Raw genomic sequence first — 57671 nt, 5'->3', positions numbered from 1 at the left:
TTTCGTAGTATATCCAACTTCGTTCCATAAACTTAGCTCATTTAATTTTAAAACTAACCCATCTGTCTCGTAATCTAATTTTTCTCTTTCTACTTCCCAGTACTTTATTCTCTCTTCTATTTTTTTCTCTTCATTTAATATTTCAGATATTCCCGTTGTCTTTAGTTCAAGACTTTCTATAAACTCTAAACTCTGTTTATGTGTTTTTAAATCGTACTTTTCAGCATCTACTAAGAAATAAAAATATGCGTCCAATTCTCTTTCTCTTACGATTTCTGAATCTATTTGTCTTAGAGTTCCACTCGCTGCATTCCTAGGGTTTGCAAATATTTCTTCCCCTTTTTCTGCTCTTTCTTTATTCAATTTTTCAAATTTACTAAGTGGAAAAACAATCTCTCCTCTAACTTCTAAACTTATATTCTCTTTTAAGTATTTAGGAATAGATGCAATAGCTAGTATGTTTTCAGTTACATCTTCCCCAACTTCTCCGTCTCCTCTTGTAATACCCCTTACAAGTTTTCCATCTTCATAGATTATACTAATTGATAATCCATCCAATTTAACCTCTAAAACATAATCTAGTTCCTTTTCTTTATCTACACTCTTTTGAACTCTATCCATAAAAGCTTTTATATCTGAGATATTATAGCTATTTGAAAGACTTAACATCGGCTTACTGTGACGAACTTTTTTAAACTTAGTGTCCTTTAAACTTGAGCCCACTTTTTCAACTGGAGCTAGCTCTTCTAACTCCTTTAAAAGCTTGTCAAACTCAACGTCCGAGATTAAACTTTCATTTTTTACATAGTAGTAATAATTATATCTCTCTATCTGTTTTCTTAGTTCATTTATTCTTTCTTGAATATTTTTCATTTTCAACTCCTAAAAATTTAATAATAATGTTGTTCATTTCTTAAAAAAATGATAAAATACTTAGTAGATTTTAAAACAATAAGGAGGTCCCTAAGGATGGAACCTATTTTAATTTTTGGACATAAAAATCCTGATACTGACTCTATATGTTCGGCTATCTCTTTAGCAGAACTTAAAAACCTTACTGGAGAAGCAGCTATTCCTTGTAGATTGGGAGAAATCAGTAAAGAAACTGAATTTGTCTTAAACCACTTCGGAATGGAAACTCCAAAACTTTTAAAAACTGTAAGTGCTCAAATTTCTGATCTTACGCATGTTGAAAAAGAGGTTATCTCATGTGAACAATCTTTAAAAAGTGCTTTAAACGTTATGACATATGAACATTTTTCAAGTTTACCTGTCGTAGATAAAAATAATCACTTAAAAGGAATGATTCATGTTTCTGATATAGCAAATGCATACCTAGGAATAGACTATTCTGATCTTTTCTCTAAATATTATACTACTTATGAAAATCTTAAGGAAGTTTTAAATGGAGAAATAATTAGTGGAGTTTATCCTACAGGAAAAATAACTGGTAATTTAAAAGGAGTTTCTGAAATAACAACAATTGCTCCTGGTGATATTGTTGTTACTACTTCAATGATAGATACAATTGATGAGCTTATTCATTTAGGAGCTAAAGTTATAATTGTCTGCTGTGAAGAAAGTGATATAATTGATTCTAGAGAAAGTTCTGAATGCTCTATTATGAGAGTTAACTATAGTTTATTTAAAACTATTCCTCTTATAAGTCAATCTATCTCTATATCTTCAATTATGGGAAATGATAATTTCTATAGCTTTAAGACAGATGACTTTTTACACGATATCAAAGATATCATGAAAGAATCTCAACAAACTAACTTCCCAGTTTTAACTGCTGAGGGACAAATCTATGGAACAATCAGATCTAAAAACCTGATTAACTTTACAAGAAAGAAAGTTATTTTAGTTGACCATAATGAAAGAGCTCAATCAGTTGATGGACTTCATGATGCTAGAATTTTACAAGTTGTAGATCACCATAAGTTTGGAAACTTCGAAACTGATGAGCCTGTTAAAATTAATGCTGAAACTGTAGGATGCAGTTGTACAATAGTTTTAGACCTTTACAAACAAGCTGGTCTACTTCCAAATAAGAAAGTAGCTGGATTACTACTTAGTGCTATACTTTCAGATACTCTATTATTCAAATCTCCAACTTGCACTGAAAAAGATATTTTAGCTGCAAAAGAATTAGCAGTTATATCTGGAATTGAAAACTTTGAAAAATATGGAATGGACATGCTAATAGCTGGTACATCTCTTGGGGATAAAACTCCAATGGAAATTCTAAATATTGATATGAAAGAGTTTTCTATGTCTGGACTTAAAGTTGCTATTGCTCAAGTTAACACTGTTGATGTAAATGGATTACTTGCTAAAAAATCTGAACTAGAAGCTGTTATGAATGAACTTAATAACTCAAGAGGATATAACCTATTCTTCCTTGTTATTACTGATATTGTAAAATCTGGTTCCCTTGGATTAGTTGTAGGATCTCATCCTTCACTTGTTGAAAGAGCGTTTAATGTTAAACTTGATAATAATACAGCTTGGTTAGAAGGTGTTGTTTCTAGAAAGAAACAAATAGTGCCTTTCTTAATGGCTGCAAGTCAAGGAATCTAAAAAAAAGTTAGGTGATATAATGTTTTTACCAACAACCAAAGATGAGTTAATTAAACTAGGATGGGAACAATTAGATATTATTCTAGTTTCTGGTGATACTTATATAGATAGTTCATATAATGGTTCTGCTATAATTGGAAAATGGCTGACAAAACACGGATTTAAAGTTGGAATAATAGCTCAACCTGATGTCAACAGTCCAAACGATATTACACGTTTAGGGGAACCAAGACTTTTCTGGGGAGTATCTGCAGGATGTGTTGATTCGATGGTTGCCAATTATACAGCCACTAAAAAAAGAAGAAAAAATGACGATTTTACACCGGGTGCTGAAAATAACAGAAGACCCGACAGAGCATCTATGGTTTATACAAATCTTATTAAAAGATTTTTTAAAAATAGTGGTAAACCTATAGTATTAGGTGGTATCGAAGCAAGTTTAAGAAGAACTGTACATTATGATTTCTGGAGTAACTCTCTTAGAAGATCAATTCTTTTTGATGCTAAAGCTGATATCCTCTCATATGGAATGGGTGAAAAGTCAATGCTTGCTTTAGCAAATGCTATGAGTAATGACGAAGACTGGAGAAGTATAAGAGGTTTAGCTTATATTTCTAAAGAAATTAAAAAAGGATATCTAGAGCTTCCTTCATATGAAGAATGTGTAGAAAACAAGAACAACTTCATTAAGTCTTTTGAGACTTTTTACTTAAACTGTGATCCTATCACTGCTAAGGGACTGTGTCAAAAAACTGGGGATAGATACTATGTACAAAATCCTCCTTCTGAAAACTTCACTCCTCAAGAGATGGATGATATCTATAATATGAATTTCGAAAGAGATGTTCATCCATATTATAAAAAAGATGGAGAAGTTAGAGCTTTGGATACTATCAAAAACTCTATCACAACTCATAGAGGATGCTATGGAGAATGTAATTTTTGTGCAATTGCCGTTCATCAAGGTAGAACTGTAATTTCAAGATCTGAAAGCTCCATTATTGAAGAAGCAGAGGAAATTATATCCTCTAAAGGTTTCAAAGGTTATATCTCTGATGTAGGTGGACCAACGGCTAATATGTATGGTATAGAATGTTCTAAAAAACTTAAATCTGGTGCTTGTGCACATAAAAGATGTATGTATCCAGAAAGTTGTCCTGTACTAAAGCCTGACCATACTAAACAAGTTAGTTTGTTGAAAAAACTTAAAAAACTAGATGGAATAAAGAAAATATTTATAGCTTCAGGAATAAGATATGATCTTATTCTAGACGATGATAAATGTGGAAATATTTATCTGGAGGAACTTATTAAGGACCACATTTCTGGGCAAATGAAAATAGCTCCAGAACATACAGAAGATAAAGTATTAGGTTATATGGGTAAACAGGGGAAATCTATTCTTAGAGAGTTTAAAAATAGATTTTATAAAATAAATGATAAATTAGGAAAAAAACAATTCCTGACTTACTATCTTATTGCTGCTCACCCAGGATGTGATGAAAAAGATATGCTTGATTTAAAAAGATTCGCTTCAGCAGAACTGAAAGTTAATCCAGAGCAGGTTCAAATATTCACTCCAACTCCATCAACTTATTCAACACTTATGTATTATACTGAGCAAGATCCTATTACTGGGAAAAAGCTATTTGTTGAAAAAGATAATGGAAAGAAACAAAGACAGAAAGATATCATCGTTCCTAAACTAGGAACAGATAAAAATAATAAAAGAAGATAGGAGGGATTATATTGAAACCTATTGTTGCAATTGTTGGAAGACCAAACGTAGGAAAATCAACTTTATTTAACAAGTTAGTTGGAGATAGAGTTGCCATTGTTGATGACCAACCAGGGGTTACAAGAGATAGACTTTACAGAGAAACAGAATGGAACGGTAAAGAGTTTGTTTTAGTTGATACGGGAGGGCTTGAGCCTAGAAACAACGAATTTATGATGACTAAAATTAAACAACAAGCTGAGGTTGCTATGAACGAAGCTGACGTTATTCTTTTCGTTGTAGATGGAAAGGGAGGATTAAATCCTCTAGACGAAGAAATTGCTTATCTTCTTAGAAAGAAGAAAAAGCCAATTATCCTTTGTGTTAATAAAATTGATAACTTCCAAGCACAACAAGATGACGTTTATGACTTCTGGGGACTTGGATTTGACTACTTAATTCCAATTTCTGGAGAACATAAAGTAAACCTTGGAGATATGCTTGACATGGTTGTTGACCTTGTTGAAAAAGTTGAAATGCCAGAGGAAGAAGAAGGACTTAAAATTGCTATCATCGGAAGACCTAATGCAGGAAAATCATCTCTTGTTAATAGACTTTCTGGTGAAGAGAGAACTATAGTTAGTGATATAGCTGGAACAACTAGAGACGCTATAGATACTCTTATAGAATTTGATGGAAATAAGTATGTTCTTATCGATACTGCCGGTATCAGAAGAAAATCAAAAGTTGAAGAAAGTTTAGAGTACTACTCTGTTTTAAGAGCTATTAAGACTATCAAAAGAGCAGATGTATGTCTTTGGATTCTAGATGGAAGCGAAGGATTAACTGAGCAAGATAAGAGAATCGCTGGAATTGCCTTCGAAGAGAAAAAGCCAATCATAATAGTTGTAAATAAATGGGATACTATTCCAAATAAGCAAAACGACACTATGAAAAAAATGAGAGAAGAGCTTCATGCAGAACTTCCATTCCTTTCATATGCTCCAATTGAATTCGTATCAGCACTTACTGGTCAAAGAACTACAAAGCTTCTTGAGCATGCTGAAATGATTTATGCTGAGTATAACAAGAGAATTTCTACTGGACTTCTTAACTCTGTTATTAAAGAAGCTGTTATTATGAACAATCCACCAACTAGAAAAGGTAGAATTGTTAAAATTAACTATGCTACTCAAATCTCTACTGCTCCACCAAGATTCATATTATTCTGTAACTATCCAGAGTTAATTCACTTCTCATACTCTAGATATATTGAGAATAAACTTAGAGAGTCATTCGGATTCGAAGGATCTCCAATTGATATAATATTTGAAAAGAAACACGACTAATTGAACTATCCTCATAAAGAATGCTTTTAAAGTGTTCTCTGTGAGGATTTTTTATAATTGCAATATTTTCACAAATAATCTATAATATTCGTATAGTTATTAAAATACGAGGTGATAAAAATGAAAAATTTTATTTTAAAATTAACTGATAAACTTTTAAATGGCGGGTCTATTTCTAAAGATGAGGCTCTAAATCTTATCAATCTTGACATAGAAAAAAATTCACAAGAAATCTCTATACTTTGTGAAGGAGCCAACAAAATTAGAAAAGCTTTTTGTGGAGAAAATTTTGACCTTTGCACAATTATGAATGCCAAATCTGGAAAATGCCCAGAAAACTGCAGATACTGTGCTCAGTCTTCACATTTCAAAACTGCTTCTCCTGTTTACTCTTTAGTATCTAAGGAAGAGGCCCTAAACCTTGCTGTAGCCATCGAAGAAGAAGGAGCTCATAAGTTCTCTCTCGTAACAAGTGGAAGAGGTCTACAGGATGCAGGTGAAGTTGATAAACTTACTGAAATCTATGAACATCTTAAAAAAGAAACATCTCTACATCTTTGTGCATCTCACGGTCTTTTAACAGATGGAGCTGCTTTAAAACTTAAAGAGGCTGGAGTTGTTACTTATCATCATAACTTAGAAACTTCAAGAGATTATTACTCTGAGATTTGTACAACACATACTTTCCAAGATAGAGTTGATACAATTATCTCTGCCAAAAAGGCTGGGTTAAAAATATGTAGCGGTGGAATTTTTGGACTTGGAGAGTCTAGAGAAGATAGAGTCAATATGGCTTTTGAACTAAAAAACTTAAATGTAGATTCTGTTCCTCTTAATTTCTTAACACCAATTCCAGGGACTCCAATGGAGGACTTTATACCTCTTGAGCCTATGGAGATTATAAAAACTATTGCTATCTATCGTTTCATTTTACCAAATATAGATATTCGTTTTGCAGGTGGACGTCTACAACTTGGAGAGTTAGAAGTTTTAGGAATTAACTCTGGTATAAATTCAGCTCTTACAGGAAACTTCTTAACTACTACTGGAAGCACTATAGCTTCAGATATTAAGATGGCTAAGGAGGCTGGATTTGAAATTAAATAAAGGGTATTTTATAATTGGAACTGATACAGATATAGGGAAAACATATATCTCCTCACTACTTTTTAAATCCTTATTTTTTTTAAACCCAGGATATTATAAACCTATACAAACAGGATGCTATATGGAAGATGGAAATTTTATAGCTTTAGATCCAAAATCACTTTGTGATTTCAACGATATAAAATACGATAAAAATATGTCTACATATCTTTTTGAAAATCCAGTTTCTCCACATTTAGCTAGTGAAAAAGAAAATATCAATATAGATCCTGCGATAATTAAAGACAGCTTTGAAAATATCTCAAAAGATCATCCTACAACTATCGTAGAAGCTGCTGGGGGACTTTATGTTCCGATTATAAGGAACAGTTTTTATATGTATGATCTTATAAATCTTTTAGCCCTACCAGTTATATTAGTTTGTAGTTCTAAGGTTGGTTCTATCAATCATACTATGCTAACTATAGCTTTGCTAAAAGATAAAAACATCCCTATTCAAGGACTAATATTTAATAATTATACTGATGAATTCTATGAAAAAGATAATGTAAGAGTTATTTTAGAAGCATCTAAAATAACTAATTACTTATTAATTTCTCCAAATCAAAATATAATTGAAAAAGAAAAAATAATGGAATTTTTAGGAGGATTTTAAATGATAAATAAAAGTGAGCTACAAAAAAAAGATTTAGAACATATTTTTCATCCATGTTCTCAAATGAAAGACTATGAAAAATTTCCTCCAATAGTTATAGAGAGTGGTAAAGGCTTATATTTAACTGATGAGTTTGGAAAAACATACATGGATTGTGTTTCTAGTTGGTGGGTAAATTTATTTGGACATTCTAATGAAAGAATAAACAAAGCTCTTTGTGATCAAGCTTCATCGTTAGAACATGTAATTTTTGCTAACTTTACACATAAACCTGCAATTGAACTTGGTGAAAAATTAACAGCTGTAACACCAAAAGGACTTGAAAAATTATTCTTTACAGACAATGGTTCTTCAAGTGTTGAGGTTGCTTTAAAACTAAGTTTTCAATATCATCAGCAAACTGGAAATCCTAAAAAACAAAAGTTTATCTCTCTTGTGAATGGATACCATGGTGAAACTGTTGGGGCGCTAGCTGTTGGAGATATTGATCTCTTTACAAAAACTTACAAAGCTCTAATAAAAGAATCTATAAAAGTTAAAGGTCCTAATTGTTTTGGATGTGAATATGGTAAAAACTATACTTCTTGTGATGCAGAGTGTTTTGAGCATATGGAAAAGGCTTTAGAGCTTCAGCATGAAGAGGTAGCTGGTGTAATTTTAGAACCTCTTGTACAAGGTGTTGCTGGAATGAGAATCTACTCTCCAAGATATCTTCAAAAATTAAGAGAATTAACAGAAATTTTAAATGTACATTTTATAGCTGATGAAATAGCTGTTGGTTTTGGTAGAACAGGAAAAATGTTTGCTTGTGACCATGCTAATGTTTCTCCTGATATTATGTGTGTAGGAAAAGGATTAACAGCGGGATACTTCCCTATGTCTATCGTTCTTATGACAAATAAAATTTATGATGCTTTCTATGCTGATTATTTCGAAGGAAAATCTTTCCTTCATTCACATAGTTATTCTGGTAACCCTTTAGGTTGTCGTATAGCTGTTGAAACTCTTAATATATTCAAAGAAGAAAATATCCTTGAAACTGTAAATAAAAAAGGGGATTATTTAAAAGCAAAAGCTACCGAAATGTTTAAAGACCATCCAAATATTGGAGAGGTTAGAACTATCGGAATGATAGGAGCTCTTGAATTTGTTAAAAATAAAGAAACTCTTGAACTTTTCCCAGCTGAAGATAGAGTTGGATATGAAATTTATAAAATTGCTCTAAGTAAAGGTGCTATTTTAAGACCTCTTGGAAATGTAATATACTTCATGCCACCTTATATCATAACAGAAGAAGAAATTGATAAAATGCTACAAATTTGTAAAAAATCTATCGAAGAGTATCTAAGTAGATAATTTTCTATAAAAATAAAATGATTGGGTAGTAAACTCTACCCAATCAAATAAAATCTCCCATATTCATTCTAAATCTCATATAAACTCCTGATCTATAACTTCCATTCGGATCAAAATCATCGTCTTCAAATCCCAATAAATTATATCCTACTGATAGCCATATATTTGAATTTATAAGGTATCCTGCCTCTATTCCAACACCGTATTTAGATGTTTCAAATCCTTTATCTGTATAAATAGCTCCATTTATTCCAAGATTTATCTTTTCTGTTATATCATAGCTAGTTCCAGCTGCCATTAAATAACCAAAATAATTAGAACTTATATCATCTAGTTTATCTTGTACATATTTCCCTGAAAAAGTATATGTCAATTCAAGTTCTCTAGACCACTGGTAATTATGTGAGCTTCTTAGTATATGAGCTCTATGATTATAATTATCTTCTCTTATATTTTTTTCATAATTTAACTCATACTTATTCAAACTATTATACTTATCGTTTTTTTCATCACGATAGGCAATACCTAAAATAAATCTATTTTCTTTTTCCAAATCATCATCATTATAGTATCTGTTTTTTGCAAGTAAAGATAAGCTCTCCGTAATTTTCTTACCAAATCCCAATTTAGAAAGAAAACTACTTGTATCATCCCACGAGAACTCAAAATCTCCTGTAGTTCTGGTTGTTTCATTTATTTTATAGTTATATCCAAAAGTAAGAGCTGTAGACGATGAATTAGATAAATTAGACGAATCAGACGAATCACCTTCATAGCTTTGATTCGACATCGGAGTAATTTTTTCAAACGTCCCGTAAAATTTAAGATTCTCAAATGGCTCCCAATCTGTTTTTAATCCTGAACCAACTTCTGGATAAGTTCCTTCATCTTCATTTACAACCCGATACTCTGAAAATACTTTTGCTAAAGGAAAATATCCACTCTCTATACCAAAAATTGATTTATTATCTTCATCTTCTGGTTCTATAGCATAATCCTCTCCTAAGTTAGAAAAAAACTCTTGTCTATAATATACAATAGTATCTTTGAATACACGGTAATTCATTCCCAAACCTAATCTTTTATATTCTGGCTCCAAAATATCTTGCTCATATTCTATAAATCCATCAAAATTTTCAAACTTAGTTGGTTTCCATGTCAATCTTGATCCAATAGTATTGAACTTATCATCTTTTTCTTTCTTTTTATCTAAAGAATCCGTTCTTCCATTTTTTTCAGAAAAATGTCTAACTCCAATATCTAATATAAATTCTGTTCCAAGAAGATTTTCTATTCCAATATATAACTCTTTTTCTTCACTTTGTTCCTCTTTATCTTTAATATAATCTCCTTCTAATATTAATTTCTTTCCATTAAAAATTTGATATTCCATAAGAACTTCAAGGGAATCTTGGTTATCAAGAATAGCTGAACTTTCATTAGAAAAATTTTCATTGGATGTTGAGTATGTAGCCTCTGCTTCTAACCTATCTCCAATATATTCATATTTAACACCCCAAGCTTCTCCTATCCCATATTCAAAACTATCTGTTTGAACAAATTCAGTAATCAATAGTCCATTTAGAAAATTTATTTTCATATTATAGCTATTCATCGAATACTTCTCTACCTCTTTATCATCCTTAACATACTTTGTTCCAATAGATAACCACTCTGTCAAACTATATTGCAAATCAGCGCCGTAAACCCATCTTTTTTCAGCACTTATATCCTCGTCAACTTCATATGAAACTCTTATATATATTGGATTAAAATCCAAATCTGTACCTGGAACTGGTCTTGAGAAGTAAAGTTGTCCACTTCCTATGTCCAAAGTATAATCTGTAAATCTACTTAGTTCTTTTCTCTCTAATATTATATTTGGATTATTTCTTTTATAAACTATAATTTCAACTTTTTCACTGCCTTCTATTATATCTCTATTTTTTAACTTATATGGCCCTGATACTCCACCGCCTCTAAATTCTTCAATAAATTGTTCTGAACTAGTTTTAGACGCAAACCCTCCTCCTTTTAGTTTTTCCCCATCATAACGTAGAACTCCACCATTTAAAATTCTTGAATAAGTTGATATTTCCAAATCCTCGTCTTCCCACTCATCAGTTTCATAGTCACCATATAGAAAATATGAAGGTCCTCTTTCCAATTTTAAATAAAGATTTGAAATTGACTGAGCTTCGTAACCTCTTATTGAATTATCTCCATAAATTGGATAATAATCCTCTGGATCCACATATCCAAAGAATTTTTTGTCCTCTTGAACATTATCATAAGCCAGAGTTAAATAGTACTCATCCGTAATATTTCCCTTCATGAAAAATGCTGCTCTTTCTGAAACTGACGTGTTCGAAGTTGTATCAAAATTTTCTAATGCATTTTCAAAAATATAACTATCTTCATTTACTCTATTTGTTGAAAACTTTTGAAAATCTACTCTTCCCTCTAAAATTCCATTAAAAAATATTGGTCGTTTTCCACCACTTATCGGAAGATCTATTTTTTTCTCTTTTCCTTCACAATTAATATTAAAGGTAACTTTTTGAGATCCTTCAGACGGAATATATTCTAAAATAGCAGTTCCGTTCATGTCAGATATAACTTGCAAACCATCTTTTTCAGTATCAATATCCTTTGTAACCCATCTCCCAGATTTAGTTTCAACACTTACACCAACAGTATGTCTTATTGGATGTCCATATTTATCACGAGCTACTAATTTTATTTTAACAGGTTGTCCTATTTCAACTTCCGAATTGTTTTCTGCTTCAAATGTAAAATCTGAATATTTTCCAGCAACATTTAGATTAATAGTCTTCGAATCTCTTTCAACTCCAAAAATATCTGAATACACCAATTTAACTTTATTTTTACCTTCATCCATTTCAACTGTATTATACTCTAGAAAAAATACATTATTTTGTTGTGAGGAAGCTGTTATTCCAATTTTACTTACTGGAACTACCTTTCCGTTTATATATATATTCAGTGTCCCATTTCTTGGCCCTTTTACTTGAAAGGTCATAATATCATTGACAGAATCTCCATCTTTTACATTCATAAAATCCAATGTATCATCAGTTGACATAATTTTTTCTTCTAGTTGAGTATCCAAACTCTTTTCTTCTTCTACTTTTGTCTCTTCAGTAACTTCAGATAAAGAAGGTCCAAAATTTGTTGGAAATGCTAACTCTTCTCTTCCACCTATGATATTTTCTCTTTCTATTCTATCTTCTCTATAAATCTTAGTTCTAAATTCTAACTCTCTATTCTCTAATACATTTTCTATTTCATCAGGAAGAGTTTCTAAATATTCTTTTCTACTTTCTACATTTTTTATAAAATCTTCATTTGCATTTTGAAATGCAAAATTTACTTTATGAAGCTGAGCAGTTTTTAAATCTGCAAAAGCAGATTCTCCATTTTTACTATATTTACTATTTATTGGTACAGGTGTAGCTCCTTTAGGAATGGATAACATATCAATTTTAGCTATGTGAGTAATTGAATTTTCTCCAAATATACTATATTTTCCATCTTTATCTGTAATCGCATAGTCCCCATTTTCTAAATATATTTTTGCTCCTGGGATAGGTATATCTCCCTTTTCATAAAGATTATTCTTATTTAAATCCACAAATACTCTTCCAAATATTACACCTCTCATTGAAAAAGCATAACTATCAACTTCTACATCTGCACTAGCCATATTAGAACCAAAATATTTGTTATCTGAGTATCCATATGCAGTTACCCTATTTGTATTTTTTCCAATTTTTGTTGTAACTCCAACCTGTACAACATATGATATTTCAACTTCATCACTTGGATCATCTATCTCTAGAGTAAATAACCCCTCCTCCGATTTAATAAGTCTAAATTTATCATGATTATTTACTTTTATACTATTCTCTATTAATTTTATTCCTCTAGGTAAATAATCCAATATCTTATATTTTGAAATTGGAGTATCTGTCGTATTTTTTATCTTAACTTTATATTTAAAAATTTCTCCTATTTCTACATCGAATCTATCAGTAGTTTTTTCTATCAATATCTTTTGAGATTCATCCATATCATAGTTTGATATTTTTACCATATAATTAATATCTTTTTTTGATTGATTCGTAACTTTTGTTGAATATAGATTCATATGAGTTTTTAAACCTGAAGACAATCCCTTTGGAATTTTAGCTTTGACTATAAGTTTAATAGGTTCTGCTGGATTTACATCTATTATATCTGATTCTCTTAAAATTTCGTCGTCTTCCGGAATACCATTTTTATTTTTATCATTGTAAAGAACATATCTTTCCATAAAATAATCTCCATCCGGATTAATTAAACCAAATGTAAATTTATCATTTACTTCGCTTTTTAAAATAAAGTGAGCATTAAATATTATTTCTACTCCAGATAATGATTCAATTTCTTCAATAGAATCACTTATTAAATAAAAAGATAAATCTTCTTCTACAACGGTTTCTACTGCATTTGAATATATAGGTTCATTTTCTTCAACCATAACATAGGCTATATTTCTAAGGTATGTGTTACTAGCAAATATATTTAAAGATAGAAAAAATAAGAAAAAAATCAAAAAAAATTTACTTTTAATTCTCATTTCATCCCCCTTTTTCTTTCTTTAAATATTTCCACTAATGGACAAAATCCCCTAGGTTTTTAATGCTAGGGGATTTTGTTTTTATTATGTAATTTTATATGCTATTTAGTTATACTCTGGGCCTTTATCTATAGTTACATCAAAGTAAAGAGTAGCCATTCCACCATTTCCTTGTACTACTCCTGGTTTAGCTACAATTGCACCCTTTCCATTAGCATCTGGTGATGTTTCAGCTGTTTTTGGTGCTCCTTCTGATCCACCTGAAGGGGTAAGTGTATAAGTTGCTTTTTTATTTATTGAAGTATATTGTGGTACGTTATCTTGTATTACTACATCTTTAGCATCAACGTTTCCTGTATTTTTAGTAACTATTTTATAATATATCTTTTGTCCTGGTTTTGCTAATTGTAAAGCTTTAGTATAAATATTTCCATCTAATGATTGGAATTTTTCAATTGTTAAAGTTGAACTTTGGATTGTAGTTGTATCTGTTGCGCTAGTAACTATTGGTGATGATGGATAAGTTCCTTGAGAAAGGTTTCCATTAATCACGGTATAATCTTTTTCATTAGTTTGAGCAGTTACTGGAGATATAACTTTTATAAATATTCCAACCGATTGACCTGGTTTTAATCCACCTATAGTAGCGAAATCTACAAACGGTACATCTGTAACTGGATTATATACTCCATTTCCATCTACATCTAAGAATATTTGTGATGTCCAGTTAGTCAATGAATTTGTTGTGAAAAGATTTAGGCTACTTGAAATTCCATCTCCTTCCAATACATTACCATTATTTTTTACTGTATGTGGATATACAATAGTTCCACCTGCATATGTATATCCAGTATTATTAGGTGTAATCGCTATGCTTCTTGTAGCTGTTATTGTATAGGCATCATATTTTATATCTGATGCACCAGTTGCAACTGATTTAGCTCTAAAGTATAATGCTTGTGTTCCTGCTAAAACATCCTTTGTTGTACTAACAGTAACTACTACCTTTAAGTTTCCTCCTGGTTGTAATTCTCCTGTTCTTGTTATTTCTGCTCCTGCTGTATTTGCAAATTTTACTGTTACACCGTCTGGTAAAGTATTATTTGCAAAACTTGGTGAAGTACTATAATCTAATGCAAAATCATCTGTTACGTATTTATTTGTATTGTTTACATAAAGTTCGAATATTCCTTCACTACCTGGGTTAATAGAAATCTGAGTAACTGGAGATTGTTCTGGTCCTTTTCCATATCCTGGAGCTGTTTCATTTTGAATTAACGATTGATTGTTTGTCAAATCTACTGAAACTGTTGAAACTGTTTTTACTAAGTCAGTTGCAGTTACAGAGTATTCTTTATTATATGAACTTGTTGCCTTTTTGATTATACTATAATTTTTTCCATACGCTGTTACTGGTAATTTTGCATAAAGATTTATTTTAATAGTTTCGTTTACTCCTAAAATTCCTGTATCTTCATTTCCATCTCCCGTTGTATCTCTTGGGAATGTTTCATTTCCATTACCAGCAATAATAGTCATAGTAAACTGAGTTCCTGCTGGGAATAGATCTTCATAAGTACTTAAATCATAAGTTTCTGGTGCATTTGCTGTGTTTGTAAGTTTATTTTCAAATTTTAAAAGTTCTCCTTGTTCTGCTTCTTCTATAGTCCAACCTGTAAATGTAGCTTGAACATATTTTAAAACATCATATGATACGGTATTTGTATCTGCACTCGGTACTGCTGTTCCTCCTGTTGGTGCATTTGTATAAGTATAAGAACCTTTATTATAGATTGTCATAACTGGTGTTCTTGCTAACACTTTAACTTTAAACTTTAAATATCCTCCTGTTTTTCCTATTGGACTATCTTTAGGAATAGTTGGCACTTGCAAACTTATTGCTCCTGAAGCTGCATTTGAAGCAAAAGTTACTCCTCCACCTGATCCATTATCTGGTAATTTCACTTCTGTCTCTGATCCAAAATTTACCCATCTTGCTGAGTCAGGTACATATTTGAAATTTGAATCTAATGTTTCAGTTAAATTAAATGTAACTGCATCTGTTGCTGCTGTTGAGTTTCCTATTTTAAAATATACATCTACTTCTCTATCTATATCAGACATCCCTTCACTCGATCCTAAAGCCTTCATTACAGAAACTGCTGCAAATTGGGTATAAGTAATTGATTCGTTTGCGCTACCAATTTTACTAGGGTCACCTTTACTTGATACGGATATAATATATGGCCCAACAGTTCCACTTCCATTAGTTGGAGTTGTAACTGATACCAATAAACTAACTGAACTATTCCCAGGTATTGTTCCTAGGGTAGTAGTAACTGCAGTTTCTCCATTATCAATTTGTCCATTACTATTAGTATCTAGATACATTTTTACAGTATATCCTGCTGGATAAGGTGGTGGAGTAACTAAAATTTCGTCTGGACCATTACCGTTATTCTTAACAGTATGGCTAAATAATACTGTTTGTCCAGGATAAGTAGTTGCCGTTCTATCTGGTGTAATACTTACTGAGTACAATTGTTGAACTCTAGTAATTACAATGTTTGATAGAACAATTTTCATTTCATTGTCCAATCCGGTGTAAGTTAAGGTAGCTTGGTTTCCGATATCAGTATTATAAGCTGGTGTAACTTTTCCTTCCCCTTCTGCTAAAGCGCTTTGAGAAAATAGTAGTGCTGTCATAACCAAAAAAAGTAAATACTTAAACCGTTTTAAATAATTTCCCATAAACTTTCATCTCCTTTTTAGTTTTTATTCACTGTATGTATCTGTACGCTAAGCTCAACTTTTTTCTCTCCCTTAGCTTTAAGTTCAGGTATACTCCAAGAAACAACTCTATATTCACTATTTGGAACATCTTTTCCATCTACTTTTATTGGAAAATCATAAAAATCTCTACCGTTTATTGTTACTTTAAAATCTTTTGGAGAAATAGTATCTGGGATAAGCGACGTTCCCATTGGAATTGGTATTGTAGGATTTAAATTAGTTGCAGTCTCATTATCTTCGTTTGTCATAAAAAAACTATAGTTGATAATATCTCCTGGGTTTGCGTTTTCTGCTGACACTCTCTCGATTTTTCCCTCTGAAGAAGTCACTACCTTTTGAGCTACTAATTCCGTTTTTATTTCTGCAAATATCGTTGCAGAAATAATCATAAAAAGCGTTAAAAGTTTTTTCATAAATCCCTCCTAATTTCTATTTTTTATTTTTTATCTAATGTTTTATTAAGCTCATTATAGCTATTTAAAAGCTGTTGTACTTCACTTTCAAGCTTAGGAATATTAGTATTTATAGCATTTGAAATTAGCTCTGAATTTAATTGCTTAGCAATTTCTACTATCTTATAGTTTTTAAATGTCATCATAATTCTTCCATTTTTCTCTGGTACCTCTTCTTGGAAATTAAGTGTGTTTACATTATTCAACTCATCAAATGTCATAAATACATTGAATAATCTTTTCTCCCCTTGAGGAAAAGCCATTACAACTTGATTCTTTGTCATTTTTTTCTCTAAGATATATTTTCCAAATGTCTTTCCTTGAGTTAACTCTATATATTCCGAAGCTTCAGTCATAACAGCTTTGAAATCATCATAATTTATAAAGAAATTCTCAATATAAACTTCTGTCTCTGAATTTTCTAAATTAAAAAATACCCCAATATCTAATGTTATGTGCTGTGATGTCTTTAGTGGATATATTGGTAGTATTAATTTTTTTCCCTCTATTAAGGCTGTCATTGGTAAATTTAAATCACCTATAAATGTATAGCTTAGTGTTCCTGATTCCTTGTACAAAGTCTCTATCTCTTTTTTCAAAGTCTTTAATTTATCTCTGGTTGAATCCTCTAAAAAACTCTCGTCCGATTTTTTATATACAACTTTTTTTGCTTCCTTAACGTATGAATCGGAATCCATTTTAGTTCCACAACCTAAAATAGCTAGCAATCCAATTAATAAGATCTTCTTCTTCATTTTATCTGTCCCCCTATTAAGATATTAATATTTCTGCGTTGCACGTATATTCAACAATTTAAATATAATTCCTCCGAATTTCAAAATAATTGAAACTTATAAGTTGGTAAAAAAATAGAGCCGGAAATACTTCCGACTCTATCTACAAACTATATTTTTTCTAAAACAAAATAAACTATATCTATACTGATATCCTTTTGTTCTTTTAGTATCTCTTCATCCACTATCAATACTCTAAATTTGTTTTTTACTATTTTTTTTATTTCATTTACCGAACTAAACTTTTGTATTAATATATCATCTAAGAGAAAATTATGGCTATAAACCTTTTCACATATAGATGAAAAAACTATTTTTCCACCATAATTTAGATAAGCATAAAATTTATCTAATAATCCATGAAAATCACTTATCAAATGTAGAGCCAAATTTGAAAATATCAAATCATATTTTTCTGGAATATGGTATTCTTCAATATCTTCACATATATAATTTATCTCTCTTTTTATACCAAGCGTAATCTCTTTTATTTTATTTATATTCTCAATATCTGTATCTATGATATCTATTTTAGAATTGGGAAACCTCTTAACAACTTTTTGTATGAAAAAATTTGTTTCACATCCAACATTTAAAATTGAATAGAACTCCTCACTTCCATATACGTATATCTCCATTTTGTCAGCAGTATGCTTTTGAAGTTCTTTCTCAATATTTTCCTTTACTATTTTACTAAACATTGAAACTCCTTTCGCAGATTACCCTATAAAAACTAAGTCTTTAGTTAAGGTAGTCAGCAGTTCATATCCATCCTTTTTCACTACTACATCATCTTCTATTCTAACTCCCCCAAATCCTTCTAAATAAATTCCAGGTTCTATTGTTATAACCATATTCTCCTGTAAAACTATCTCTTCAGCCTTATAAGAGATTCCTGGTAGTTCGTGTATTTGTAATCCAATACCATGACCTAATCCATGACCAAATCTATCTCCATATCCCTTTTCAGTTATGTAGTCTCTAGCGATTTTATCTAGTTCTCTATTAGTAATCCCAGCTCTTATATGAGAAATAGCTAATTCATTAGCTTCTTTCACTATATTATATATCTCTAAATGTTTCTCTGACGGATTTTTCCCTAAATAAAAAGTTCTAGTTATATCGGAAACGTATCCTTTATAAAAACATCCAAAATCGATTTTTAAAAATCCTTCATTCTCTATAATTTTATCTGTTGCTACTCCATGAGGTAATGCTGATCTTTCATTTGAAGCCACTATAATATCAAAAGATGGTTTAGATGCACCTCTTTTTTTCATTTGATACTCTAGCTCAGTACATACTTCTATTTCCTTCATTCCAGGTTTTATAATCTTTATAGTTTCTTTTAGAGCTTCCTCAGCAATTAATACAGATTCTTTTATTATAGAAATTTCTTCTTCCGTTTTTATCATTCTCATTTTAAAAAAACTGTCCTCTAAGTTTATATATTCTAATTTAGGGAAAGTCTTTTTAAAAGCTTCCATTTGAGATATTGTAACTGTATCTCCCTCTATTCCTAACTTTTTGACATTGTGAATAGTTAAAATCTCTGCTACTTTTTCTAACGGAGACTTATCTTCTCTTACAAGTTCAAATCCATTAGGTATAACCTCTTTTTCCCCTTGTGTAATGTATCTAAAATCTGTGATGAAATATTTTTTATCTCCTATTATTAAAACTATTCCTGTAGTTCCAGTAAAACCACTTAACCATTTAATATTTAAAATATTTGTTACAAGAATTCCTTCAATACCATTTTTTTCCATCAATGCTTTTAGATTCATATATTCCTCCCCAGTTATTTATATTAAAAAACTATTTTTCCACCGCCCAAAACATATCCATCACAATAAAAAACTAAATGTTGCCCAGGTGCACTTTGATGATTAGCTTTGTTAAATTCAAAATAGATTTTATCATTCTCTATTACAACTTTTCCTAAAAATCCTTTGCTTGAAAATCTCGGTCTTGCCAATAGTTCTAATTTTACAATTTCTTCTTTTGAAATATTAAAAACAGCATCTTGAAGTTTTATCTTTCTTTTTAATAACTCGTCATACTCTCCCAAAGTGATCTCATTTTTTTCAGGATTTATATCTGTAATAAAATAAGCTCTAGGAAATAATACCCCAAGTCCTCTTCTTTGTCCAATAGTATATAATTGATATCCCTTATGTTCACCCATAATATTTCCATTTTTGTCTATATAATTCCCTGTTTTTAACTTTTCTCCAAGCTCTCTAGTTAAAAACTCTATATATCCTTCCTGTGCAAAACATATTCCTTGGCTATCTTTTTTGTCATGAACTTCTAATCCCATTTTTTTTGCAATCTCTCTAACTTCCTCTTTTTTATAACCATATAGAGGAAAAAGTGTTCTTTTTAATATTTCAGGTTTTATTCTATATAACATATAACTTTGATCTTTTTTCTCGTCAGCTGAGATTTTTAAGAGTGATGTTTTAAACTCTTCAGAATATTCTATTTTACAATAATGTCCTGTAGCTATATACTCTGCTCCTATCGTATCTGCAACTTCCAATAATTTTTTCATTTTTATTTTTTCATCACAAACGACACAAGGTGATGGTGTCATACCTTTTGAATATTCTTCTATAAAATATTTTATTACCTCATCTTTAAAATCTTTTTCAATATCTAAGATAATATGTTCAATATTTAGTTTATCACATATTATCTTAGCATCAACTATATCTTGAGATTTTTTTTGTGAATCAGAGTGTACTAGAGTGACTCCAATTACTTCATATCCTTTTTCTTTCAATATATAAGCGGATGTAGAAGAATCTACACCTCCACTCATTCCTATCACAACTTTATTTATTTTTCCCATTTTTCTCCTCATTTAAATTGAATATTCCTGATCCCACAATCAGTGCTAAGGTTATATTGACTATCACAACTCCTACCAGTACTTCAAGTACAACTAGAAATTCAGCTAGCATCGTGAGTGGGTACACATCTCCAAATCCAACTGTAGCTATAGTTATAAAACTAAAATACATATGTTTAAAATAGAAATGTAACATATCGGTTCTAGGTGGCATTCCATAAAAAACTGGTTGACTACTAGAAAGACTTACGATTGCATAGATAAAACCAAAACTAATTGCGAGTGTTATATATGTTGTAATTACTATTAAAATATCTCTTGCTACAATTTTTCTTTTCCTTAAAAATAAATCTGTAAAAGTATATTTTATTAATACTACATGTGATGCTATCAAAAAACCAACATTTATTATTGCTATAACAATTCCAAATATTCCTAAACTCTCTTCTTGATATTTATATGATTTTAAGTTTAGAATTGGAAGAAATACAGAATAATATATTATCAAAAAACTAGCTTTTAACGGTCCATCTTTCATAACCAAATTTTTTCTTGCTAGAAATAAAATTGGCAATACGCTCATAACTATTCTTATAATTTTCCATTCCTCATCCATATTTATTTCTCCTTTATTTACAAATATGAATCTCTCCGATATTGAACTCTCTAGTTTCTTGTCCTATATATATTTCTAATTTTCCACTTTCAAGGATATCACCGGCTATTCCTTCTAATTCTTCTTTTATTCCAACTATTTTTACTCTCTTTCCAAATAAATAATTCACTGTATTTATTTCTTTTAAAATTATATCCCATTCTTTATTTACAAATCTTTCATATTGAATTTTAAATTCTTCTATTACTTTAAAAATTACTTCATCTATACTATAATCATTTCCTGTTTCTTTTTTTAAAGAAGTTGCAAAATCATTTAATTCAAAAAATTCTGTATTATTTATATTTATACCTATTCCAATTATAAAATTATCTCCATCTTTTTCAACTAAAATTCCACTTAATTTTTTTCCATTTAAATAAACGTCATTTGTCCATTTAAAAAGCATTTTCAAGCCTGATATTTTTTCCATAGCTTTTAAAATTGAATATCCTATCACAATTGGAAGCTTTGCATATTCATCCATGGATATTTCTTTATCTTCTTTTAACATAAAACTAAAAAGACCTGCTCCCTCCTCTGAAAGCCATACATTTCCTCTTCTTCCTCTTCCAGCACTCTGAGTTTTAGCTATAACTAAATCATACTCTTCTCTATCTTTTAAGTTCTTTAAAAATTTATTTGTTGAATCTATTGTATCAAATTTAAAAATTCTCATTTTTCCTCCTAAATATAAAATTAGGCAGGGTATCCTGCCTAATTTTTTTAATCATTATATCCTTCAGGATTAGTTTTATGCCAATTCCAAGCTGTTTCAATTATAGATTGTAATGAGTTATATTTTGGTTTCCACCCTAATTCTTTTATAGCTTTTTCAGAACTTGCTATTAATCTAGCAGGATCTCCAGCTCTTCTTGGAGAAACTTCTGCTGGTATTGGATGTTTTGTAACCTTTCTAGTAACATCTATAACCTCTTTAACAGAGAATCCTTCCCCATTCCCAAGATTATAAACTCTACTTTCCTCTCCTCTTCCTAATCTATCTAAAGCTAACAAGTGAGCATCTGCTAAATCCATAACATGTATATAATCTCTTATGCAAGTTCCGTCAGGAGTTGGATAATCATCACCATAAATAGCTATTTTATCTCTCTTTCCTAAAGCAACTTGTAAAATTATTGGAATTAAATGAGTTTCTGGTTGATGGTCCTCTCCAATTTCACCTGTTGAGATTGCACCAGCAACATTAAAATATCTAAGTGCTGTATACTTAATCCCATAAGCTTGATCAAACCACTTTAGCATTTTCTCCACCATAAGTTTACTTTCTCCATATGGGTTTGTTGGTTCAGTTTTATCAGTTTCTAATATTGGAACATTTTCTGGTTCTCCATAAGTTGCTGCTGTTGAAGAAAATACGATTTTATTTACTCCATATTTTTTCATAGCATTTAAAAGATTCAACGATCCCATAACATTATTTTCAAAATATTTTGATGGATTTACTACACTCTCTCCTACTAACGAATCAGCAGCAAAATGAATTACTCCATCTATCTTATTTTCTTTAAAAACTTTGTTTAGAAATTCTGTATCTCTTAAGTCTCCTAAAACTAACTTTACATTTTCTGGAACAGAATCCACATGTCCAGTTTGCAAGTTATCTAAAACTATTACGTCCTTTTTAGAATCTAATAATGCTCTAACAGCGTGGCTTCCTATATAACCTGCTCCTCCACATACTAATATCGCCATTTATATTCCCCCCAATATATTATAGAAACTTAATGTATAAATATATACTAGCAGCTATCAATGTTTGAACAGCTATTAGTGAACCAAATTTAAAGAATTTCATGAAATCTATTTTACAACCAGCTTTTGCCGCTGCACCAACTGCTACGACGTTTGTTGCTGACCCTAGTATTGTTATATTTCCACCAAGTAATGATCCAAATGATAATGCCCACCAGAATGCTTGAGTATTTCCTAGATGTTCGAATGATGGTGACATTACTTGAACTATTTTAGAGAAAGTAGCCGCATTGGCAACATTTCCAATTATAGAAGTAAATAGTGCTGATATCCAAGTTATTCCAATTGCAGCAAAAGCAAAGTTTCCTGCGGTAACTTGAGCTAATTTGTCACCTAAAATATTTATAAGGTGAGTTGCATCTATTCCCTTTACTAACATAAATAATCCTATAAAGAAGAAAAGTGTATCCCATTCAACGTGTCCTAAAACATCTTCAGGTTTTCTTTTATCAATAATAACTAATGTTATAGCTCCTGTTAGAGCAATCATAGCTAGTCCTTTATCTATAACATTATTTAATAAGAATCCAAGAATAACTAAAATAAATATAACCCCTGCTTCTTTTAGAAGTTTTTTATCTTTCATTGTTCTACTAGCATCAAGTTCCATAATTCTAGCTTTTAATTCCCTTGATACCTTCATATCTTTTCCATACATGAAATATACATTTACGATTAAAATTATCATAGCTATAACCGAAACCGGTGCTGTGTTAACTAAGAATTCAATAAATGTTAATTTTCCTTCGTAACCGATAATAAGCTGAGTTGGATCTCCTATTAAAGTAGCTAGTCCTCCAATATTTGCAGCCATAACTTCAGTTATTATAAATGGAAATGGATCTAGCTTCAATTGATTAGCTAGAAGTATTGATACTGGCGCCATTAGCAATATTGTAGTAACGTTATCTAAGAACGCAGAACATAGAGCTGTAACAACAGCTAATAGAACTATAAGTCTAAAAGGTTCTCCTCTTACAACTTGAGCCACCTTTATCGCAAACCACTGAAATACTCCAGTTTCTGAAATCATATGAACTATTATCATCATACCAATCAATAAAAATAAAATTTCTAATCTTCCAGAAACAGCTTCTAAAGCTTGCTCTTGGTTTATTATTCCTGTCATTGCCATTGCCAATCCACCTATCATGGTTGCCCAAGCACCTGGAACTCTCTCACTGATTATTAAATAGAATACAACTATAAAAATTGTCAATCCCAATACCATTTGTAGCATATGGTCGTCACTCTCCTTTTGGTTCTCTATATATGAAGTACTTTTTTAATTATATCTGATCTTTGAATGACTCCACGGTACATGCCATTTTCAATTACATATATTCTTGTAACTCCTTTATTTACCATTAAGAAACATATTTCCATTATAGGTGTTTTTCTATCCACTGTTATTATTTCTGATTTTTTTCTGTATATATCTTCTATCGTAGCTATTTTCTCTTTTAAAAGATATTCCTCAAATGGTTCTCCTACAGTTAAGAAATTCAAGTCATTTAATATCGAGACATATTTTGGCATTCCAAACTGAATAAGTTCTCTTTCTGTTATCTCTCCTAAGAAAGATCCTTTTTCATCCACAACAGGAAGTCCCGTTTTTGTTTCTAAAATAAGTCTTTTAGCAATTTCTTCCAGAGTATTTTTAGGATATGCTGGAATTATATCTGGACTTAAAATATCTTCAGCAGTTATTTTGTGATCTAATTCTATATTTGCCTCATCAATAAGCTTTATTAGCTCATTTGGAGTAGTAGCTGCTTTTAATTGTTGTAAAAGTTTTGGATTTCTTAAAGCTATCTTTGAAAATGCAGACATTACCTTTAAGATATTTTTATTTTTTAAAACATCAGATATAATAAGTATCATTAATTGAATATCATCTTTTTCAGCTGTCCCAGCTACTTGAGCCTCTACTGGATGTTTTACCAACCCTATCGTAACTATGAATTCATCAAATCCATCTATCCTTGCATGGGGAATTGCAATCCCATGACCTATAGCGGTAGATATTTCTCTTTCTCTTTTCAGCACTGCTTCTTCAATTTCTTGATACCTTTCTTTTACTTTAAAATCTTTTTCTCCTACATACTTAATTAGATTTTTGATTAACTCCTCTTTTGTGTCTCCTTTTAAGTCCATTGCTATTAATTCTGGATATAAATAACTTGAAAGTTTCACTATATTCCACACTCCTTATTTTATAAAAATACATAAGGCTAACCCCTTTGGATTAGCCCCATTTTTTATCTTATCTTATGAAGTATTCCCATTCCATAAACTGGACCACTATGAGAACCTATAGTAGATCCTATTTCAAATCTTCCTCTAAAATCAACTTTTTTATTCTTTTCAGCAATATTTTTCATCTGATCTGCAGCAGCTAGCTCATCACTAGTTCCACCCCAACCAGTATACATTATAATTGTTCCTTTTTCACTCTTAATTAGTTTCTCCATATAAGCCATAGCTCCTCTATCTCCAAAAGCTTTTGTCTCTATAGAAACTTCCCCATCTTCTAGCTTTAGAACAGGTTTTACTTTGAAAAGTCCTCCAATTACAGAAGATGCCCTTCCAATTCTTCCACCTTTTTCTAAGAATGTTAATTCTTTCACTACAAAATAGACTTTCATTTTATTTTTAACTTCTTCAATCCATTCAATTACTTCTTCAAAACTGCTTCCATTTTTTACCATTCTAGCAGCTTCTAAAACTTGATGTCCAAGTGCAAAAGTAACTGCCTTTGAATCTATGATTGCTATATCGTCATCTCTATTTAGCATTCCTTTTGCAACTCTTGCTGCTTGCTGAGTTCCACTAAGTTTACTTGAAATATGAATTGAAATTATTTTCTTATAACCTCTTTCAAATAGCTTTTCATATAGCTCTTTAAATTCGGCTGGAGATGGTTGAGATGTTTTTGGTATAACTTTATCTCTTAATAATCTTTGCCAGAATTCTGACTTGCTTATGTCAACTCCATCTCTATAGTATGTATCTCCTGCTAATTTTATTTTTAAAGGAATTATATCTATTCCTAAATCTTTTATCATATCAGGAGTTAAATCTGAAGTAGAATCGGTAACTATTGCGATTTCAGGTAAAGATGGATTTCTATTTGATATATATATATAGTAAGGATAATTATCTTGTCCTCCTATAAACTCCTTATATCTAACTTGAGATTTAATAGCTTTTAGAGCTCTGTTTCCAGACTCAGTTGCGCCTTTTCCTATACAAGTAAATATATTAAGTGTTTCTGAAGTAACATAATTTCTATATACATTTTCAATAATAGTTTCTAAATCTTTTGCTTTTTCTTTTATCTTACCATTAACAAGAGCTATATAGTCGCCCTCTTCGATCTCTAAATCATCCACTTTTGTATTTCTAACAGCTCTTGTTATCTCTACAGATATGTTAAGTCCAAGTTGCTCTGCTATAGTTTCCATTCCAAAATCTTTATTCTTAACAACATAATGACCCTCTAGCATAGTTTTAGTTTCTAAAACTATTACCTCTTTTTGTGATCTTTCTGCTGCTAGTTTAGCTGAAGAAATTATATTCTTATTGTTAGGTAAAATTACAATTTTATTAGCTTTTATTTTAGATAATCCCTCTTCTATATCTGCTACACTTGGATTTTGAGTTTGTCCTCCAACTAAAACTGCAGTTGCTCCGCTATCTAAAAACAGATTTCCAATCTCTAGATTGTCTACTATTGCTAAATATGCAGTAGGTTGACTATTTTCATTTCTAACTAACACTTTATTTTTATGTTCAGTCTTATAGTGATCCTCTTCAACTAAAAGAAGATTTTTATGTTGAATTTCCATATTATCAATCTTTATATTACTAAGATTTCCTATTTGTCCTGCTATTTCTAAAACTAATCCAGGATTATTTGTATGGATATGAGTTTTTACTTTCTTAGAAGTTTGAGCACAAACAACTGAATCTCCATATTGTATAATTTTCTCTTTATAGCTATCTAAATCAACATTTCCGGCTTCAATTACAAACTCTGTACAGTATTTAAATTTTATATCTTCAAATACATGTCCTGTATTTTCTAATCTTTCTTTTCTGTGAGCCTGAGATTTTACAATTCTTTCTAGATCTTGTAACATCTCTGGATCTGTTATAGACTTTTCAAATCCTTCTAAAATATAGAATATTCCTTGTCCACCAGCATCTACAACTCCAGCTTCTTTTAATTTAATTAATTGATTTGGAGTTTCTTGAACTGCGTCATAAGCAACATTTTTTAAATATCCTAAGAATGGAATAAAATCATCTGTTGGCCCATTATAAATGGCAGCTTCTTCTGCAACTCTTCTAATTACAGTTAACATTGTTCCTTCAACTGGTTCTGTTACAGCCTTATATGCCTTTTCTTTTGCCAGTCTAAAAGCAACTTTTACATCATCAACAGTTACTTCTTCTCTTCCATTTACTCCATCTAGGAATCCTTGGATAATTTGAGAAAGTATTGTCCCTGAATTTCCTCTAGCTCCTAATAATATAGCTTCTGAAACTATATCACAAAGTTCTTCCATATCAGGCTCATGATTTAATTTAATCAGTTGATTTTCAACAGCTTGTAAAGTCATTGACATATTTGTTCCTGTATCACCATCTGGAACAGGATACACGTTTAAATCATTCAGTACATCTGAATACTTTGATAACCATCTACTTGCTGCTATTAACAGCTTTATTAATCTTGTAGAGTTTAAAACTCTTACTTCTATTTTCATTTTTTCCTCCATATATGGGTTTGGTGCTTTAGAAATTTTTTAGAATGTTGGAGGAGTTACTATCCATATAGCTTTTGTTAGTCTATCAGTGTTATTTTTAAATCTATGTCTTTGACTAGATTTAAAGTAAAAACTGTCACCTTCTCTTAAAGAGTGGACAGCATCCTCAATATAAATATCTAGACTTCCTTCTACTATAAAAATAAACTCTTCTCCAGGATGTGTATAGAAATTTCTTCCGCTCTCTCCTCCTGGACCAATCTCATAAAGAATTGGCTCCATATTTTTCTCTATATTTGATGATGTTAGAAGAGCTATCTTAGTATTTGAATCGATACTCTCTACATATTTTCTCTCTTCTCTTCTCATTAAATCAGAATTTTTTTTAACTTCTTCATCTTCTATAAGATAACTAACTCTTACATCTAAGCAATTTGCGATTTTCTTTAAATTCTCTATTGAAGGAGATGCCTTTCCTTGCTCAATCTGAGAAAGAAAACTTGCCGACAACTCAACTCTAGTAGCTAACTCTCTTAAAGATAATCCTTTTTCATTTCTACTTTTCTTTATTCTCTCCCCTATACTCATCGCTTCTCATCACATCCCTTTCTAATATTTTACTAAGTTTGAATAGAGCGTGAAGAACAGCCTTTTCTCTAATCTTCTTTCTATCCCCTTTGAATACCTCTTTCAGAATAAATACCTCATCTTTTATTTTAATACCAATATAAACAAGTCCCACAGGCTTATATTGTGTACCACCGTCTGGACCTGCTATTCCTGTAGTAGATATGGAAACCTCAGTATCAAAACTTAGAACCATTTCTTTTGCTACCTCTTCGCTTACTGCTCCATACATATTAAGAGTTTCTTTTCTTACTTTGAGTCTAGATATTTTAGATTCGTTGCTATATGCAATTATCCCCTCTTTGAATACCTCAGAAGCCCCAGGAATATCAATAATTCGACTAGACAAAAGTCCTCCAGTACAAGATTCTGTAACTGATATCTTATAATTTAATTGTTTTAATAGTTTAATTACTATGCCCGCAAGACGGTCACTATTTTTTTCTAATATATTATCGCTTTCTCTATTATATATCTTTTCGGGTATTTTTTCTACCCTGTTTTTATCCAGAGTTTCCATTTAGTACATCTCCTCTCTAGAAAAATATTGTCCAAATACAAACTAATATGAAGTTTGATATTATTCCAGCTAAAAAATCATCTAATACAACTCCAATTCCATGACCAATAAATTGAGATTTATATATAGGACCTATTTTTGTTATATCAAATATCCTAAACAAAATAAATGCTAAAGTCATAGCCACTATGTTCTGAAATAATCCAACCGGATTTATCAAAAATAGAGTTGTTAAATATCCTAATACCTCATCGATAACGACATTTTGAGGATCTTTTTCTTTATAAATTTCTTTTTCTGCTATATCTGACACATAAACCGCTAGAGCAAAAAATGTCATTAAAAACATAAAATAAAATGAATTATACATCATATTATTTGGAAATATTTTTCTTAAAAGAGTCAATCCAATAAATATTGGTATTCCTCCAAGGGTTCCAAATGTTCCAGGTGCTACTGGAAGATCTCCTAGTCCAAAAACTGTTGCTAAGTTTTTTACTAATCTTCTATTCATCTTAAAACACTCCTTTTTCATAGTTGTAAGCTTCATAAACTCCCAATCTCTCTACTACTTCCTTTATCTCTTCTGCATTTTCAAATGTAAATTCCATAACTATTTCACTGATTCCAATTTCGCTCAGATATTTTCTGTCATTTAATATGTTTAATGGTTTAGCTAGGTAAATCTCTGTATTTCCTAACTCATTTTGAATGGCTGTAAATTTATCTCCCTGCTCATTTTCAATTACTTCACATTTATTCTTAAATAATGGTAACTCTATATACATTCCTCTAGGTCTACTATAACCAAGTATTGCTTTTTTTACTCTTGTTTCTCCAATTTCTTTTATTCTATTATAACTTAGCTCTGGAGATAAAATCACTGTATCTAAGTTTTTAATAGTTTCTAGTTGGTATAGAGCATATCTATTTGTAATATTTAAATTCCAGCCTAAAGTAACCACACTGTTATTATTTTCTAAAATTTGGTATAAATTTGTTGCCAGTTTACTACTTAAATCTATTTCATTAAGATTTCCTTCTCTTGCAACATCATATCCTTTTTGATATATTTTCTTTATTCCTAGTTCTCTTAAAACTTCCTCTTGCTCTTTGTTAGAAACTATAGCTGAGAAAATCGGATCTTTAACTATTATTTCTTTTGAAGTTAGTATAAATTGCTTTGTTGGGGCTACTCTCTTATAGCTTTCAATCAATTTAATTTTTAATTTTTCTGTTCCTTCTCTTTTTAAAGATTTTATAACTGATAATGGAATGAAACAGTTTTCATCCAATGTCACTTGAATATCTTTAGCCCAGAATGTTGTATCTCCATTTTCTGATAGCTTTTCTTTTACAACTTCTTCAGTTGTAGATTTCTTCTGTGCTAGCTCTATATTATTTTCAGTTTCAATGTCTATCACAACTTTTTCATTTCTATTATTTATAGCCGTAATCTCTAATTTAGCTTTTTTTCCAACTCTAGCTTCAAATTTCATATCTATATCTAAAAGTTTATCTGCTTTTTTCATTGAAGACTCAACATCATCATTTACCTCTTTAGCATAACTTTTAAAGACATATTTTGCACCTTTTGGAGGTTGAAGTAATATTATTGTGTCTCCAACATTTGCTTCTTTAGAAAATCCATTTTTTCCTTTTATCTCTATCTTATTTATATATCCTCCACCTAATTTTTCAAAATCTTTTGAAAGATATAAAATACCATCACCTAATACAACTCTATCTTCTAATTCTAACTCTTTTCCGAATACAATACCTATATTTTTCCCTAAACTAGATGCATAGTTACTGTTCATAAGATCATCTCTATTTTCACTAAAGTATCCCTTTGCATATCCTCTATTAAATAAAGATGATGTTCTCTCCTCTTTATCAACTCCAGCTATAAGAGATTTATAATAACTTACTGTTTCAAATACATAGTTTGGGTCTTTCATTCTTCCCTCTAACTTTATACTCTCAACACCAATCTCTTTTAACTTTTGAACTTCTTCAAATCCTAAGAATTGATCTTTTGGACTAAGAAGATATCCCTCTTCTCCGTCTTCTGTTTTATATGTTTTTCTGCATGGCTGAGCACACATTCCTCTATTTCCACTTCTTCCACCTATAAAACTACTCATATAACAGTTTCCTGAATATGATATACAAATTGATCCAGAAACAAATATCTCAAGTTCTATATCTGTCTTTTCTCTAATTGATTTTATCTCTTCATAGCTCATCTCTCTTGGAAGAACTACTCTTGAAAATCCTATACTCTTTAAATAATTTGCTTCTACATAGTTAGCAACAGTCATCTGTGTACTTCCATGTATTTCAAGATTCGGAAAATTTTCTTTTACAAATTTAAAAAATCCCATATCTTGTACTATAACAGCGTCTAATCCGTGCTCATACAAGGCTTTTAAATTCATGTATAACGCTTCGATTTCATTATCCATCATAACTGTGTTAAGTGTTAATAAAACCTTTGTTCCTCTCTCATGTGCGTAATCTATCGCTTCTTTATATTCTGTTAAAGTGAAGTTATCTGCATTTCTTCTTGCACCAAATCCCTTTATTCCCATATAAATCTCATCTGCACCTGCTTTTATAGCAGCGTAGAATCTCTCAAAATTTCCTGCTGGAGCTATTATATTCATTACTTTTCTCCTCTTCTTTTAATTTTATATATATATTCAAGACCTTTTTCTCTAAATCGTCCAAGGTTCCATTATTTTCAATCACCACGTCAGCTCTCTTGATTTTTTCCTCAATAGACATCTGACTTTTAATAATTTTTTCAGCTAATTCTTTTTCTATATTATCTCTTTTCATTATTCTATCAATTTGTTTTTCAAGTTCTATATCAACTACAATTGTTTTATCACATAAATTGTCTATTCCAGTTTCAAATAATAAGGGGACATCAAATATTAATATTTGATTTTTGTTTTTATTTTTCTTTATTTGTTCCAATTGCTCTATAAGTTTAGGATGTATTATTTTATTTAACAATTCTAATTTCAAAGGATTATTAAATACCATCTCTTTTAATTTTTTTCTATCAGTTTCTCCTAATTTCTCTAAAATTTCTTTCTGGATATTCTCTGATTTAAATATCTCTTTGGCAATAATATCTGCATCGACTATTTCAATTCCACAATTTTTTAAAATTTTACTTACTGTAGATTTTCCACTTCCTATTCCGCCTGTAAGACCAATAATCATATTATTATCTCCTTAAAAAATGAGACTCTAAATCAAGTTTAGAGTCTCATTGATAGTTCTTATAAATTTTTCTCTGCTATTCTTACTTTAGCAAGAGCCTGACTTAAAGTTTTTTGAGTTAGAGCAAATTCTCTATCCTCATTTATTTTTTCAAGTTTTTCTTGAACTATTCTAGCTTCTTTTCTAGCTAATTCTAAATCAATATCCTTAACATCCATAGCTTCATCAGCTAGGATTATAACTCTATTGTTAGAAATTTCCATAAATCCTCCAGAAATGTAGAAGAAATTCTCCACTCCTTTTGACTCTATTTTCATTTCTCCAGTAGCTAACTCAGCAACGAAAGGTGAGTGATTAGGAAGTACTCCTAAATCTCCTTCTGTTGTTCTGATTAATAAAAATTCAGCTTCCTGTTCAAGAACTTTTTTTAAGGGTGTTACAACCTCTAGTATAAAGCTAGCCATATTATTCAGCTCCCTTCATAAGGTCTCTTCCCTTAGCTACTGCCTCCTCTATTGTTCCTACATAAAGGAATGCTTGCTCTGGAAGTTCATCATATTTTCCTTCGATGATTTCTTTGAATCCTCTTATTGTTTCTTTAACTGAAACATACTTACCTTCCATTCCTGTAAACTGCTCAGCAACGGCAAATGGTTGAGAGAAGAATCTCTCCATCTTTCTAGCTCTTGAAACAATTAGTTTATCCTCATCAGAAAGCTCATCCATACCAAGGATAGCGATGATATCTTGAAGTTCCTTATATCTTTGAAGAATTTCTTGAACTTGTCTAGCAACATTATAATGCTCATTTCCAACTATTGAAGGATCTAGAGCTTTAGATGTTGAATCAAGTGGATCTACCGCAGGATAGATTCCAAGAGATGCTATTCTTCTTGAAAGAACTGTTGTTGCATCAAGGTGAGAGAAAGTTGTTGCTGGAGCTGGGTCAGTTAAGTCATCGGCTGGTACATAAACAGCTTGAACTGAAGTGATTGATCCAGATTTTGTAGATGTAATTCTCTCTTGTAATTTACCCATGTCTGAAGCAAGTGTTGGTTGGTATCCAACTGCTGAAGGTGTTCTTCCTAATAGGGCAGAAACCTCTGCTCCAGCTTGTGTAAATCTGAATATGTTATCTACGAATAGAAGTACGTCTTGCCCTTCTTTATCTCTAAAGTTTTCTGCAATTGTAAGTCCTGTCATCGCAACTCTAAGTCTTGCTCCAGGCGGCTCATTCATTTGTCCGTAAACTAGAGATGTTTTTGATATAACTCCTGATTCAGTCATTTCATCAAATAAGTCTCTTCCTTCTCTTGTTCTTTCTCCTACTCCGGCGAATACTGATAATCCACCATGACCTTTAGCGATGTTGTTGATAAGCTCCATTATTAGAACTGTTTTACCTACTCCAGCTCCTCCAAATAGTCCTATCTTTCCTCCCTTAATGTAAGGTGCTAAAAGATCGATTACCTTTATTCCTGTTTCAAATATTTCAACTTCTGTTCCTTGCTCTTCAAAGCTTGGAGCATCTCTATGTATTCCAAGGTACTCGTCTGTTACTACTGGACCAGCTTCATCAACTGGTTGTCCTAGAACATTAAGTATTCTTCCAAGAACAGCTTTTCCTACTGGAACTGTTATTGGAGCACCTGTATCTATTACTTCTAATCCTCTTTGTAGACCCTCTGTAGCGTCCATTGCTATCGTTCTTACAACGTTATTTCCTAAATGCTGTTGAACTTCAAGAACTAACTCAGTTTCGTTCCCTTGCTTAACTTTTAGGGCATTGTAAATTTCAGGCAATCTATCACTAAAAGTTACGTCAACAACGGGACCTATTATTTGTGTAAGAATTCCTTTGTTTTCCACTATTGCCTCCTTATGTTATTAGTTTTGAGCCGATGCTCCACTAACAATTTCAGAAATTTCTTGAGTGATAGAAGCTTGTCTTAATCTATTGTACTCAAGTGTTAATCCTTTGATCATTTCCTCAGCATTGTCAGTTGCACTTTGCATTGCATTTTTTCTAGCAGAATGCTCACTCGCTGTATTTTCAAGTAAAGCTTGGTAAATCTCGATATTCAGATACTTTGGTAAAAGTGCTGAAAGAATGGCCTCAGGACTTGGCTCAAATATATAAGCTTTGCTTTCTGTAGACTCAGTTCTTGCTATCGGGATTAATTTTTTAACTGTAAGGTCACTTCTTAATGCAGATATGAATTTATTATAAATTACATAAACTTCATCGAAGATATCCTCATAGTAGTATTCTACTATGTTTTCACTTATTTCTCTGGCTTTGTCATACATAGTTTCAGGAATAAGTTGCATGTATACAGCTTTTATATCGTACAATCTTTTTGCACAATACTCTCTAGCTTTCTTTCCTACAGCTATTACAGAGACCTCTTTTCCACTATTTAATTTAATCAATTTTTCTAATTCTTTTAATGTATTGTTATTGAAACTTCCTGCTAGACCTCTATCTGAAGTCATTACGATTATTCCAATTCTCTTAACATCCTCTTTTCCATCAAAAAGAGGATGCTTTTCATTCTTTACACCTGCAGCTATATTGTTGAGAATATTCTCTAAGCTTTTAGCGTAAGGTCTTGCTTGAGACACAATACTAGAAAATTTCTTAAATTTTGTAGTAGAAACAATTTCCATGGCCTTAGTAATTTGGTGAGTAGACTGAACACTTTTAATTCTATTTTTTATTTCTCTAGTTCCAGCCATGATCTCACCTCTCTTTAATTAAAATTCTTTTTGAAAGCTACAATAGCTTCCTTTATTTTAGCTTCAAGATCTTTATCTAGAGCTTTCTTTTCTTTTATTTCATCTAAAACAGTTGTACTGTTTCTAAGTTCTGTTAATAGTTCTTTTTCAAATCTTCTAACTTGATCTAGAGCTACGTCATCTAAGAATCCATTGATTACCATAAAGAATGATACAACCTGCTCTTGAACAGGGAATGGATTGTACTGAGCTTGCTTAAGGATTTCCATAATTCTATGTCCTCTTTCAAGCTGAGCTTTTGTAGCTTTATCTAAATCTGAACCAAACTGAGCAAATGTTAATAATTCAGCATATTGTGCTAATTCTAATTTAACTTTTGCAGCAACTTGTTTCATAGCTTTAATTTGAGCAGATCCTCCAACTCTCGATACAGATATTCCTGCATTGATAGCTGGTCTAAATCCTGAGTTAAACAGTTGTGCATCTAGGAATATTTGTCCATCCGTAATAGAGATTACGTTTGTTGGAATATATGCAGATACGTCTCCTGCTTGAGTTTCAATGATTGGAAGTGCAGTAATTGAACCTCCTCCTAATGAATCAGAAAGTTTTGCCGCTCTCTCAAGAAGTCTTGAGTGAAGGTAGAATACGTCTCCTGGATATGCTTCTCTTCCAGGTGGTCTTTTTAGTAGTAATGACATTTCTCTATATGCAACCGCATGTTTAGATAAATCATCATAAACTATTAAAACTGCCTCTCCTTTATCCATGAAGTACTCACCCATAGCAACTCCTGAATAAGGTGCTAAGTATTGTAATGGAGCTGACTCAGAAGCTGTTGCTGCTACAACTATAGTATATTCCATAGCTCCAGCATCTTCTAATCTCTTAACGATTTGTGCAACAGTCGATCTTTTTTGTCCAATTGCAACATATATACATTTTACTCCTGTACCTTTTTGGTTAAGGATTGCATCTATAGCAACTGCAGTTTTACCTGTTTGTCTATCTCCAATTATAAGTTCTCTTTGTCCTCTTCCGATAGGTACCATTCCGTCTATTGACTTGATTCCTGTCTGTAGAGGCTCAGAAACTGGCTTTCTAGAAATGATTCCAGATGCCTTTCTTTCAACTTCCATGTAAGTTTCTGCTTTAATTTCACCTTTTCCATCAATTGGCTCTCCTAAAGCATTTACAACTCTACCTAAAAGATTTTCTCCTGCTGGAACTGAAGCTATTCTTCCAGTTGCTCTTACTTCGTCACCCTCTTTTATTTTTGAGTAGTCACCAAGTATAACCGCTCCAACATTATCCTCTTCAAGGTTTAGAACCATTCCTGTTATTCCGTTAGGAAACTCTATAAGCTCTCCAGCCTTAGCACTGCTAAGTCCGTATATTCTAGAGATACCGTCTCCCACTTCTAATACAGAACCTGAAGTTTTGACATCAAGACTCTTTTTGTAGTTCTCGATCTCACTTTTGATTATCTTACTTACTTCTTCTGGTCTGATTTTCAACTGATTACACCTCCTGCTTTTCAAGTAGTTTTTATTTATGTGCTAAATTATCTAACTGTCTACGGATACTTCCGTCAGTTATTTCATCACCTATTTTGATGAGTCCCCCACCAATTAGGCCTTTATCAACATTAACTACTAGTTTTATTTGTTTTCCTGTTTTATTTTCAAGTTTTTTAATTAATCTTTCTTTTTGTTCTTCAGTAAGAGCAACTGCAAAAGTCGCTTCTACATCTAAAATTTGATTTCTAGCATAATCTATTTTCACAAATTCTGCTACAATCTCCTTTATTTCTTCTATTCTTCCTTTTTCCAATAAATAGAAAGGAACATTTAAAACTAAAGTTGGAGCTTCTGGAAAAAGCTTTCTTAAAGCGTCTTCTTTTTGCTCAACTTTCAGTAATGGGTGTGTAATAAAGTTTCTGAAATCAGTGTCACTCTTGTACAGTTCCATTATTGAGTTTAGTATTTCATAAATAGGTTTAACTAAATTTTCATCTTCTGCTACTGCGTATATTGCTTTAGCATATCTTTTTCCAATCTGATTTCCTATCATCTTACTTCCCCTACCTCATCTATAAATTTGTCAGCTAGGGCAGCTTCTGTTTGAGAGTCTAAGTTGGCTTTTATTATCTTTTCAGCTAATTGTACAGCCAGTCCGTTCATCTCAACTTCAAGTTCCTTCTTAGCAGATTCTTTCATTTTATGAATTTCAAATTCTGCTGACTTTAGCATCTTATCTCTTTGAGCAGTAGATTCACCAAGAATCTCTTCTTTTCTTTCATCAGCTTTCTTTTCTGCAGTCTGAACGATTTGGTTAGCTTGAGCTTTGGCAGCCTTAAGCATTTCTTCAGCCTCTTTTTTAGCTTTTGAAGCTAAAACTTTATCTGCTTCCGCTTGATTAATTTGCTCAGAAATTTTTGCTTTTCTAGCATCAAGCACTTTAGTAATTGGTTTTTTAAAATACTTATTAAATATAAGTACTAAAATGAAGAAGTTTATTATTTGCCAAAACATGTTTATATCAATCGATACTGCAGGCATATTTGTTGGTGCCAAGTGTTCTACCTCCTTCCTCTAGATAGTATTTTTTTGTTTTTTTATTCTTACTATCCTAATAATCCAACGAATGGGTTTGCGTATAATAGTATTAAAGCGATAACTAGAGAGTAGATACCAGTTGACTCGGCGATTGCTTGTCCTAGTACCATTGTAGATATAATATCTCCCTTTGCTTCTGGTTGTCTTGCTACAGCTTCTACTGCTTTACCTGCTGCATATCCTTGTCCAATTCCTGGTCCTAAACCAGCTATCATTGCACAACCTGCTCCAACTGCTGATGCTGCTAATACTATAGTTTTTGCTAACATTAAATCCATTTTTTTACCTCCATATTTTAAATTAAATTTTTAGTTTTTCTTCGTCTGGGTACTGGCTATCTCCAAGTGATCCTTGAATATAAACCATAGTTAACATTATAAATACAAAACTTTGTACAACACCACTAAATATATCGAAATATAAATGTAACGGTGCTGGAATTACTGCTGGAGCCGCTTTATAAATAAGCCCCATGATTACTGATCCTGCAAACATATTACCAAACAAACGTATAGATATATTTGTAGGTTTTGCTAATTCTCCAACTACGTTTATTGGAAACATAATCGGAAGTGGTTCAAATAACCCTTTAAAATATCCTAATAGTCCATTTAACTTTATGCTTGTACCTAGGAAAACAATTGTTGTTAACATAGCCAATCCAACTGTGGTATTTAAATCCGCCGTCGGTGTTCTAAATGCTGGGCTTATTGTTAAAATTCCATTATTCATTGAACCCCAAGGAATTGGTATAAACAACAACAAGTTAGATGTTAGTATAAAGAAGAATAGTGTTGAAATAAATGAAAAATACTTCTTCCACCAGCTTCCTAACATTTGTGATATTATCCCATGTAAAAATCCATAAAGTTCTTCTACTAAGGCTTGCCACCTAGATGTTGGTACAACTTCTAGTTTTTTAGTTCCTAGTTTAAACAATACAGCAAGTAATAATAAAACGAACCAAGTACTGATTACTGTTATACTAACAGGTAATCCATATTTACCATCAGCTATTTGCATTGCAAAAGGCATTTGGTGTAAAAATTCAGGTAGTGGAACAAAGAATGATATTGCAGGTCCCTCTACTAAAGGTGGTGTAAAAAATTCAATTCCTGTTATTCTCATAGGCAGTCTCTCCTCCTTTCTTTCTTAGTTTAAATACTTAATTTTAAGCTTTCTTATATTGTCAAATAGGGTCATTAGTAAAATATTAAACTTCACATTCAATAATCCTATGAGTCCACTTATTAACATAGGTAGTCCATAAAAATACGTTGCTGTTCCTAAAAAAACTCCATATATTAGGTATCTTTTCAAATATCCAATTACTCCTACTTTAAAAGGAGAGGAAGACATCACACTAGACTTCACATCTAAACAAATCATGTAAAAACCAAGGAGTGAGAGTAACGAACCTATAAACATTCCTATATATATTAACTGATTGCTTGATAAAATTCCATACACTAGTATTACGACTGAGGTTATTACACCTCTTCTAAATACTTTTTTTATATTATCCATATCTCCATCCTATTTCTTCATAATAGTTTTATATGCATTATAAAATCCACTAAAAACTCCTATACATATGAAAATTATAAATAATATATCACTTTTAAAAAAATATTTTTCAAATAATTTATACATAGCTACAAAGATTAATATATTTCCTGTAATGAGAAATCCTAAAAATCCTAGAAGAGAAAAATAGTGAAAAAATTCCTTATTAAAAAACAATTTTATCACGCTCCCAATTTTTTAAAAAAAAATTTTTTAAGCTTTTATACGCTTAATACATAGAAAAATCTTTCTCCAGCTATTTTATCATTTTTATTAACTGATAACAAGTTCATTTCTATTTCTTTTACTTCTTTCTCGATATTTTCGTGAGAAAATATTTTTTTTTCGTACGTTTCTTTAAATTTTTCATAGTTTTCTGTTCTATTTTGGACAAAATAAGTGGCATCTACGTAATCAATGTCATCTTCTACACTATGCTCCCAAATTATCGTCATATCTTTTCTTTCATCATAAAAAATTCCACCCGGAAACATTTCATCCATAAATTTTCTGTCTACGACATCAAATATATAAATTCCTCCTGGATTTAAAGATTTTTTTATACTTATAAATAAATCTCTTAAATCTTCTTGAGATGTGAGATGATTTACAGTATCAAAAAGAGAAATTATTATATCATACTTCTCTCCCGTATCGAATTCCCTCATATCTCCCATAAAAAGCTGTACGCCTTTATTTTTAAGTTTTTTATAAGCAATTTCTAACATCTCTTTTGATAAATCTAGCCCTGAACACTGAAAATCACTTTTCAATCTAACAAGAGTTTCTCCAGTTCCACAACCTAAATCTAACAATTTTTTTCCCTCACAACCAGATTCATCTATCAGAGTTTTTATGTATTCAACCCACTCATCATAGTTGCAATTTTTCATGAATTTATCGTATATTTTTGCAAAATTATTATACATTTTTTCTCCTAAACTGCATTACTAAGCTAATTCTTTTTCTACTAATTTAGAGATTTCTTCTACAACTTTTTCAACAAGATCACTATCTTTACCTTCTACCATAACTCTTATAATTGGTTCTGTTCCAGAAGTTCTAACAAGAACTCTTCCAAGCCCTTCCATCTCTTTTTCTTTAGTAGATATAAAATCAACTATAGTTTGATTTTTGTTCCAATTGTTTTTTTTGATATTATCAACCTTTATATTTTTTAAAATTTGTGGCCAATCCTTCATTTCAGAAACTAATTCATGAAGTTGTTTCCCACTATCTCTAATAGCCTCCACAAGTTTTAATGAAGTTAAAACTCCGTCTCCAGTAGTTCCATGCTCTAATAATATTATATGACCTGATTGCTCTCCACCTAAGTTAAGACCATGCTCGTTCATCTTCTCAAGAACATATCTATCTCCAACATTTGCTCTAACTAGAGTAATTCCGTTCTCATTTAAGTAATTTTCAAATCCCATATTACTCATTATTGTAGTAACTACTTTATTATCTTTTAGCTCTCCTCTTTTTCTCATTTGAAGTGCTAAAGTAGCAATAATTTTATCTCCATCTATAATTTTTCCATATCTATCAACAGCAATTAATCTATCAGCATCTCCATCATATGCAAGACCTAAATCAGCATCATAACCAATAACAACTTTTGAAAGTATTTCTGGATGAGTTGATCCACATTTTACATTTATATTTGTTCCATTTGGAGCATCATTTATAATTACAACTTCTGCACCTAAAGCTAAAAATACACTCTTAGCAATTCTATAAGCTGAACCATTAGCTGCATCAACGATTATCTTCATTCCAGAAAAATCTCCATCTACAACTGAAAGTAAATGATCTCTATAAGTATAGTACTCATCGTCAGCATATTTAAACTTTCCAACTTTATCTCCTGGAACTATTTCTTTATCCATATCTTGGTAGTTATCCATGATATACTCTAACTCAAGTTCTACTTCATCTGGAAGTTTATAACCATTTGCTGCAAATATCTTTATTCCATTATCCTTTGCAGGATTATGAGATGCTGATATCATGATTCCAGCAACTGCGTCACTATTTTGAGTAAGGTAAGCTACACCTGGAGTTGGTAAAACACCAACGAAATCTATATCTACTCCGACAGATGTTAGACCAGCCATCAGTGCTGATCTTAACATATATCCTGAAATTCTTGTATCTGATCCCATTATAACTCTTATTTTTTTCTTATCTGGATTTTTTTTTCTCAAATAATAACCTAGAGCGTAACCAAGTTTTAATGCCAGTTCTACTGTCAGTTCCTTGTTTGCCTCTCCTCTTATCCCATCTGTTCCAAAATATTTTCTCATTCCAAACAACCCCTTCTTAAGTTTAATCTTTCAGCTATGAAACCAGTTACTATTCCAGAAATACATCCCATTAGTAAAAAACCCCATACAAACATAAGAATAGATTTACTATTGATACTTATATTTCTGAATAAAAGGAAATATACTACTATTAATTGCATAGAGTTATGAAAAAAAGCTCCCATAGCAGATATAGCTAATAGTGATAATTGTTTTCTAAATTTATAGATTAAAATTATTAAAAGAGTACTAATCCCACCCGAAGTTAAACTAATTATAAAACTAGGAGTAAATAAAGTTCCTAACATTATCCCCTGAATTAAAACTCTTAGAAAAAATACTTCTAATCCCATTTTTGCATCGAACTTCTCAATAGCAACTATTGTTGCTATATTTGCAAGTCCTAATTTCATCCACGGAAATGGTTTAGGTATAAGTGATTCCGCCAATGATAAATATAAAGCCATTAAAACAAGAGCTGTTAAATAAATCTCTCTTCTTTTAGACTTCATAATTAAACCTTAAGCTCTGCTTCCATTCCTAAAAGCTCTGAATATTTATCTAAAATAGGTTGAACTTCTGTAGTTATAAAATCCTCAGTTTGCTCAGGAGCAAATCCTATGAAGTTTTTTGGATCTAGTATTTCTAGAAGTCTAACTCTATCCATTTTAAAGTATGGATCTTGTATGATTCTATCTATTAAATCATTTTCTAATCCTTCAACTTTTACTTTTTTTCCAGCTTCCATAGAGTGAAGTCTTATTTGCTCATGAAGTTCTTGTCTGTCTCCACCATTTTTTACACCTTCCATTATTATGTACTCTGTAGCCATAAATGGAAGTTCAGCCATAATATGTTTTTCTATCATTTTAGGATAAACTACTAATCCATTCATAACATTTTTCCATATTATTAAAATAGCATCAATTGCTAAGAAAGCTTGAGGTAAAGATAATCTCTTGTTTGCTGAATCATCTAGTGTTCTTTCAAACCACTGTGTTGCAGCTGTCATAGCAGTACTTTGTTGTAGTGCGATTACAAATTTTGAAAGAGATGAAATTCTTTCACTTCTCATTGGATTTCTTTTATATGCCATAGCAGATGATCCAATTTGATTTTTTTCAAATGGTTCTTCTAACTCTTTTAAATGTTGAAGTAATCTTAAATCATTTGTAAATTTATGAGCTGATTGAGCTATATTTGAAAGTAAGTTCATTACTTCAGAATCTACTTTTCTATCATAAGTTTGTCCTGTAACTAAGAAGCTCTTATTGAATCCCATCTTTTGAGCTACCATTTCATCTAATTTCTTTACTTTTTTGAAGTCTCCATTGAATAACTCTTGGAAACTAGCTTGAGTTCCAGTTGTTCCTTTTACTCCTCTAAATCTTAGAGTATCTTGTCTAAATTCAAGCTCTTCTAAATCAAGTAATAAACTTTGAATCCATAGTGTAGTTCTTTTTCCAACAGTAGTTAACTGAGCTGCTTGGAAATGAGTAAATCCTAATGTAGGAAGATTTTTATGCTCCATTGCGAATTTTGCCATTTCATCTATAACATTTATTAGTTTTTTCTTTGTAATATCTAAAGCTTCTTTAATTTGTATTAAGTCTGTGTTATCTCCAACGTAAGCACTTGTAGCACCAAGGTGGATAATTGGCATAGCTTTTGGCGCTATTGTTCCAAATGTATGTACATGAGCCATTACATCATGTCTTACTTCTTTTTCTCTTTTAGCAGCTAGTTCATAATCAATATTAAATATATGAGCTTTCATTTCAGCTAATTGTTCATCTGTTATATCTAGTCCTAATTCTTTTTCTGATTCTGCTAAAGCATACCAAAGCTTTCTCCAAGTTGAAAACTTATTTTTCGGTGAAAATGTTTCTAGCATCTCCTTTGAGCTGTATCTTTCTGCTAAGGGGTTAGAATAAATATCTTTGTTCATAATCTTTTCTTTCTCCTTCATATATATTTATTTTCTTTCTAGTAACATCAGTATTGCACTTTCATCATTGTCGGAATAATATTTTTTTCTAATTCCCACTTCTTTAAAATTTAGTTTTTTATAAAAATTTCTAGCAACCAAGTTGCTTTCTCTAACCTCTAAAAATAAATCTTTATTATATTCATCCAAATATTTCGATATGAGATTTCTACCTATCCCCAGACCTCTTGAAGAATTTTTTGTACCTATCTTCATTATTTCATAAACATCGAAACTGTCATGGAGAATTAAATATCCAACTATTTCTTCCTCTAATTTATATATATATATAATATAATTATCGTCTAAAATCATATCTTTTAGTTGTTCCAATGTGTATGAACTTTTTAAAAAAATTTCATTTTCTAGCTCAACTAAATTCAAAAGATTTTCATCTTTTTTTAATCTTTCTATCAATTTTATCACCTAATCTAAAAGTCCTATTCTGTTTAAAGGCCAAAATCTAAAGAATGCTTTTCCTTGTATTCTACTATCTTTTACAAATCCCCACATTCTCGAATCGTAACTACCGTCAGTATTATCTCCTAAAGCCATGTAGTAATCTTCATCTAGGACTACAGTTACTTTTTCACCTTTGATAATTTTATCTAAATTCTCTTTATTATGTATTAAATCTAAAATCATTCCTGTCTTCTTTCCATTTAAAATAAATTCAACATCTGGAAGAACTTCTGATACTGACCCTGGGTTTTCTAATAGATACTTTTGAACTTCTGCTATATCTATAGATTTTTCTTTAAATTTATCCGAATAATTTAGTCCTGGAACTATTTCAACTGTATCCCCTTTTTTAGGAACAGTCCAAACATCATTTCCAATTGCACCTAAATCTGAATAATGTCTTTCTGCTATTTTATTTCCATTGATATAAAGATAACCATATTTTATATTAACTTCTTCACCTGGAAGACCCATAGCTCTTTTTGTATATAAAACTTTATTTTGAATTGGTTCTTGGAAAACTATTATATCTTCTCTTTTAGGTTCTTTGAATTTGTAGATTACCATATTTCCAAAGAGTCTATCTTTTGGAATTATAGTTGGAATCATAGAACCTGTCGGAACAAGAAAGTTTCCTAAATAAAATTTTTGAATAATCAATACTAAAATCAACGCAGTTCCTATGCTTTCTACAAAGTTCACTGTCTTTCTAATTACATTCGATAAAGTTTTTCCCTCTACCTTTAATTTTTTTATTAACCATTCAGAAAATCTATCTTTGTAAATTTTTATTTTTGCAACTAAATACTTTTCTCTAACAAATATGTATATAAAAAAACTTGTTAAAATAACATAAAAAATTGTATTAAAAATGAAGTTTTCTCTAGACATTTAGTTCTCCTTTAAGTAACATTTTACAATTATTCTAACATAAAAAAATGAAAAAAGCTAAGGAAATATGGTTTCCTTAGCTTAACAATGCAACTATTTTCTTAATTCTTTGATTCTTGCTTTCTTACCAGAAAGTGCTCTTAAGTAGTAAAGCTTAGATCTTCTTACTTTTCCAACTTTTAGTACATCGATCTTTTCGATCATTGGAGAGTTAACAGGTATTATTCTCTCTATACCGATACCTGAAGTAACTTTTCTAATTGTGAAAGTCTTAGCGATTCCTCCACCATTTACTCTGATTACTACACCTTCGAATAATTGTACTCTTTCTTTGTTACCCTCTTTTACTTTGTAATGCACAGCGATAGTATCTCCGGCCTTAAAAGTAGGGATGTCGTTTCTTAAGTAGTTTTGCTCTACTAATTGGATTAATTTTTCTTTCATTTTTTCCTCCTTGAATATTCATTTAATATTCCATTAAAGCGGAATATCCGTTATGATAACCTAGTTATTCTATCATAATTTTAGTTAAAAGTCAATTTTCATTTAGAATTTGAAGTTAAAGTTTACAATTGGTAATACTTCAAATAATTCACTATTTGCAGCGATATTTACAAAACCTATTTGTAATCCTTCTAATCTATCTGCATAGTTAACAAAACCTATCTGAACTCCTCTAAATCTGTCAGCTTTATTAAATGCACCAAACTGTAATCCCTTTCCAGTTCCAGTGAAGTTAACTAGTCCTAACTGAGCTCCCATCATGCTTTTTTCTACCATGTTTACAGATCCGATTTGAATTCCTTTCATATTTCCACCAACACTGTTAAATGAAAGAGGTATAAACCATCCTAATCTAACACCTGTAAAATCAGCATCGGTTCTATCATAGAAAGATCCTAAAGATAGACCATTAAAGTTTCTTTTTCTGTTGGCAATAATATTTAGATCTAATCCCTCTACATTCTGATTTTCAGTGTAGATAGCTCCAATTCTTATTCCGTTTACACTTGTATTTGGTCCATTGAGTTGCATTGGTGACAAGAATCCAGCTTCAAAAGACTCTGCTCCCAAAAGCGTTAATGATGTCATAATTGACATACCAATAATTTTCTTTTTCATACAATATACTCCCCTTTTATAAATTTTCCAAAAAATAAAAAAATGGCGCTTCTTGCTGGGCTCGAACCAGCGACAACACGATTAACAGTCGTGTGCTCTACCAACTGAGCTAAAGAAGCACTTTTTTAAGATTGGCAACTACTTATCCTCCCAGGGGGCTGCCCCCCAAGTACTTTCAGCGTTTATGAGCTTAACTTCCAGGTTCGAAATGTTACTGGGTGTACCCTCATAGCTATCGTTGCCAATCAATATTCAAATGTCTTTGGAACACTTGAAACTATATAGTAGTTGAGATTTATTAGGTTAAAACTTCGACATATTAGTATTGGTCAGCTAAAAGTATCGCTACTCTTACACCCCCAACCTATCAACCTCCTAGTCTCGAAGGTGTCTTAAAGAATACTTATCTTGAAGTCAGTTTCCCGCTTAGATGCTTTCAGCGGTTATCTGTTCCAAACGTGACTACCCAGCTGTGCCACTGGCGTGACAACTGGTACATCAGAGGTTTGTCCATCCCGGTCCTCTCGTACTAAGGACAGATCTTCTCAATATTCTAACGCCTACAGTGGATAGGGACCGAACTGTCTCACGACGTTCTGAACCCAGCTCACGTACCGCTTTAATGGGCGAACAGCCCAACCCTTGGGACCTTCTCCAGCCCCAGGATGCGATGAGCCGACATCGAGGTGCCAAACTCTACCGTCGATATGGACTCTCGGGTAGAATCAGCCTGTTATCCCCAGGGTAGCTTTTATCCGTTGAGCGACGACCCTTCCATTCGGAATCGCCGGATCACTATGTCCTGCTTTCGCACCTGCTCGACCCGTCAGTCTCGCAGTTAAGCTCCCTTCTGCCATTGCACTCTCCGGTTGATTTCCATCCAACCTGAGGGAACCTTTGAACGCCTCCGTTACTCTTTCGGAGGCGACCGCCCCAGTCAAACTGCCCACCTAGCACTGTCTCCGAGGGTACAAACCTCAGATTAGAATTTCGATGTAGTATGGTTGGTATTCCACCGTTGACTCCGCGTAATCTAGCGACCACGCATCATAGTCTCCCAACTATCCTATACATACGACACCAAAACCCAATACCAAGCTACAGTAAAGCTCCATGGGGTCTTTCCGTCCTACTGCAGGTAATCGGTATCTTCACCGATAATACAATTTCACCAGGCCTCCCGTCAAGACAGCTCTCAGATCGTTACACCATTCGTGCAGGTCGGAACTTACCCGACAAGGAATTTCGCTACCTTAGGACCGTTATAGTTACGGCCGCCGTTCACCGGGGCTTCAATTCGGAGCTCTCACTCCTCCTCTTAACCTTCCGGCACTGGGCAGGTGTCAGCCCATATACATCGCCTTACAGCTTAGCATAGACCTGTGTTTTTGTTAAACAGTCGCCTGAGACTCTTCACTGCGGCCTCTCACAGCTTTGCGACGCGTGTTCGCTGACCATGAAAGGCACCCCTTCTCCCGAAGTTACGGGGCAATTTTGCAGAGTTCCTTAACGAGAGTTAGCCTGTCCGCCTTAGATTTCTCATCCTGACCACCTGTGTCGGTTTGGGGTACGGGCACTAATATCTTTAAACGCTTAGAAGCTTTTCTCGGCAGTGTGGTATTTGCACCTTCATCTTACGACTCCGTATCACGCCTCAGATCTAGTCTCGCGGATTTTCCTACGAGACCACCCTACACGCTTACACTGGCACTTCCGTTCGCCAGCGTGCATAACCTCCTGCGTCCCTCCATCACTCAATATCAGTGGCACAGAAATATTAATCTGTTTTCCATTCGCCTACGCATTATAGCCTCGGCTTAGGACCCGGCTTACCCAGGGAAGACAAACTTTACCCTGGAACCCTTGGTCTTCCGGCGTGGGAGATTCTCGCTCCCATTCTCGCTACTTATTCCTGCATTCTCACTTCTGATACCTCCAGAGTCGCTTACGCTTCTCCTTCAACGGCCTACAGAACGCTCTCCTACCAATTGCTTACGCAATTCCACAGCTTCGGTTTATAACTTAGCCCCGTTACATTGTCGGCGCAGAGACTCTCGACCAGTGAGCTATTACGCACTCTTTAAAGGTATGGCTGCTTCTAAGCCAACCTCCTGGTTGTTTGTGAATCTCCACCTCCTTTCCCACTTAGTTATAATTAGGGACCTTAGCTGGTGGTCTGGGTTGTTTCCCTTTTGACCATGGAAGTTAATTCCCATAGTCTCACTCCTGAGCTCTTAAATTATGGTATTCGGAGTTTGATTGATTTCGGTAAGCAATATGCCCCCTAGATCATTCAGTGCTCTACCCCCATAATTGAACACTCAAGGCTGCACCTAAATGCATTTCGGAGAGAACGAGCTATCTCCTGGTTCGATTGGCTTTTCACCCCTAAACCTACCTCATCTCCCAACTTTTCAACGGCGGTGAGTTCGGGCCTCCACTGTGTCTTACCACAGCTTCACCCTGGACAGGCTTAGATCACCAGGTTTCGCGTCTACGCCCAGCGACTATGTCGCCCTATTCAGACTCGGTTTCCCTTCGGCTCCGTTAAACTTAACCTTGCCACTGAACGTAACTCGCAGGATCATTCTCCAAAAGGCACGCCATCACCCCGAAGGGCTCTGACCGCTTGTAAGCACATGATTTCAGGTTCTATTTCACTCCCCTCCCGGGGTTCTTTTCACCTTTCCCTCACGGTACTATGCGCTATCGGTTAGTAAGAGTATTTAGCCTTACGAGATATGGTCCTCGCTGATTCACACAGAATTCCTCGTGTTCCGTGCTACTTGGGATTAGTTACGCATTTGAAACAGGTTACCTGTACGGGGCTATCACCCTCTACGGCGAACTTTTCCAAGTTCTTCCAGTTCGGTGTTTCAAAATGCTGAAAGCTTTACAGACTTTCTAGAGACTATCCCGCTACCCCATATACACAACGGCTGTAACCTTGGCATGTATATGGTTTAGGCTCACCCCCGTTCGCTCGCCGCTACTTAGGGGATCGTTTTTACTTTCTTTTCCTCGCGTTACTTAGATGTTTCAGTTCACGCGGTTCCCTCTTTCGTGCTAAGACTCCATCTTAGCAGATTTCTCCATTCGGAAATCCTAGAATCAATGTTCGATTGCAACTCCTCTAGGCTTATCGCAGCTTACCACGTCCTTCATCGGCTCTTACTACCAAGGCATCCTTCATGTGCCCTTAATATCTTAACCTATTTTTATTTGACAGACTAACTACTCAAAGATTATTTGAATTGTTAGTTATTTGTTAATTATTCTCTCAATATCTACTATATAGTTTCCAATGTCCAAAGTTTGATGATAGAACATCATCAATCGAATAGAGAAAGATTGTAGTCTCCTTAGAAAGGAGGTGATCCATCCGCACGTTCCCGTACGGATACCTTGTTACGACTTCACCCCAATCGCTAATCACACCTTAGGAACATCCCTCCCTTACGGGTTAGGCCTGCCACTTCAGGTGCAACCAACTCTCGTGGTGTGACGGGCGGTGTGTACAAGACCCGAGAACGTATTCACCGCAACATAGCTGATTTGCGATTACTAGCGATTCCAACTTCATGTACTCGAGTTGCAGAGTACAATCCGAACTAAGAACAGCTTTAAGAGATTAGCTCACCCTCGCGGGTTGGCGACTCTCTGTACTGCCCATTGTAGCACGTGTGTAGCCCAGCGTATAAGGGGCATGATGACTTGACGTCATCCCCACCTTCCTCCTGCTCGTCGCAGGCAGTATCGCATGAGTGCTCAACTTAATGGTAGCAACATACAAAAGGGGTTGCGCTCGTTGCGGGACTTAACCCAACATCTCACGACACGAGCTGACGACAGCCATGCACCACCTGTCACCAAGTTCCGGCAAGCCGGCACATCTCCATCTCTGGAAACTTCTTGGGATGTCAAACGCTGGTAAGGTTCCTCGCGTTGCGTCGAATTAAACCACATGCTCCACCGCTTGTGCGGGTCCCCGTCAATTCCTTTGAGTTTCATACTTGCGTACGTACTCCCCAGGCGGATCACTTATCGCGTTAGCTTGGGCGCTGAGGTTCGACCCCCAACACCTAGTGATCATCGTTTACGGCGTGGACTACCAGGGTATCTAATCCTGTTTGCTCCCCACGCTTTCGCGCTTCAGCGTCAGTATCTGTCCAGTGAGCTGACTTCTCTATCGGCATTCCTACAAATATCTACGAATTTCACCTCTACACTTGTAGTTCCGCCCACCTCTCCAGTACTCTAGACTAGCAGTTTCCAACGCAATACGGAGTTGAGCCCCGCATTTTAACATCAGACTTACTAATCCGCCTAGACGCGCTTTACGCCCAATAAATCCGGATAACGCTTGCGACATACGTATTACCGCGGCTGCTGGCACGTATTTAGCCGTCGCTTCTTCTGTTGGTACCGTCATTTTTTTCTTCCCAACTGAAAGCACTTTACGATCCTAAAACCTTCATCGTGCACACAGAATTGCTGGATCAGGCTTGTGGCCCATTGTCCAATATTCCCCACTGCTGCCTCCCGTAGGAGTAAGGGCCGTGTCTCAGTCCCCTTGTGGCCGTTCACCCTCTCAGGCCGGCTATCCATCGTCGCCTTGGTGGGCCATTACCCCACCAACTAGCTAATGGAACGCAAAGTTCTCTTCTAGCGCATATAGCTTTCATAAGAATCCCATGCGAGAAACTCATAATATCCGGTATTAGCTGTCGTTTCCAACAGTTGTCCCAGACTAAAAGGCAAATTCTTTACGCGTTACTCACCCGTCCGCCACTTTCCATTCCGAAGAACTTCAAGTCGACTTGCATGTGTTAAGCATTCTGTCAGCGTTCATCCTGAGCCAGGATCAAACTCTTCATTCAAATATATTTTTAAAGTCTTACGACTTAATGTACACCATTTAATGGTTGTTGTTGCATAACTTTTGACTATCTTTCTCTATTCGGTTGCTAATGTCCTATTTGTTTTTTGTTTTGTTTTTCGTCTGCGGTGTTTCCCGCTGACAGAAATAATAGTACCATAATTTAAAAACTTCGTCAATACTTTTTTTAAAATATTTTTATTTTTTTTATAATAAGGGCATTAAATAAGCCGGGTTTTGTATTTGTCAATCATTTATCTAGATCTATAGTCGCCTATAGACTCAAGCAACTTACCCTGAAAGTGGACGAGCAGCCCATCTATCTTTCCTATTTAGTCTTGCTCCAAAGGGGGTTTACCTAGCTTTTTTAGTCTCCTAAAAAACTGGTGGTCTCTTACACCGCCATTTCACCCTTACCAATCAAAGACTGGCGGTCTATTTTCTGTGGCACTTTCCTTAAAGTTTCCTTCAGTAGCCGTTAGCTACCCTTTTTGCTCTGTGGAGCCCGGACTTTCCTCTTGCAATAAATTGCAAGCGATTAACCTTAATACCCTTATTATATTATTTTTAGTTTGTTTTTTTCACAAACTTTTTTTTCATCCTTTTTATTTTAAATATTATTTTAACAATTGTCAAGCAAATAAAAATTATCATAATCCCAATCATTATTTTTACATATGGAAATGTTGACTCCGCTTGAACTTCTTCCACTATTTGTTCCTGAAGTATTTCATCCAAACCATTTAATGTCTCTAGAGTATATGTTCCATACTGCTGTGACTTTATAAACTGTTCTACGTTATCTAAAAGAAGACCTATTTCTTCCTCTTTCTCCTCCATATTTAAGTCCTGAGTAAAGTTTATCTGTACTCTTTGAGTTTCTGGATTCTCTTTATTAATATTTAATACAATTGACTTTTCAGGATTAACTAATTGAAAACCTTCCCCTTCAATCAATGTATTTATATAAACTTTTATCTCTCTTTTTTCTAAAATCTCTTCAACTTTTATAGCTAAATTCTTTTTATCATCTTCGCTAAATAAGTTTAAATTATCATTCACTTGTGCCGAAATAATAGTTGTAAATAATATAAATGCACTAAATATTCGTCTTATCATTTTATCCCCTTTTATATATCTTTGAATATTGGTTCATCATTTAATATTTCAATCTCAACTTCAAATTTGCTTTGTAAATTCTCTTTTATTAGTTCTCCAAAAATAATCTCACTTTCGTAATGCCCTATATCAATCACAGAAATTCCATTCTCTACTGCATCAATGGCCTCATGATACTTTACATCCCCTGTTAAAACAAGATCTGCCCCTAGTCTTTTAGCTTTTCTCCAGTATCCCATTCCAGATCCATTTATTATAGCAATTTTTTTTATGGATTTCAGCTCTATATTTTTAGAACTTACAATTATTTTTTCTAATTTCAATTTTTCTTTTATTAGTTCTCCAATTTCCAACACACTCATATTTCTATCTAGTTTATAAACTCTACCTATACCATATGAACTTTCTTGAAAACTATTCTCTTCTAATATTTTTCCACTTTCAAAACCCAAACATTCTCCTAAAAACCAATTTAATCCTTTAGGTGCTGAATCTATATTTGTATGTAAACTATAAAGAGATATGTTATTTTTAATTAATTTCATTATTTTTCTTCCTATTAGTTCAGAAAAATCTATATGTTTTATTGGACTAAAAATAAGTGGATGATGAGATATTATTAAATCTGCATTTCTTTCTATAGCCATATCTATGACACTTTCTGTAGCATCCAATGTCACAATTATTTTTTTTACGTCTTGTTTTCTATCACCAACTAATAATCCTACATTGTCCCATGATTCTGCAAAATTTTTAGGAAACTTTTTCTCCAACTCTTTTATTATATCAGATATTGTCATATTTTAAAAAGTCTCCCTCCTCCTGTAGATATTCTTTCAAGGGCTTTTGTAAATATGATTTCTCCCTCTCCTCTAGTAAGATTCATCTTATTTTCTATTTCGAATAATGATTCTCTCTTGTCACCTATTAATCCATAGTAATAATCTATGATTTCTTTTTCTTGCTGGTTAATTTTATTTGGAATCATCCAAATATTAACTTTTGCTATTTTTTCTATTTTATCTTTTATCTCTTCTGAACTTCCAAGTATTTTAAATTCGTCCTCTTCGTCCTCTTCATTTTCCATATCCTCATCAGCTTCAATTTCAGAAACTATTTCATGCTCAATAAGCTCTTCTTTTTTTCTACTAAAGTAAGATACATAAGAACTTTTTACATCTTCTAATCTCATTTCTAAAAATAAAACTAACGCTCTTATTATAGACGCTCTCATATAATCTGAGAAATCTCCATAAATAACTCTATACTCATCTATAGATTTTATTATAGAAACACTTCCCTCTTGAATAAGATCCATGTAATCAATTCCTGATTTTAAATAATCTAAAGATAACTTTGCAGCTTCTCTCAAATATCCAACTATAAGTCTTTCTCTACTTTCTTCCTCTTCTAAAGATCCTAATAGTTCAGCCTCTTCTTCTTTAGTTATTGGTAAATAATGAGAAATTTCTTCCAAATATTCTGGAACTATTTCTTCTGAGAAATATTCATTTTTCTTTGTTTCTACCAACACCTCTTCTTCTCTACTAAAATCTATTTTAATTCCACCTTCAATTTCTAAAAAGTTTAAAAAATCCTCTTCATCTCTTAATTCTTTTATAATTTTCACTTCATAATCTTTTATATTTAATGTTTTCATAGTTTATTCTCCTCTTAAAATTTGATAATATAAAGTAAAAAGGAGCTTTTCATAGCTCCTCATTTTTTAAACTTTGAAGTCCTCTAGTTTTTTTCTTCTACTTGGATGTCTTAACTTTCTAAGTGCTTTAACTTCTATTTGTCTGATTCTCTCTCTAGTAACTTTAAATATTTTTCCAACCTCTTCCAAAGTTTTTGGAGAACCATCATCCAATCCATATCTATATCTAAGAACTTGTTCCTCTCTACTGCTAAGCGTTTTCAATACATCGTTTAACTGTTCTCTTAGTAACGTTCTATTTGTAAGTTCGTAAGGATTTAACATTTTATTATCTTCTACGAAATCTCCTAATTCACTATCCTCTTCACTTCCTACTGGAGTTTCAAGAGAAATAGGGTCTTGGTTCATTTCTTGAATAGCTTTTATTTTATCAACTTCCATTCCAAGTCTTTCAGCTAAAATTTCTGGTGTTGCATCTTTTCCAGTCTCTTGTAAATAAACTCTAGCTTCTTTCTTTATCTTATTGATAGTTTCAATCATATGTACTGGAATTCTAATTGTTCTTCCTTGGTCAGCTATAGCTCTCGTTATAGCCTGTCTAATCCACCAAGTAGCATATGTAGAGAATTTATATCCCTTACTGTATTCAAACTTCTCAACAGCTTTCATAAGCCCTATATTTCCCTCTTGAATTAAATCCAATAACTTAAGTCCTCTGTTTGTATGTTTTTTAGCAATACTTACAACTAGTCTTAAGTTAGCTTCGATAAGTTGTTGTTGAGAAAAATCATCTCCCTCTAAAGCTTTTTTAGCATACTCTAACTCTTGCTCATGCTTTAATAGAGGAATTTGTCCTATCTCTCTTAAATACATTTTGATAGGTTCATCAACTTCCATATCTCCAGTTATATTAAATAAATCATCATTAATTAACTCATCTTCCGATACTTCTTCTAATCCTTCAGGATTGAAACCAAATTCATCAAATTCTCCTCTTGGTTTCTCTTCTGTTTCCTCTTCATCTGAATCATCAGCTAAATCTGAATCATCTCTATCTGTTTTAGCCAAAGGAACTATGATTTTTTTTCTAGCTCTTCCCTTTTCGCTTTCCTTCTTTTCTAGCTCACTCTTTTGTACTATCTCTATTCCTTGTTCAACCATACCATTGATAAGAAACTCTATTCTCTCAGGTGGGAAATCTGTTTCTAACTGTTCGTTTATTTCCTCAAACGTTATCACCTTACTTTCCATAGCCTTTCTAAGTAAGGCCAGTACCTTATCGTTCTTTATAAACTCCTTCATTATATGAAGCCTCCTCTATTATAAAAAATTTATTTTCCGTTATTAACCAACTCTAAAAAATTATTGTACAAGGCTTTTATCTCTTCGAAAGTAAGCGTCTCTTTCTTTAGTTCCTCTTCAACTTTTTTTAGCTTTAGGTGTTGCATTATATTCTTTCTTTCTTTTAGTTGCTCTTTTAACTCCAGTACAAACCAAGAAACAAAGACGTCTCTCACGCCTCTTTCTATTTCTAAATTTTTAGAGTAATCATTTAATAGAGCCATCGAAATTTCTATTATTTTTCTTTCTTCGTCTTCATTTAAATTTCCGGTGTTTATAATCTCTTTCACAAGGTTAGACGAGTAATTAGAGTTGTTTTCATGAGAAAATTCTAAATATGAAAATATTTTTTTTCCAAGAGGTGTTTTAAGCTTCTTATCTTTAAAATCTTCATAGAATTCCTCTCTTGCTATAACTACTGCAATCGTAAGTTCTTCGAGGTCATAACTCCTTTTATCTTTAAATTCTTCTCTTACTTCTTTATATTCAAGTGATTTCCTTTGTTTTGTTTTATTATTATTTATAAGTATATCTCTTAATATATCTATAGATACTTCTAAACTTTTAGATAACTTATCTAAATACAAGGTTTGTTCTAAATTATTTTGTAAATTTCTAAAAAATTCTTTAAATCTCTCAATAAATTTTTGTTTTGATATATGTTCATCCAAATTGTATTCTTTAGAATAACTCATATATAGGTAGTCAAAAATTTCTAAAGAGTTTTTTACTGCCTTTAAAAAACTTTCTTTACCATACTTTTTTAAGTATTCATCTGGATCTTTAGCCCCTTCTAGGACTAAAACTCTTAAATTAAAATCTAATTTTTTAAGTATAAAAGCAGTTTTTTCAGTTGCCATTTGACCGGCTACGTCCATATCAAAAGCTAATATAATATTGTTTGTGTACCTTTTTAAAAGCACTCCTTGCTCTTCTGTGAAAGCGGTACCTAAAGGTGCTAAAGCTACATCAAACCCATATGAATGTGCCGAAAGAACATCCATATAACCTTCCATTAATATAGAATAATTTTTCTTTTTAAGGTTAGTCCCCTTATTTTTTATTCCATATAAATTCTTTCCTTTTTTAAAAATAGGAGTCTCTGGAGAGTTTATGTATTTAGGAATATCTTTTCTATCTTCTAATGTCCTTCCTCCGAACGCAATAATTTTTCCGGTAGGAGAATATATAGGAAATATTACTCTATTTCTAAAAGTGTCATAAGTGTTATTTTCATTTTTTTTAACTAATCCTAGCTCTAAAATATCTTCCAGTTTATATCCCTTCATCAATAAATGATCATGAAGTCCTGTCCAGCTATTAGAAGCGAACCCTATTCCATTTTCTTTTATTAATTGTGGTGATATTTTTCTTTTAGATAAATATTCTAATGCCTCTCTTCCAGAATTTAAAAAAATTTGGTCACAAAAATATGAATGTGCTTCATTCATTATTTTATAATAGAAATCGTTTTCATTATCCTCATTCGAATAAATACTTTTAATTTTTATCTTATATTTTTGTGCTAATTCCTTTACAGATTCGAAAAAGTTTATCTTCTTATAGTCAGCGTAAAACTTCACAGGATTTCCTCCTGCCCCACAAACGAAGCATTTACAGATATTTTTACTAGGACTAACTATAAAAGAAGGATTACTATCTTGGTGAAAAGGACATAGCCCTTTATAATTTGCTCCACTTTTTTTTAAGTCCACAAATTCTCCAACTACCTCTTCAATCTTAAGTTGATCCATCAATAAATCAATATCTTCATTTTTATATTTCATTACTTTCTCCTGTGAAAATTATAGCCTAACCAATTTTGAGAACAATTATCAATTATTCCACTCTTAAGTATATTATATTTTTTAGAATTAATCAATTTTTTTTGAACAACAAATAAAAAAGAGAAGTATTACTACTTCTCTTTATATATAAGTTATATGTCTCTAATACAGAAGTATATTTTGGACAAATTGTACTCTTTATAAACTTCACACTTTGTACAGTTACAACCTTTTTCTTCAGCTAAACATTTACTTTTTCCAAACGCACAAAACATTCCTTCTAAATGTTCTACTTTTGATAAGTCAGAATGATGCATTGCAATCTCTAATAGATTCTTTGGCATCTCCTTTATTTTACATCCCAATGTATAGCTTGGACACTTTGAACATATACATTTTTTCAAATTTTCCATTGTTTTATCTACAGGTCTAGCTTCAGTAGGTTTAGTTTCAACAGGTTTTTCAGTTTTTACTTCTGGAGTCTCAGTTGGTTTTTCCAAATCTACCTCAGAAAATGGTGCAAGAGGTTTTTCTTCAGCTTTTGCTTCCCCTTCATCCTCTGCTAATTTTTCATAAATTTGAGCTCCTATAACTTCTCCATCTTCTGCTTCTACATCTGGGTTTAAAACATCTGGTGCTAAAACCTCTGGATTTAAAATTTTAGATTTGTTTTTATCTTCTTCCATATCGTAACCTCCCAATCAATAAAATTAACTAGTTAGTTATTAGTTTTAGAAAAGATAAATCCTTTATTTATATTTATTTTTTATTGTTCTTCTGTTACTTCTCCAAGTTTTTTCAATTCTTCTTGAACAACAGAATTCTTATAGTCGAATTCTACTCTGTTTTTTAACTCTTCGAAAACTCCCTCTTTATATTTAACTTCAGAAAGTTTTTTAAATATAAAATAGTTTCCTTCTAATTTATCACTTTTAATCTCACCAATTGGTGAATCAAAAATATCTTTAGTTAATTTTTCATTGTATCCAAGTCCTGGAATATAACCACTATCACTTATTCCTTCAATTTTCTTAGAGAATAAAACACCTTTTTCTTTACTTAAATCATCAAAAGTTATTTCTCCTTTTTGAAGTTTTTCAATCATATCTTTTATATTTGTATCTCTTTCTTCAACAGTTTTCTTTGAAGCTTCTGGCACAATTAAAATATGACTTGCTTTAGCTGTTCCAGCTTCATCATCTCTTTCTTGAACATATATTATATGTTGTCCAAATACTGTTTCTACTGGTTCAGGATAAACTTCTCCAACTTTACCTTTAAATACTGCATCCTCAA

Annotated in this window: 50 protein-coding genes, 1 tRNA gene, 3 rRNA genes and 1 other RNA gene (2 of these 55 only partly in view); 6 read left to right on the top strand and 49 right to left on the bottom strand. The window is 32.3% G+C overall.

All coding sequences use genetic code 11. From position 1 onward, the window contains the following. Positions 1-873, bottom strand: the 5' end (the start) of a protein-coding gene (ligA, locus tag H3N56_RS08145) for an NAD-dependent DNA ligase LigA (protein WP_185880699.1). Its footprint begins 1113 nt before the window's first position; only the first 873 of its 1986 coding nucleotides appear in the window; it begins with the start codon at positions 871-873; its stop codon lies beyond the left edge, outside the window. Between the two features lie 96 nt (positions 874-969). Between ligA and H3N56_RS08140 the strand changes: the two genes are divergently transcribed. From H3N56_RS08140 to bioA, 6 genes are all read left to right on the top strand, one after another. Then, positions 970-2583 carry a putative manganese-dependent inorganic diphosphatase gene (locus H3N56_RS08140; RefSeq protein WP_185880698.1) on the top strand — a complete coding sequence of 538 codons (1614 nt, stop codon included), beginning with the start codon at positions 970-972 and terminating at the stop codon, positions 2581-2583. A 16-nt stretch (positions 2584-2599) separates the two neighbouring features. After that, a complete protein-coding gene (locus tag H3N56_RS08135) occupies positions 2600-4321 on the top strand; it encodes a YgiQ family radical SAM protein (RefSeq protein WP_185881102.1) in 1722 nt (573 codons plus the stop codon). An 11-nt stretch (positions 4322-4332) separates the two neighbouring features. Continuing rightward, complete coding sequence (der, locus tag H3N56_RS08130) at positions 4333-5649, top strand: ribosome biogenesis GTPase Der (protein ID WP_185880697.1); 1317 nt, start codon at positions 4333-4335, stop codon at positions 5647-5649. Positions 5650-5769: 120 nt separating this feature from the next. Next, the gene (gene bioB, locus H3N56_RS08125) at positions 5770-6756 is read left to right on the top strand and encodes a biotin synthase BioB (RefSeq protein ID WP_185880696.1); all 987 of its coding nucleotides are present in this window, start codon (positions 5770-5772) and stop codon (positions 6754-6756) included. Further along, positions 6743-7411 carry a dethiobiotin synthase gene (gene bioD / locus H3N56_RS08120; RefSeq protein ID WP_185880695.1) on the top strand — a complete coding sequence of 223 codons (669 nt, stop codon included), beginning with the start codon at positions 6743-6745 and terminating at the stop codon, positions 7409-7411. The genes bioB and bioD overlap by 14 nt, the downstream gene beginning before the upstream one ends. Beyond that, on the top strand, positions 7412-8767 hold the full coding sequence (gene bioA / locus H3N56_RS08115; RefSeq protein ID WP_185880694.1) for an adenosylmethionine--8-amino-7-oxononanoate transaminase: 1356 nt from the start codon (positions 7412-7414) through the stop codon (positions 8765-8767). 43 nt (positions 8768-8810) lie between these two features. Here bioA and H3N56_RS08110 read toward each other — a convergent pair whose 3' ends face one another. From H3N56_RS08110 to H3N56_RS07875, 48 genes are all read right to left on the bottom strand, one after another. Then, a complete protein-coding gene (locus H3N56_RS08110) occupies positions 8811-13409 on the bottom strand; it encodes a hypothetical protein (RefSeq protein ID WP_185880693.1) in 4599 nt (1532 codons plus the stop codon). A gap of 105 nt (positions 13410-13514) precedes the next feature. Beyond that, on the bottom strand, positions 13515-16160 hold the full coding sequence (locus tag H3N56_RS08105) for a hypothetical protein (RefSeq protein WP_185880692.1): 2646 nt from the start codon (positions 16158-16160) through the stop codon (positions 13515-13517). Positions 16161-16177: 17 nt separating this feature from the next. Beyond that, entirely contained in the window at positions 16178-16615 is a 438-nt protein-coding gene (locus tag H3N56_RS08100; RefSeq protein ID WP_185880691.1) for a hypothetical protein, read from the bottom strand. 23 nt (positions 16616-16638) lie between these two features. Beyond that, the gene (locus H3N56_RS08095) at positions 16639-17409 is read right to left on the bottom strand and encodes a hypothetical protein (RefSeq protein WP_185880690.1); all 771 of its coding nucleotides are present in this window, start codon (positions 17407-17409) and stop codon (positions 16639-16641) included. Between the two features lie 149 nt (positions 17410-17558). Further along, positions 17559-18149 carry a trans-aconitate 2-methyltransferase gene (locus H3N56_RS08090; RefSeq protein ID WP_185880689.1) on the bottom strand — a complete coding sequence of 197 codons (591 nt, stop codon included), beginning with the start codon at positions 18147-18149 and terminating at the stop codon, positions 17559-17561. Between the two features lie 18 nt (positions 18150-18167). Then, positions 18168-19235: a Xaa-Pro peptidase family protein gene (locus H3N56_RS08085; RefSeq protein ID WP_185880688.1), complete on the bottom strand. Its 1068-nt coding sequence runs from the start codon at positions 19233-19235 to the stop codon at positions 18168-18170. Positions 19236-19258: 23 nt separating this feature from the next. Beyond that, complete coding sequence (gene mnmA, locus H3N56_RS08080; protein ID WP_185881101.1) at positions 19259-20296, bottom strand: tRNA 2-thiouridine(34) synthase MnmA; 1038 nt, start codon at positions 20294-20296, stop codon at positions 19259-19261. Beyond that, on the bottom strand, positions 20289-20921 hold the full coding sequence (locus H3N56_RS08075; RefSeq protein ID WP_185880687.1) for an ion channel: 633 nt from the start codon (positions 20919-20921) through the stop codon (positions 20289-20291). Before H3N56_RS08075 ends, mnmA begins: the two co-directional genes overlap by 8 nt. A gap of 13 nt (positions 20922-20934) precedes the next feature. Then, entirely contained in the window at positions 20935-21639 is a 705-nt protein-coding gene (locus H3N56_RS08070; protein ID WP_185880686.1) for a biotin--[acetyl-CoA-carboxylase] ligase, read from the bottom strand. A 47-nt stretch (positions 21640-21686) separates the two neighbouring features. Further along, positions 21687-22676, bottom strand: coding sequence for a UDP-glucose 4-epimerase GalE (galE, locus tag H3N56_RS08065; RefSeq protein ID WP_185880685.1), 990 nt, complete (start codon positions 22674-22676; stop codon positions 21687-21689). 19 nt (positions 22677-22695) lie between these two features. Next, complete coding sequence (locus tag H3N56_RS08060; protein WP_185880684.1) at positions 22696-23976, bottom strand: ArsB/NhaD family transporter; 1281 nt, start codon at positions 23974-23976, stop codon at positions 22696-22698. A 26-nt stretch (positions 23977-24002) separates the two neighbouring features. Beyond that, on the bottom strand, positions 24003-24932 hold the full coding sequence (locus H3N56_RS13530) for a PTS sugar transporter subunit IIA (protein ID WP_185880683.1): 930 nt from the start codon (positions 24930-24932) through the stop codon (positions 24003-24005). Between the two features lie 65 nt (positions 24933-24997). Continuing rightward, a complete protein-coding gene (locus tag H3N56_RS08050) occupies positions 24998-27511 on the bottom strand; it encodes a DegV family EDD domain-containing protein (protein WP_185880682.1) in 2514 nt (837 codons plus the stop codon). Between the two features lie 39 nt (positions 27512-27550). Continuing rightward, entirely contained in the window at positions 27551-28099 is a 549-nt protein-coding gene (locus H3N56_RS08045; protein WP_185880681.1) for a helix-turn-helix domain-containing protein, read from the bottom strand. Next, complete coding sequence (locus H3N56_RS08040; RefSeq protein ID WP_185880680.1) at positions 28068-28658, bottom strand: CinA family protein; 591 nt, start codon at positions 28656-28658, stop codon at positions 28068-28070. Before H3N56_RS08040 ends, H3N56_RS08045 begins: the two co-directional genes overlap by 32 nt. 16 nt (positions 28659-28674) lie before the next feature. Continuing rightward, positions 28675-29172: a phosphatidylglycerophosphatase A gene (locus tag H3N56_RS08035; RefSeq protein ID WP_185880679.1), complete on the bottom strand. Its 498-nt coding sequence runs from the start codon at positions 29170-29172 to the stop codon at positions 28675-28677. A gap of 1 nt (position 29173) precedes the next feature. Then, complete coding sequence (locus H3N56_RS08030) at positions 29174-31327, bottom strand: U32 family peptidase (protein WP_185880678.1); 2154 nt, start codon at positions 31325-31327, stop codon at positions 29174-29176. Next, complete coding sequence (coaE, locus tag H3N56_RS08025) at positions 31296-31895, bottom strand: dephospho-CoA kinase (protein WP_185880677.1); 600 nt, start codon at positions 31893-31895, stop codon at positions 31296-31298. Before coaE ends, H3N56_RS08030 begins: the two co-directional genes overlap by 32 nt. A gap of 59 nt (positions 31896-31954) precedes the next feature. After that, positions 31955-32359 carry an ATP synthase F1 subunit epsilon gene (atpC, locus tag H3N56_RS08020; RefSeq protein ID WP_185880676.1) on the bottom strand — a complete coding sequence of 135 codons (405 nt, stop codon included), beginning with the start codon at positions 32357-32359 and terminating at the stop codon, positions 31955-31957. A 1-nt stretch (position 32360) separates the two neighbouring features. Next, positions 32361-33764, bottom strand: a complete 1404-nt coding sequence (gene atpD, locus H3N56_RS08015; RefSeq protein ID WP_185880675.1) for a F0F1 ATP synthase subunit beta — start codon at positions 33762-33764, stop codon at positions 32361-32363. An 18-nt stretch (positions 33765-33782) separates the two neighbouring features. Continuing rightward, a complete protein-coding gene (atpG, locus tag H3N56_RS08010; protein WP_185880674.1) occupies positions 33783-34634 on the bottom strand; it encodes an ATP synthase F1 subunit gamma in 852 nt (283 codons plus the stop codon). A 14-nt stretch (positions 34635-34648) separates the two neighbouring features. Further along, a complete protein-coding gene (gene atpA / locus H3N56_RS08005; protein WP_185880673.1) occupies positions 34649-36151 on the bottom strand; it encodes a F0F1 ATP synthase subunit alpha in 1503 nt (500 codons plus the stop codon). 31 nt (positions 36152-36182) lie between these two features. Beyond that, positions 36183-36707: an ATP synthase F1 subunit delta gene (atpH, locus tag H3N56_RS08000; protein WP_185880672.1), complete on the bottom strand. Its 525-nt coding sequence runs from the start codon at positions 36705-36707 to the stop codon at positions 36183-36185. Further along, positions 36704-37210 carry a F0F1 ATP synthase subunit B gene (gene atpF, locus H3N56_RS07995; RefSeq protein ID WP_185880671.1) on the bottom strand — a complete coding sequence of 169 codons (507 nt, stop codon included), beginning with the start codon at positions 37208-37210 and terminating at the stop codon, positions 36704-36706. The genes atpH and atpF overlap by 4 nt, the downstream gene beginning before the upstream one ends. Positions 37211-37260: 50 nt before the next feature. Next, positions 37261-37530, bottom strand: a complete 270-nt coding sequence (gene atpE, locus H3N56_RS07990; RefSeq protein WP_185880670.1) for an ATP synthase F0 subunit C — start codon at positions 37528-37530, stop codon at positions 37261-37263. Between the two features lie 22 nt (positions 37531-37552). Next, complete coding sequence (gene atpB / locus H3N56_RS07985) at positions 37553-38380, bottom strand: F0F1 ATP synthase subunit A (protein ID WP_185880669.1); 828 nt, start codon at positions 38378-38380, stop codon at positions 37553-37555. A gap of 24 nt (positions 38381-38404) precedes the next feature. After that, positions 38405-38779: an ATPase gene (locus tag H3N56_RS07980; RefSeq protein WP_185880668.1), complete on the bottom strand. Its 375-nt coding sequence runs from the start codon at positions 38777-38779 to the stop codon at positions 38405-38407. 9 nt (positions 38780-38788) lie between these two features. Next, complete coding sequence (locus H3N56_RS07975; protein WP_185880667.1) at positions 38789-39004, bottom strand: AtpZ/AtpI family protein; 216 nt, start codon at positions 39002-39004, stop codon at positions 38789-38791. A gap of 35 nt (positions 39005-39039) precedes the next feature. Continuing rightward, entirely contained in the window at positions 39040-39747 is a 708-nt protein-coding gene (locus H3N56_RS07970) for a class I SAM-dependent methyltransferase (protein ID WP_185880666.1), read from the bottom strand. A 21-nt stretch (positions 39748-39768) separates the two neighbouring features. Next, complete coding sequence (gene glmM, locus H3N56_RS07965) at positions 39769-41127, bottom strand: phosphoglucosamine mutase (RefSeq protein ID WP_185880665.1); 1359 nt, start codon at positions 41125-41127, stop codon at positions 39769-39771. Continuing rightward, on the bottom strand, positions 41124-41639 hold the full coding sequence (locus tag H3N56_RS07960) for a Gx transporter family protein (RefSeq protein ID WP_185880664.1): 516 nt from the start codon (positions 41637-41639) through the stop codon (positions 41124-41126). Before H3N56_RS07960 ends, glmM begins: the two co-directional genes overlap by 4 nt. A 2-nt stretch (positions 41640-41641) precedes the next feature. Continuing rightward, positions 41642-43075: an adenylosuccinate lyase gene (gene purB, locus H3N56_RS07955; RefSeq protein WP_185880663.1), complete on the bottom strand. Its 1434-nt coding sequence runs from the start codon at positions 43073-43075 to the stop codon at positions 41642-41644. 27 nt (positions 43076-43102) lie between these two features. Beyond that, positions 43103-43531 (bottom strand): ribosomal protein S18-alanine N-acetyltransferase, encoded by a 429-nt coding sequence (rimI, locus tag H3N56_RS07950; RefSeq protein ID WP_221893448.1) that lies wholly within the window; start codon positions 43529-43531, stop codon positions 43103-43105. 9 nt (positions 43532-43540) lie between these two features. After that, a complete protein-coding gene (lepB, locus tag H3N56_RS07945) occupies positions 43541-44467 on the bottom strand; it encodes a signal peptidase I (protein ID WP_185880662.1) in 927 nt (308 codons plus the stop codon). Between the two features lie 93 nt (positions 44468-44560). After that, entirely contained in the window at positions 44561-44911 is a 351-nt protein-coding gene (gene rplS / locus H3N56_RS07940) for a 50S ribosomal protein L19 (RefSeq protein ID WP_185880661.1), read from the bottom strand. 102 nt (positions 44912-45013) lie between these two features. Next, positions 45014-45589 carry an LA_2272 family surface repeat-containing protein gene (locus tag H3N56_RS07935; RefSeq protein WP_185880660.1) on the bottom strand — a complete coding sequence of 192 codons (576 nt, stop codon included), beginning with the start codon at positions 45587-45589 and terminating at the stop codon, positions 45014-45016. 43 nt (positions 45590-45632) lie between these two features. Continuing rightward, a tRNA-Asn gene (locus H3N56_RS07930) sits at positions 45633-45708 on the bottom strand. A 10-nt stretch (positions 45709-45718) separates the two neighbouring features. Beyond that, positions 45719-45835 (bottom strand): 5S ribosomal RNA (gene rrf, locus H3N56_RS07925). 53 nt (positions 45836-45888) lie between these two features. Continuing rightward, positions 45889-48802 (bottom strand): 23S ribosomal RNA (locus H3N56_RS07920). 153 nt (positions 48803-48955) lie between these two features. Next, positions 48956-50469 (bottom strand): 16S ribosomal RNA (locus tag H3N56_RS07915). The 16S, 23S and 5S rRNA genes sit together here with 1 tRNA gene alongside, the layout of an rRNA operon. A gap of 209 nt (positions 50470-50678) precedes the next feature. Beyond that, positions 50679-51023, bottom strand: an RNA gene (gene rnpB, locus H3N56_RS07910) — RNase P RNA component class A. 12 nt (positions 51024-51035) lie between these two features. Then, positions 51036-51587: a hypothetical protein gene (locus tag H3N56_RS07905; protein WP_185880659.1), complete on the bottom strand. Its 552-nt coding sequence runs from the start codon at positions 51585-51587 to the stop codon at positions 51036-51038. A gap of 11 nt (positions 51588-51598) precedes the next feature. Further along, entirely contained in the window at positions 51599-52387 is a 789-nt protein-coding gene (locus H3N56_RS07900) for a Nif3-like dinuclear metal center hexameric protein (protein ID WP_185880658.1), read from the bottom strand. Continuing rightward, the gene (locus tag H3N56_RS07895; protein WP_185880657.1) at positions 52384-53247 is read right to left on the bottom strand and encodes a sigma-70 family RNA polymerase sigma factor; all 864 of its coding nucleotides are present in this window, start codon (positions 53245-53247) and stop codon (positions 52384-52386) included. The genes H3N56_RS07900 and H3N56_RS07895 overlap by 4 nt, the downstream gene beginning before the upstream one ends. A gap of 66 nt (positions 53248-53313) precedes the next feature. Next, positions 53314-54549, bottom strand: coding sequence for an RNA polymerase sigma factor RpoD (rpoD, locus tag H3N56_RS07890; RefSeq protein WP_185880656.1), 1236 nt, complete (start codon positions 54547-54549; stop codon positions 53314-53316). A gap of 29 nt (positions 54550-54578) precedes the next feature. After that, entirely contained in the window at positions 54579-56375 is a 1797-nt protein-coding gene (dnaG, locus tag H3N56_RS07885; protein ID WP_185880655.1) for a DNA primase, read from the bottom strand. A 152-nt stretch (positions 56376-56527) separates the two neighbouring features. Next, positions 56528-57061 (bottom strand): DUF2769 domain-containing protein, encoded by a 534-nt coding sequence (locus tag H3N56_RS13235; protein WP_221893447.1) that lies wholly within the window; start codon positions 57059-57061, stop codon positions 56528-56530. An 80-nt stretch (positions 57062-57141) separates the two neighbouring features. After that, positions 57142-57671, bottom strand: the final stretch of a protein-coding gene (locus H3N56_RS07875; protein WP_185880654.1) for a peptidylprolyl isomerase. It continues 1213 nt past the right edge of the window; the window shows 530 of its 1743 coding nt (coding positions 1214-1743); the start codon falls outside the window, past its right edge; it ends in the stop codon at positions 57142-57144.

It is taken from the genome of Cetobacterium sp. 2A (assembly GCF_014250685.1).
Classification (GTDB): Bacteria; Fusobacteriota; Fusobacteriia; order Fusobacteriales; family Fusobacteriaceae; genus Cetobacterium.
Note: the sequence above shows the minus strand (reverse complement) of the source record. Positions and strands in the feature narration are given on the sequence as shown.

Bases quoted from the DNA above. Each gene is read 5' to 3' on its own strand.
- H3N56_RS08140 (WP_185880698.1), top strand. From the start codon at position 970: ATGGAACCTATTTTAATTTTTGGACATAAAAATCCTGATACTGACTCT.
- bioB (WP_185880696.1), top strand. From the start codon at position 5,770: ATGAAAAATTTTATTTTAAAATTAACTGATAAACTTTTAAATGGCGGG.
- bioA (WP_185880694.1), top strand. From the start codon at position 7,412: ATGATAAATAAAAGTGAGCTACAAAAAAAAGATTTAGAACATATTTTT.
- H3N56_RS08110 (WP_185880693.1), bottom strand. From the start codon at position 13,409: ATGAGAATTAAAAGTAAATTTTTTTTGATTTTTTTCTTATTTTTTCTA.
- H3N56_RS08105 (WP_185880692.1), bottom strand. From the start codon at position 16,160: ATGGGAAATTATTTAAAACGGTTTAAGTATTTACTTTTTTTGGTTATG.
- H3N56_RS08100 (WP_185880691.1), bottom strand. From the start codon at position 16,615: ATGAAAAAACTTTTAACGCTTTTTATGATTATTTCTGCAACGATATTT.
- H3N56_RS08095 (WP_185880690.1), bottom strand. From the start codon at position 17,409: ATGAAGAAGAAGATCTTATTAATTGGATTGCTAGCTATTTTAGGTTGT.
- H3N56_RS08090 (WP_185880689.1), bottom strand. From the start codon at position 18,149: ATGTTTAGTAAAATAGTAAAGGAAAATATTGAGAAAGAACTTCAAAAG.
- H3N56_RS08085 (WP_185880688.1), bottom strand. From the start codon at position 19,235: ATGAATCTAAAAGCATTGATGGAAAAAAATGGTATTGAAGGAATTCTT.
- H3N56_RS08075 (WP_185880687.1), bottom strand. From the start codon at position 20,921: ATGGATGAGGAATGGAAAATTATAAGAATAGTTATGAGCGTATTGCCA.
- H3N56_RS08070 (WP_185880686.1), bottom strand. From the start codon at position 21,639: ATGAGAATTTTTAAATTTGATACAATAGATTCAACAAATAAATTTTTA.
- galE (WP_185880685.1), bottom strand. From the start codon at position 22,676: ATGGCGATATTAGTATGTGGAGGAGCAGGTTATATAGGAAGCCACGCT.
- H3N56_RS08060 (WP_185880684.1), bottom strand. From the start codon at position 23,976: ATGCTACAAATGGTATTGGGATTGACAATTTTTATAGTTGTATTCTAT.
- H3N56_RS08050 (WP_185880682.1), bottom strand. From the start codon at position 27,511: ATGAAAATAGAAGTAAGAGTTTTAAACTCTACAAGATTAATAAAGCTG.
- H3N56_RS08045 (WP_185880681.1), bottom strand. From the start codon at position 28,099: ATGAGTATAGGGGAGAGAATAAAGAAAAGTAGAAATGAAAAAGGATTA.
- H3N56_RS08040 (WP_185880680.1), bottom strand. From the start codon at position 28,658: ATGGAAACTCTGGATAAAAACAGGGTAGAAAAAATACCCGAAAAGATA.
- H3N56_RS08035 (WP_185880679.1), bottom strand. From the start codon at position 29,172: ATGAATAGAAGATTAGTAAAAAACTTAGCAACAGTTTTTGGACTAGGA.
- H3N56_RS08030 (WP_185880678.1), bottom strand. From the start codon at position 31,327: ATGAATATAATAGCTCCAGCAGGAAATTTTGAGAGATTCTACGCTGCT.
- coaE (WP_185880677.1), bottom strand. From the start codon at position 31,895: ATGATTATTGGTCTTACAGGCGGAATAGGAAGTGGAAAATCTACAGTA.
- atpC (WP_185880676.1), bottom strand. From the start codon at position 32,359: ATGGCTAGCTTTATACTAGAGGTTGTAACACCCTTAAAAAAAGTTCTT.
- atpG (WP_185880674.1), bottom strand. From the start codon at position 34,634: ATGGCTGGAACTAGAGAAATAAAAAATAGAATTAAAAGTGTTCAGTCT.
- atpH (WP_185880672.1), bottom strand. From the start codon at position 36,707: ATGATAGGAAATCAGATTGGAAAAAGATATGCTAAAGCAATATACGCA.
- atpE (WP_185880670.1), bottom strand. From the start codon at position 37,530: ATGGATTTAATGTTAGCAAAAACTATAGTATTAGCAGCATCAGCAGTT.
- atpB (WP_185880669.1), bottom strand. From the start codon at position 38,380: ATGAGAATAACAGGAATTGAATTTTTTACACCACCTTTAGTAGAGGGA.
- H3N56_RS07980 (WP_185880668.1), bottom strand. From the start codon at position 38,779: ATGGATAATATAAAAAAAGTATTTAGAAGAGGTGTAATAACCTCAGTC.
- H3N56_RS07970 (WP_185880666.1), bottom strand. From the start codon at position 39,747: ATGTATAATAATTTTGCAAAAATATACGATAAATTCATGAAAAATTGC.
- glmM (WP_185880665.1), bottom strand. From the start codon at position 41,127: ATGAGAAAATATTTTGGAACAGATGGGATAAGAGGAGAGGCAAACAAG.
- H3N56_RS07960 (WP_185880664.1), bottom strand. From the start codon at position 41,639: ATGAAGTCTAAAAGAAGAGAGATTTATTTAACAGCTCTTGTTTTAATG.
- purB (WP_185880663.1), bottom strand. From the start codon at position 43,075: ATGAACAAAGATATTTATTCTAACCCCTTAGCAGAAAGATACAGCTCA.
- lepB (WP_185880662.1), bottom strand. From the start codon at position 44,467: ATGTCTAGAGAAAACTTCATTTTTAATACAATTTTTTATGTTATTTTA.
- rplS (WP_185880661.1), bottom strand. From the start codon at position 44,911: ATGAAAGAAAAATTAATCCAATTAGTAGAGCAAAACTACTTAAGAAAC.
- H3N56_RS07935 (WP_185880660.1), bottom strand. From the start codon at position 45,589: ATGAAAAAGAAAATTATTGGTATGTCAATTATGACATCATTAACGCTT.
- H3N56_RS07905 (WP_185880659.1), bottom strand. From the start codon at position 51,587: ATGATAAGACGAATATTTAGTGCATTTATATTATTTACAACTATTATT.
- H3N56_RS07900 (WP_185880658.1), bottom strand. From the start codon at position 52,387: ATGACAATATCTGATATAATAAAAGAGTTGGAGAAAAAGTTTCCTAAA.
- H3N56_RS07895 (WP_185880657.1), bottom strand. From the start codon at position 53,247: ATGAAAACATTAAATATAAAAGATTATGAAGTGAAAATTATAAAAGAA.
- rpoD (WP_185880656.1), bottom strand. From the start codon at position 54,549: ATGAAGGAGTTTATAAAGAACGATAAGGTACTGGCCTTACTTAGAAAG.
- dnaG (WP_185880655.1), bottom strand. From the start codon at position 56,375: ATGAAATATAAAAATGAAGATATTGATTTATTGATGGATCAACTTAAG.
- H3N56_RS13235 (WP_221893447.1), bottom strand. From the start codon at position 57,061: ATGGAAGAAGATAAAAACAAATCTAAAATTTTAAATCCAGAGGTTTTA.